We start from the raw sequence: 57,671 nt of genomic DNA on the forward strand, positions 1-57,671 counted from the left end.
ACCATATCCCCAAAATCTCCGACTTTCGTAATCTTTTCAATTGATTTTTCACCTGTCGCATACGGCTCAAATACCGAAACAAACGGATGTTTTTTTCCATTAATCCCATTTTGGCGTACGATTAAGGTTGGTGTTGTTTCCGGACTTCTATTGATTTGCTTTGGTGTAATATCTTCCCGTAAGGTTGTTGGCGGAGCATCTACCACATACAATTCCCGGTTATCCTGGCCCATCATCCATAGGTTTACGTGCAATGCGGGCGATACCGAATTGATATCCCAAGTGGCATTAAAATCCCTGTCATACTCCACTTTACGTTGGTTTTCAAAGAAGCTGTAATGCTTATTGTGGGCCGTTCCCAAGTCATTTACCGCCATTAAAGACAACTCATGGTCGGAGGCATCTTTAAGGGTTACCGCATTCCCCAGATTATGGTGTAAATAATCGTTGTCATCTTGATCGGACCTGAAGATATCGACATAATAACCAGAGGTTTCCGAAGTGCGTACCATCGCTACCACGCGACGTTTTTCTTCGGCAGACACATCGGCAAAAGACACCAGTTCCGAGGTTACTTCGGTATTGTAAAAGCCGTTATCCGCCGTTTTTGGATCCATGGCATTTACCGTGATTTCCCCTGATTTATATCCTGGAATTATGGTATTGGACCCCGTAATCCCCCTGTGATATCCCGCATCCGGAGACCAGTACGATTCGTATGCCGATGCATCCGGAGCCAAAGCCCACCCTTTACCGTAGAATTGAAACGCCAATCCGTTTTCCGCTAAATGAGACTTTTGGCGTCCGCCATAAAGTGTGAACATCAGGCCGTTTTCTTCATCGTTTCCATTCCTTAAGATCATATGTCTATGAAATTTTGAATAGGCCGATCTATGATACGGTAACTCACTGCCCGATTCCGGTAAGGTTTGATTCAAGATAATATCCCGCCATTGGGATCCATTCCGATCGTATTGACCGTTCTCCAAATTCTTCTTGATGACCGTTGCCATGGTCTTGGCGGTTTTCGTATCGCCTGTCCATGTCGAATAGGTCAATAGCGCTTCAAAAGCCGACATGTTGAATGCCCCACCGCGCATATCGCCAAAAACGACTAAATTTCCACGGGCATCCAACCAACCCAAATTTGCCAAAGCCGCTTTTTCGATAATTGGATTTCCTGCCAGCGTGTTCATGCCGGACTTATATAATAGTAAGCCCATGTCCAAAACCGTCGGGATCATGCCCGAAGCGTACCCTGGGGATTCTGGCCATAAGCCTGTTTCGGTATTGTAATTGGCCATGATCTCGGGTAAACCAGCATAATGATCTCCCGATTTTTCTGTATAAAACGGAATGTAGTACTCCCGCCCTTTACCATCTTCATAAAATTCATTGGACTCCAATACCAACATACTGCCTATGATATTCTTATACCGGTTTACATTCCAGTTTCCTTTCTTACCCCCGCGGACCAAACCGATTTCTATAAAACGTTTGAATACCTCACTGGCCACATCGACCGTTTTTTTGTTGATTTCCTTAAGATGTTCGTGCGGATGGGCGTTTAAGTAATCATATAGAAAATCATAGGTGGCCGCCATGGGAATCTGACGATCGTCGTGGATCACTTCATAATCATAGTAACCCATAATTCCCCCAGGTTCATAGCCTCCCTGTCCGCCAGTTGATTCTTCGGGATCTAAGGGCGGATTCATATAATAGGTTCCCAATATCCAAGACCAAAAAATATCGGCCGAAAACTTGGCGTATTCTTCTTCTTGGGTGATGAAATATGCAAATGCGGATTTTTCCGCCAGTTTTAAAATTTCCATATTGTTGGCCCGGATCATATGACCAGTTTCCTTATACGGGATTTTTACCGGAGTCTTATCGGCACTTGACCGACTGATCCCTAACATGTCGCCAGTTTCGTTGTACGGGATCCTATCTTCCAGGGGCACATTCACATAATCGTTCCATTTACGCATACCCGGCAGACGCACCGTGGGTACAGGGGCATTGCCTTCACCATAATTCCAATCCTGGCCTTTGATATAACATTGGGTATAGCGCTCGCCGTCTTTCCAATACATGGCCAATCGTGAGACAATCCATTCCGGGTCGGTAACATGTAGGTCTACATAGGGGTTTATTTCCTCCAAAAGCATGTGCCATGAGGCTTTGGCCCATGGTTCCGTTTCGATTTTGGCCAAAACCTCCTCCCGATCGCCATCGGCCACCAACAATCGTGGATGGTCTGATGCTTTTTGTGCCTGTATAGCGATGGCGACGATCAAACTAAAGAACAAGGTTATGGGTCTTATGGCTGTCATATTGTTTTTACGGTTAAGGATTATGCGTACTTATAAGGTGTTTTTTAATGCAGGGGAACGGTTTCTATATCGGGGTTTTCCATAGCTTCCAGATATTTTCGCAATATTTCTTGATCCAACTGCGAACTATCCCCATATTGCTTACGCATTTCAACTAGCTGTTCCTTCAACTGTTTTACCACATCGGCATAAGCAGGGTCATCGACCACATTCTTCATTTCATTGGGATCCTTTTTACGATCGTAAAGTTCCCACTCATCCACATCGTAATAAAAATGGGCCAATTTGTATTCTTGGGTAATGATCGCATAATGTCTTTTAACCATATGGATTCCCGGGTATTCATAATAATGGTAATACACGGCATCCCGGGTCCACTCCCCATCATTACCCAGCAATAAAGGAATCAAGCTTTCGCCTTGCATATCCGAAGGAGCTTCAATATGGGCCGCTTCCAAAATGGTTTGGGCAAAATCAAGATTTTGGACCATTTCGGTATTGGTCGTACCCGGTGTAATAACGTTCGGCCATTTGATCAACAGCGGTGTTTTAAATGACTCGTCATAAACAAAACGCTTGTCGAACCAACCATGCTCCCCTAAATAAAAGCCTTGGTCCGAAGTATACACGATGATCGTATTTTCGTCCAAACCGGTTTCCTCCAAATAATCCAATAATCGACCCACATTTTCGTCGACGGAGGCAATACAACCTAAATAATCCTGCATATAACGTTGATACCGCCATTTCATTAAAGCCGTATCATCCATGGTTGGATATTTTGTCTTAAAATCTTCCATCATGGGTTTATAGACCGAGTCCCAAACGGCGCGTTGCTCGGGGTTCATACGCCCCACTTCACGTTCAAAAGCTTCAAGATCCCAGCCCGATTTATCCTTTATGCCCAATTCGGCCATCATTTCAGGATACAATTTGGAATCGCCTGCCCAGTTCATGTGCTCCAAAAGGTTCATTTCGGCTGTTTTTGCGGCCGTACCACGACCTTCGTAATCATCGAACAATGTTTCTGGCTCCACAAACGTCTTCTTGGTATATTCCTTAAAATGGCGCGGTGCGGGTAACCATTCCCTATGGGGTGCTTTCTGCATCGAGAATAACATGAAAGGCTTTTCCGCATCCCTTCTGTTTTCCAACCAATCCAACGTCATATCCATGATGATGTCGGTGACATAACCTTCCACCGTAATTTGACCTTCATTGGTATTAAAATCGGGATTGTAATACTGCCCTTGTCCCGGCAGGATTTTGAACTCATCGATTCCTTTTGGGTTATTCCCAAAATGTAATTTTCCGAACATCGCGGTTTGATAACCGGCCTCTTGCATGAGCTGCGGAAAGGTGGTTTGCGATTCATCGAACGGAAAAACATTATCCACTTTTCCGTGAATATGACAATGCTTACCGGTTAATATCGTGGCCCTTGAAGGCGCACAGATCGAGTTGGTTACCGTGGCATTGGTAAATAAAATCCCTTCATCTGCAATACGATCGATATTAGGTGTTTCGATTAAATGATCGCTATAGGCACTAATGGCCTGATAGGCATGATCATCGGACATCATAAAGATGATATTGGGCCGTTTGGCAGGCAATTCTTTTTTCTCCGCTTTTTCTGCGGTTTTCTGCTCGCCTTTTGATTTACAAGACACACTTCCCAATAGAAGTAATATTGTCAATAAACTTAATACATAGGTTTTAGTATTCATGATAACTGGATTTATTTTTTTATTACAATTGCAGCCAATGATTTTGCAGGGATTTCAAACTGTTGCCCTTCCTCATCTTCTAATTGATATTCATATGCCTTAGGAGTCCTTCCATCGTTTTGAACCAACACAATTATTTGATTGTTGTACTTTAAAGAAATTAAGTCATCTCGTGAGAAATTGGCTATTCTCTTAGCTCCTTTTACTAAATATTTACTCACAAAGGCAATTACGGCATAGTCTGGATTGTAGGTAACTTCTTTTTCTTCACGATCAATATTTATTAACGAGTTTTGTTTCCAACCCCAACCACTTTCTGTTGTTTCATTTAAAATGATATTCCAGTAACAATAATTTGGAACGCCTCTGTTTATGTAACCAGCAATTTCTTTTAACCTTCTCGAGGCTTGATCCCAAGTATTTTTTCCATCATAACAAACACCCTCTGTATGCATTAACTTTACCTCTGGGAATAGGTCTTGAGTTTGTTGAATGTAAACTCCACTTGTGTATTGAATTCCAATACCATCAAACAGCTTTCGGTATTCTTTGTTAGCGGCCAATTCCACAGCATCCAAACGACCATGGGTTCTAAAGGTCCCAGCCCAGATTTCCGTATCAATTTCATCCTGTGTAAACTGTGGCCGTAAATAATTTTTCACAAACGAACTCATTTGAGTAACCGACATATCATTAGAAGGATATTTGGTATTGGCATCCGTTTCATTCTGAATTACCAAACGATCTACTGTAATTCCCTTTTTCGCATAAGCTTCTATGTATTTTGAAAAATACAACGCATAAGCTTGATAAATTTTAGGATCGTCCCTTAGTTGATTCTTTTCCGGAAACTCATTCCCTCCATCCATAGCACCAGAATATTTCATCCAAGCAGGAGGGCTCCATGGAGAAGCAAATATTTTTAAATCCGGATTTATTTCAATGGCTTTTTGAATGTATGTAATTACTGTTTTTTTCTCTCTTTTGATAGAAAAATGTTTCATAGTATAATCCTCTGGAACTTCGGAATAACTATAAGCATCTATCCCAAAATCACTAGCTCCAACTGCAGTTCTACAATAAGAAAACCCTGCCTTATCTTTACCGAACAGATTAAACATTACTTCGGTCTGCAACGTTTTAGGCAAAGACATTAAAGCCTCTCCTCCGATCTCGTTAAAAGCACCACCAACACCCTCAATTGTTTGAAACTCTATGTTTGGATACAAACGTATTTTACTTGGTTTTTCAACATTTAATTCCTTGTTTATATCTAATTGTTGAATAGGAAGGTCTCCGTTTGATAGTTCTCCAGATAATTTAAGTACGTGTACTTCTATATTTGCTTGGGAAAACAAAGCAAATGAACTCAACAATACGGGTATAAAAATTTTAAACTTTAACATCTTGTTATTCTATTTCCTTTATGTGCATAGTAAATCCATTATTGCTTTTCACATCTAAATTTAATTTTGACTCGTTTGTTACTTCCATCTCCTCGATTCTAACCTGAGTTCTGGTTTCAACAGTCTCATCATCGGTATATACCTTGGCTATATACTTAGTCCCTGGCACTAAAAAAGAAAAATCGATTTCCACTTGGCGTGCCATGGGACCGTTAATGCCTCCAATAAACCAATCGTTGCCTTTTCTACGGGCAATAACCCCCAGTGCTCCAATTTCTGCTTGTAACACTTTGGTCTCGTCCCATGTGGTTGGGACATTATTGAAAAATTCCAACTCAGGCTCATTTCCAATGGTATTGGTGTTGCCCCAAAGTGCATCGTCTTTTATGGGGGCTGCCGGAGCTTTGTCGTACCAGTATAAAAACTGTAATGGACTGAAAATGCAAACCGTTTTCGCCAATTGAGAGGCATGGGAACCCATTTTATCCACTCTTTTGTTGTAATAACACACCGTATTATCGGCGGCGCCTGCCAACATCCTCGTGAACATGGTGATCAAAGTATGTTCGTTCGGCACGGTTTCCTCATCGCCACGAATACCTTCTTGTGTCAATAAATTAGGGTAAGTTCTAGAAAAGCCCGTAGGCCGGTATTCATCGTGCACATCTACAACCATTTTGTAATCAGCCGCTTTTTTTATGGCTTCATGCATCCAGGTAGTGGCATCTTGGTCCCCAACCCGTACAAAACCATATTTAATTCCGGAAACGCCCCATTCTTTAAACAATGGCAATATCTCGTCCAACTGTTTTTCCAAAGCCCTACGGTTAACGTACAGCATGACCTTAATGCCTTTTTCTTTGGCATACGCGCAAATGGCCTCAATATCAAAAGGACCTTTAGAACGTTTGGGATCTAAGGTAACCGTAGTAGCATCGGAGGCATCGTCCATTTCGTTGCCATACCAACCGGCATCAAAATGCACATATTGCATATTATGGCTCGCTACAAAATCGATGGCCGCGAATCCACCTTGAGTTGTTAAGGTGCCTTCACGAAGTACCTTTCCAGGGGTTATCCAAGATTCATCTTCAATTTCCGAAGGAGGATTTAAATTTTGAACAATGTAATTGTTCTCTAATAGTTCGCCATAACTACTTCCCATCATGACCACACGCCATGGGGATTGGAAAGGTAGCTTTTTGTGCACCTTGGCCCCTTCAATTTTACTGTCGGCTATTACAGCTCCGGTAATGGTGTCTTGTTTTTGTCGGCTTGTTTTACCATCAAGGGAGGACACTATACTGTATTTCGATGAATTACCTTTGTTGAAACCCAATCGGGCATAATCGACCAATCGTGCTTCCGCCAAGGCAATTTTAACACTATCACCCATCTCAATCAGCAGTGGACGTTCTGCTCCTTCCTGTAACTCTGTCATAGGTATTTTCCGGTATTCCCCTTGTGCGGTAAGTACTCCTTTTTCACGTTTCGGGGTAGACCAAACGGGGTAATCCTCCGAAAAATTATAATGGATGTTTTCACTTAAACCTATTTCCTTTATCGTATTTTGTTCTGGGATTTCATAGGCAAAAGCAACCCCTTCATTATAAGCCCTTGCAATGATATTCAGTTTCGTCTCGCCCTGCGTTAAATATATTTTTGTTTGATTGTAATGGTTTGGTATGGTACTCAACGCATTGAACCTGGAATTCCAAGTCGTATTTTCCGAGGTATTTTCCATACCTATGACGGAAATTTTCCCGGAAAAATCAAGGTCTTCCGAAAGCAATTCCAAAACTGAGGTTTGAATGACCTGCTTATTATCATAATACACCGAAAAAGTAATGCTGTTCGCATTTTCATCATCCAAAAACACGATTTTTTTTGAGTCATCGGGTGATGATAATTCTATAAATTCTTTCTGTTTACAACTGCTAATAAGCAACAAGAAAAGAACGGCTAGAATATGATATTGTTTTAAAATAAGACCCATTATATTACGCTTTAAGTTTGATTGAAATGTTTTGAAATTCCGTTGGTGGCACTTTGAACCGTACCACATTCTTACCATTGACTTTTTCCCGTTCGCCTTTTATTTGTTTAAAACCAATATGTAAAACCACGTCCCTTTTTTTATAACTATCGGGTACGGTCAATAAAATGGGATCGTTACAGGTTAATTTGAATTGTCTGCCGATAACCAAAGTAGCGGCACTTGATTTTTTTCCTAAAATTTCAATGGTATAACCATTGTAATCCATTTTTTTACCTGCCCCAATAAAAAGTGTCGCTCCATGGGCTTCTTTGGTCAACAGTCCAAAAGTCCCTGTAAAACCGATGTTTTGATGCGTGTAGGCATTGTACACCTCCGATGAGAAGATATGATCGGTTCTATTGTTTTTACTATCGATTTGCAGCCCTACAAAACTAGATTCCGAATCGTCCGTCTTAAACGTTTTTACAGATTTGATAGTGGATGGTTCTTCCGATGACGACGGCTCGTAAACCGCCACAAATGGTTTATTCCAAGCTTCCCCATATTGTCTTACAACCGTGGTCAATAAGGGCGCTTTTTCTATTTTTTCCGGCAATATATTCCTAAAGGCTTCGGAATGTGGTGCTTTTACCTTGAACAGCTCACGGTTTTCTTGTCCGTTCATCCACATATTCATTTGAATAATGCCATCATTGATGGATAACCCGTAGGTAGCCTTAAACGCAGTTGCTGTTTGTACCGATGTTTCATCATACAAATAATCGTAGGCCTTGATATTCCCCGAATTTGAATTCAGTTTTGATGAAGTTTCCAGTTCCAAAGGTTGATCATCGGTGGTGGCAAATTGCAGGTCCTGCCCCAAATTATGATAGAAATAATCGTGATAATCGGCATTCCCAACTTTGGTCTTCGACCTGAAAATATCGATATAAAACCCGGAAGTTTCTCCTGTTCGTACAATGCCCATTACCCGGTTTTGATCGGCATCGGTACTTGGCTCGTGAAAATAAATATCCGAAAAGGCAATATGTGGATAGTACCCCGTTTTTCTTTCAGAGGCAGGATATAACGCATTGACCTCAAAAGGATAATAGCTTCGCATTTTGTTGTACTGCGATTTTCCGTTTACGGTAACCGTGTTATGGGCCGGAAACTGCGAATAATACTCACGGTAATCGGGTCGGAAGTAACTGGAACCCCTTCCCCCTTCAGGGGCCAATACATAACCTTTGCCGTAAAGTTCCATGGCAATTCCGTTGGAGTGGGTATGGTTGCCCAATGCACCTACCTGAGACACCATCAATCCGTTATTGACATCCATTCCGTTACGCATAACCAACCAACTCACGTTAGGTGCGTAAAACGCGGCTGTGGTTTGATCGGATAGGTTGGCCGCCCCAATACCTGGATCTAGATTGACATTGGTCGGGTAGAGCAATTCTTTAAAAACATTTTTAGGTTTCCCCGGTCGTACTGATCGCTCTTTTTGCCGCAACATGTAAATAAGGCTCGTAAATTTTTCCTCTTGGGCCCTTTTACCGAATTTTTGGGCGTTATCGATCAGATCCAAAAACGGCTGGGATTTCAATTCACCATAGTGCGAATCGCCAAAAGCGACAATATGTTTGTTTGGAAACAAATATTGGGGCATTACCTCCACGGCTTTCGGAATGATAGGCATTTGGGGCATTATATCCATTGCCAAAGCATCTTGGATCACACCCGCCAGATGGGTAAACCCTTCCGCAACACTTAGTGCATACCCAGAGCTTTCATTCCATATACCGTTTTCCTGATCATAGCCATAAGCCAAAACATCATTGACCGACCATTGTCGCGGTTCCGAATCGTTAAAAACGCGATTTAAATAATACTGACACCCTTTGCCATCGGAGTACATTTCATCTTCATCCAATACCAAGGCAATGGTAATTACTTTATTGGCTTGGTGTAAATTCCAGTTATTGTCGGGCACACCATTTTTTATGATTATTTCGGCCAGCTTTTTTAGGGACTCCAAATAAATGGGCAATTCCTCCTGCTTGTTCTTTTGCAGATACCCATATAAAAAATCGTAACATTCAGCGAGTTCATCAACGATATTTTCTTTGATGACCTGAAAGGAAGTCAGACCGATCACATTTTGGATATTGCCATTTTGGAGGTCGATGGGCTCATTCCTATAATACAGGCCTTTCATATAAACATCGAAGAGATGTGTGGCCAACCTTGCATAATCAACATCACCTTCAATAAAATAAATCAAGGCGGCATCACGGGCAATACCCATGATCTTTTCATTGATATTTTCTATGACCCTACCGGTTTTGGAAGGATGTACCCATTCCCATTTACCGGAATTTTTATTTTGCAGGTATATTCCTTTTTTATCTTCCCAATATGGTTTTACATCTTCTAACTTAGGGGTTTTATAATCCGTCACATAATCGCGCTGACCTGTAAACCTTACCGTGGGCACCGGTGCTTGCCCGTCTTCATGTGAATAATACTCCCCATCTACATATACATTGGTAGCGTGGGATTTCCAATACATTTGAAAACGCGATGACAACCACTCGGGGTCGGATTTATATTGGGTTACGTATTTGGCAATTTTACCTTTAAAAGTACGGTACGATTGTTTTATTTCCTCAGAACCATCGATGGCCTTTAGGATGTTTTCTTTGTTCGTTTTGGAGGATATCAACCGTGGATGTTCCCTTTCTATGTTCCCCATAAAAACAAATTGGGCAAAGGCCATCTTCCCCAAAAACAAACTCCAAATAACAAACAGTACCGTTTTTTTCATGGTTCAAAATGGCTTATTGCTCTTCGTTTCGGACCCAAATATGGCTATCCTCCAATAATTCCTTATATCGCATTTCAAACTCTTTCTTCATGCTTTCAAAAACCGCAGCCTCCTTTACCGACAAATCCTCGGATTCGTTGATATCTTCCTTTAGATTGAATAGGACAAAGTCCGTAAGCTTGGCACTTTTCACAAGAGCCTCATTCCCATCGTATAAATTATGGATATGGGGTAAGGTGTTATTGTCGACTTCCAAGCGTCCCATGATTTTCCAATCCCCTTTTCGCATGGCTACCCTACGTTCATTGATCGCATCATAAAAAGCCCAGATCAAAGGTGTACTGCGTGCAAACTCCCCAGTATCCAAAAGGGATTTAAAGGATTCGCCATCCAATTCCCTATTGGGCAACTTGGCCCCTGATAATTCCGCAAATGTTGGTAAAAAATCCAAGGCCGATACTACGGCATCCTTTGTTCCGGAAACCTTGTTTTCCCCTACCCAACTTATAATTCCCGGCACCCTGAACCCGGCTTCATTCGTCCATAATTTCATTCCCTTCAACTCACCGGGAGATCCGTAAGAATGTTTGGCTTTTTCACCATATCTTAAAAGGGTTTCCGGACCATTGTCCGAACTAAAGACAATCAGCGTATTACCACTATGGTTTTTTTCCAAATAAGCTATCAATCGGCCTACGGCCTTATCCACATTTTCCACGTTCGCAAAATATTCCGCCTGTTCCCGGGTTTCGGCATAGGGCATATATTTTTCCACCAAATCCTCGGGAGATGCAATGGGTTCATGGGGTTCATGAAAGGCAACTTCCAGAAAAAACGGATTATCCCCTTCTTTCTTTTGTAACCATTGAATCGCTTCATTGACCACAATTTGACTACTGAACCCTTCAATCTCACCGACCTCTTGCCCATTTCGCACAAAATTCTTGGGGTTTTTATGACTCGGTGCCGCATTGTTATGGGTAGCCATCCAATGGTCAAAGCCAAAATCATTGGGCTGTGGCTGCCTGTCGGAATTGAACCTTGATGAACAATGCCATTTACCCACTAAACACGTCGAGTATCCCACAGTTTTCAACATGGCCGGAATCGTTTCCTCATAAGCTTGAAGATGCACTAAATCCCTATTGTCCTCGCTTTTTTTAAGTCCGGGGATAAAGTCGTAGACCCCTGCCTTATTCGGACTCCTCCCCGTAAGCAACCCTACCCTTGAAGGGGAACAAACCGGTGCCGTAGAATAGAAATTCGTCAGCCTGATCCCCGATGCGGCCAGTTTATCCAAATTCTCTGTTTTAATAATTGGGTGACCAAAAGACGACAGATCGCCATACCCCAAATCGTCGCATAACAACACCACGATGTTCGGTTGCTTTGCAATCGTTTCCTTTTTGGGTTGTTCCTCTTTTTTTGAAGATGCACCATTTGGCTTACAAGATACACTCGCAATAACCGTCAGTAGTAAAAAAAACCTAATCAATCTGGGTTTCATATGTATTCGCTTTAAAAAAATCATTGAAAAATAACATTTGATACTTGATGGAATTTCTCCAATATGCCTTGGTATGCCCTCCTGGGCGCTCTATATAATCATGGGGAATGTTTCGTTCCAATAATTTCCTGTGAAGCCTTTTATTGGCATCGTAAAAGAAATCGTCGACTCCACAATCGAACAGGAATTTCAGGTTTTTACCGTTTAATAAATGCACGAGATTCATTACGGTATTGCTTTCCCAATTCCCGGGATGTTCGGCGTAGGCACCTAATCTTTCAGCAATATCCCACCGCAAAGGAAATGGTCGGATATCGACCCCTCCGCTCATACTGGCGGCAGCGCCCCAAATATCAGTATGTTTAAAAGCCAAATAGAGTGCCCCATGACCTCCCATACTCAATCCTGTTATTGCCCTATTTTCCCTATTGGCCTTTGTATTGTACGAAGTATCCATTGCTGAAATGAGCTCTTTCGAAATATAGGTCTCATATTGCATTGTTGGATCGACCGGACTATCAAAATACCAGCTTGTCTTATATCCATCGGGACAAACGATGATCACATCGTAGAAATCAGCATAGGTTTTTATTTCCGGGGCTTTCTTCAGCCAATCCTTATGGTCCCCACCCGCTCCGTGTAAAAGGTAGATTACCGAAAAGGCCTTTCCTTTTTCCGAATAGGAATCGGGGGTAATCACCACATTCTTTATGGCCTTGTCCATCACCGAACTATGGACCACAAGGGTGTCGACCTTGGCGGCATGGGCAAATGCCGAAGTAGCCAAAAACAAGATGAAACCTATGACGCTTTTTACTGACATTTATATGGTTTTATTTAGATCCCTTCAAGATGATTTTTTCCAACTCCTCCAAGGTCTTCCCTTTGGTTTCCGGCATCATAAAGGCCACGAACAATAGTTGCAGTACCATCATAATGGCAAAACACAGGAATACAACTCCGGGGCCGATCATGGGGTGATTGAACAAGAACGGAATCAAAGAGGGAATGAGCGCAGCCAAGATCCAATGGGTGGAACTCCCGAAAGACTGTCCTGATGCCCTTAAATGATTCGGGAATATTTCCGAAATGAACACCCATATCACGGCACCTTGACCAACAGCATGGGCCGCAATGAACAAAAACAAGAATATAGGAACCGCCATCCCCGACCAACCCAAAAAGAAGGCGGCAGAAACCAAGCTTAAGGAAATGATATACCCTACAGAACCTATATACATCAATGTTTTTCTTCCCAACCTGTCGATCAGGAATACACCTAACAGCGTAAAGATAAGATTGGTAACGCCGATCCCAACACTACTCAATAAAGCGGTACTTTCTCCAAGACCGGCTTCTTCAAAGATCCTTGGGGCGTAATATAAAAAGGCATTGATCCCTGAAAATTGATTGAAAAATGCGATCAAAAAAGCTAATGTCAGGGGGAACCTATACTTTTTAATAAATATGGTCTCCGTAGTGTCCGGTTCTTCCTTTTCACTGGTAAAAGCCTTTAATTGCTCCTCTACGGGCACATCCGGATTGATGATCGCCAGGACTTTTTTAGCCTCCTCAATTTTGTGCTTTGCGTACAACCAACGGGGGCTTTTAGGGACTTTAAGGGCAAAAAGAATATAAAGAACAGCGGGAATGGCTTCTACCCCTACCATCCAACGCCAGTCATTTTCCCCAATGCCACTCAATAGGTAATTGGATAAAAATGCGATCATTATCCCAAAAACGATATTGAATTGGTACATCGCTACCAATCGGCCCCTGTTTTTGGCCGGGGCGATTTCCGAAATATATGCCGGTGCCGCAATGGTCGATGCCCCGACCCCTACACCTCCGATAAAACGAAAGATCGCAAACATCCATGGTCCTGTCGAAAGCCCTGACCCCAGTGCGGATACCGCAAATAGTATCCCTATGACGATCAGCGTGTTCTTACGTCCGTATTTGTTCGTGGGTATTCCGCCAAAAATGGCGCCTAATACCGTTCCCCAGAGGGCCATTCCCATGACCACCCAACCGTGGAAGGCATCCGTGGACTCCCATAAGGCCTGTAATTTTTTGTCGGCACCCGAAATTACGACTACATCAAATCCGAATAAAAACCCTGCAAGGGCAGCAGTAATGGACCATAATATTATTTTCTTGTTCATTTTATTCTATCGTTTGTTGGTTGTTATTTGATTAACTTCTTTCTATTTTAAAGGAACTACCATGTTCCATGTTTTTGTACCATTACCGAATCCACCCGGCCCATCCATGGTTGCAAAGAATATATGGGTGGGACGCCCATTTTCAACCAAGACAAAAGGGCGTTCCAATTGTCCTTGGCGTAGGGTTTCACCATTATCCCACTGAATTGTTTTCGTATAGGCTTTCGGATTTTCGTCTATGACCCAATCGATACCGTTTTTGGAATGTGCCAAAAGTCCATCGCCCTGCCCCCCGGTAATTTTACCCCGTTGGTCTTTTGCGATCATATGATACCCCGAATCATCGCTCCAAAGGTGTGGATCCTCGATTTCCCCAAAACGTTCCATTGAGAACAAGGGTTCATTTTTTACAACGGAATACCTTCCATCATATCTGGGGGCCGTGGCTACACCAATACCCATATCACTATGTTTTATACCATCTTCCTGATAGCTTCGTCCCTTAAAGAGTAAAACCACCGAGCCATCTTCCTTAATCAAGGGAGACGGATTTGAAGTTAAAAAACTATAGAACGTATTCGGACCAACATCCAATATAGGTGCATCCAAACGTTTCCATGGGCCGTACGGACTATTGGAAGTAGCCATTCCAACACGCTTTCCCCAGCGGCCTGCTATACACCATTTACTATCCAAAGTGAATTCATCGACATTATTTTCCGCCACATCCTCAAAAGGGTGCGTAGACCCCATATAATAAAGAATATAAACGCCTTTATATTTTACGATTTTAGGGTTATGGCAAGACCTTCCGTCCCAAAATTGTGCTCCTCTGGCCCCTAGGGCCACATCTCGGAATTTATAAGGTCCTTCAGGAACATCCGAGGTGGCATGAACAATCTCTGAAGCGACCATCCAACCCGGATGAAAAGGCAGCCATTTTGGCCAACGGGAGGCGTACATATGGTAGATACCGTCGTCCCCTTTAATCACAGAACTCCCCCAAACCCAATAATCTTCCATTTGGAGTCCGCCATTCATGGGGGCTTTTCCAAAATTATCATATAGGGCATTCTGCGCATTGCACGAGACGATAAATCCGATAAAACAATAAACGAAATACCTCATTCTTAAATACTCTTTTTCCTATTTAGCGGGTTGGATTTTAATCCCACGCAAGTTTATGGGCTTCCAATGGCCGGCCACCGGCATTAGCGACACCTCATAGGTACCTGCTTTATTAAGACGGAACGTACCCAATTCGGTATTTTTAAACCGTTTTGGGTTACTTCCTGTTGCCCGAATTTCAATGTTCCTGGATTCCCCGTTCACTAAAACCGTTACTTCGGTATCCTCTTTTCCGGAATATGAGGCCACCAACGTATACCTACCCGGTTTGTCAATACCAACTCCCCAATACACCCTGGCCGTTTCACTATCCCAACTCTCAATGCAATCCAAATGTTCGTTGTATTGCGCCCCCGGTCCTTGGAGATTCTCGTATTGTGCCCTATACGCCGGTAAATCAGCCACACCTTCACTATCTTGCCCCAATGGTTTTTGCGGCAACGCATCGGGAAGATCGGTTAATTTTAAAACGATAACCGATGCCACACTATCCGGTGCTTGTCCTGTCAAGGCAACTTGGATTCCGTCTTCAAAATCGGTGGTTTTGAACGTCCTGCCCTTATCAGTGAGCAAATAACATTCCGCAACCTTATTTTTAAGTCGGATCGGTAATGAGACACCCGCTTTCCAATCATAGACGTGAAGATACAAAATCCCCTTACCATCAACGGTCTTCATGGTTATTCGTCCCCATTCGGGTTGGGTAACGGGACTGGCTTGTGTACCGTAAATGGCTTCCCCGTTTTTATCGATCCAAGAGCCTATGGCCTTCAATCGATTAATCGCTTCAGGTCTCAACGTGCCTTCCGAAGTCGGACTCACATTCAATAAATAGTTACCTCCTTTACTGCTTTGGTCTATGAGGTTTCGAATCAGTGTGGGTATGGGTTTAAAATTATCATCATCACTACGATATCCCCAACTACCGCTGATGGGTTGGCAAAGTTCCCAATAATCCGCTTCAGGCTTGAATCTGGGACCCTGCCTTTCAAAGGTCTTGTGATCGCCTGGATAATCCTCACCCAAACGATCGTTAGTGATAATGGCCGGTTGTAATGCCGTGGTAATATGATAAAGGCTATCGACTACGGCTTTGGTCATTTTCCTGGGGGTATCCCACCAAAAAATGGCAATAGGGCCATATTCGGTCAAAAGTTGCTTCACTTCGGGAAGCGCTTTCTCATACACGTATTGATCGCTACTCACCCTAGTGATTGTAGAATCCCAATTGTTCCCCATACCCCCTGGGTGATGCCAATCTTGGGCCTGTGAATAATAAAAACCGAATCGTATCCCTTCTTCTTGGCAGGCTTTTGCCAAGTCTTTCAACACATCGCGTTTATAGGGTGTGGCATCCACGATGTTGTATTTGCTGCTTTTAGAACCGAACATGGAAAAACCATCGTGGTGTTTTGCGGTAATGACCATATATTTCATCCCCGCTTCCTTGGCCAAGGCCACGAATTCTTTGGCATTGAATTTTTCCGGATTGAATCGGGCCGCAAATTTTTCATATTCCGCAATGGGAATCCTGCCCTTATTCATGATCCACTCCGCACTATTGGTCTGGGCTTCCCCATTGTAAAAACCTGCGGGAACGGAATAAATACCCCAATGGATGAACATCCCGAAACGGGCTTCTTGCCACCATGCCATTCGTTCCTCATCGGTCATTTGTTTTCCCTCCGCATTGTTGGCAGCCCCATCATGGCGTTTATCCCCACAACCGACGTTGATCAGCAAGGCAATAATTAGGACTTTAAGTACTATTTTACGACTATATATGTTTTTTAACTTTGTAACCATCAATCCCATTTTCCAAATTTGAATTATTCCAAGAATTGCCCACTTATAACTCCATCAACCTCCAATTTAATCACGCTTGCAATGGCATCGGGAGCCTTACGGGGTAGTTTAAGGACCACCCCATGATCCAAAGCTTTCACAGCGATCTTTTCATCGGAATCCAACAAACTGTATTTCAATACCTTATTCTGTAATCCCGGAACGGTCAATTCCCCATCGGTGGGCCAGTCGAACACCGATAAATAAAGTACGGTATTTCCGTTTTCGACCCTTTGGGTACAACGTCCCCAATCGAATTTTCCAAAGGGACTGAAAGTAGTACCATAAATGGCTTCCCCATTGACGTTGATCCAATCCCCAACGGCCTTAAGTCTTTCGACCGATTCGGCAGGGATAACCCCCTCGCCGGTAGGCCCTACATTCAGTAAAAAATTCCCTCCTTTACTGGCGATATCGATTAAATGATGTATCAATTCTTCACTGGTTCGCCAATCATTATCCGCTTTATTGTACCCCCAATGATTATTCATGGTCATACAGCTTTCCCAAGGTTTTATCGAGGCCCCTTCAGGCACTTCCTGCTCATTAACGGTATAATCGCCCAAACAGGGACCTACCCTGCTATTGATGATACATTTAGGCTGTAATTCCCGGATTATATCCACGATTTTCTGGCCTTGTTGTTTACTTACCAATTCATAGGTATCGAACCACATCACGCCTATATCCCCATAGTCGGTCAATAATTCCTTTATTTGAGGTATGGCCTTTCTATCCAAATATCGTTGTAGCTTCTTGTCTTTTTCAATAGGATAATCGATAAGATTACTTCTCCATGCGATGTTACCGGCATACCCGGTAGGGCAATCCGGATCTTCCCAATCCCGACCCAAGGAATAATACACGCAAAAGCGCAAGCCCTGTTTTTTACACTCCTCGGCCAATTCTTTAAGTGGGTCCCTTTGAAAAGAAGCCCCTTTGATGATGTTATGGTCATTTACTTGGGAATTGTACATGGCAAACCCGTCATGGTGTTTTGAAGTGACCACAATATATTTCATTCCGGCATTTTTAGCAATGGACACCCATTCTTTGGCATCGAATTTTACCGGATTGAAAGTCTTGGCGTATGCCTTATATTCCTGAAGGGGAATTTTCGCGGTAAACTGTAACCATTCGGCATGGTTCGTTTCCCCATTCCACTCCCCCCCGGCTTGGGAATACACTCCCCAATGGATGAACATGCCGAAACGTGCATCTTGCCACCATTCCATTCGTTCTTCCGGAGAGATTTCAGTACTATTTGCTGCATTTTGGGCATTTGCCGAACCGAACACCAAAACAAAAAGCAATATGAAATTCTTGATTTTTCGCATTTTCCAATTGTTTATACCATAGTTTGTTACTGACCTTTTCTTTAACAACTTACCGAAATACAAAAAAAATTGTTGATAGGTGTGCACCAACCCCTATTTTTCTTAAGCCAACCATGGATCATCATTTTATTACCTGATGCGCTATGATCTCTTTGGCATCATTCGGATTCGTTTTTTGCTTACCTGTCAACAGGTAGATGACCATTCCTGCATCCGAAGCGTCAAAATCCCCCTTTTTAATACAGGTCAACTGGCGCTGATACAACCAATCCATCTGCTTTTCTTTTTGGAGTGATTCCTTTCTGATGGGTGTTGTCTTTATCCAAGAGAACAATTCTTTAGGGGCTTTCATCCCCTCATAGTCCTCACCGCCATTCTGATCGAGGATTCGATCCAAAACCAACCCCTCGGGTTCGAATTTGTTTTTGATTTGATCCCATGTCCATCCCGAATGGTTTTCCCAATCATAGGGTTTGTTCGAATGGTTGTTATTCCAATTCGAATGTGATATAAGTCGAACAAATTTCAACTTGGAAGGTTTTGCCTTTTCGATGGCACAGCCTACCACATGCATTGGCCCGGCCGCAATAATATATAACGGACTCTTCTCGCTCGATCTATCGATCGCATCGGTTATCGCACGAATTGCCTTTTTGGGGCGCTCCACAGCTTCAATAAAATTTGAATTCCCAAAGTTGAATATTTTTTTCCCTTCGAGAGCACTTACCAACATTTCTTCTTTACCTTTCTCCTTATCGTGGTTACTTCCCCAGATATGATCACTGAAAGTATAAACGGTAAGACTATCCTGTAATCCTTTCGCAGCAAGCAGCGCCAGGGAAAAAGGTGTTGCGGCCCAATCATCATGATCGTGCTCATTACCATCCGAGCTAATGACGATCCTACCTTGAGCATACGGTATGGTTTGTGCTTTGCCTTCCAAAGAGGATACCCCTAGCAATATAAAAAGAATGCAATTATATGTTAGGCGCTTATTCATATAAAATGTTATGATTTAACCACGTTTTGACTATCCGCAGCTTCGTCCAATTTTTTCAATCGCAATAGGGCCTCCATATAGTAATAATCGGCATAAACAATAGGAATGTCTATTTCAGAATTTTTGGGATAATGCCCCGTGGAATGTAGCAATAATGCCTGGTTGGCGTCCCCACTATAATATTCCTTGGACGAAAGTACGGTAACCAAATGCCTGGCAGCATCTTCATATTTTTGCTTCAATTCCTCATTTTCGACCAAACCGGACAACTCCAACAAACCACATGCAGCCACCCCGGCCGCAGAGGCATCTTTTGGTGCGTTCGGGATATCCGGGGCATCAAAATCCCAGAATGGGATACCATCTTCAGGCAAACGGTTCAAGAAATGGTCCGCTACCTTTATGGAAGTATCCAGAAAATCTTTTCTATTCGTTTCCCTAGCCGCAATGGCAAAACCATAAATCCCCCAAGTCTGTCCCCTGGCCCACATCGATTCATCGGCATAACCCTGATGGGTTTTCCCTTCTATGAAATCTCCGGTAACCTCATCAAAGGAACCCACATGATATATGGCACTATCAGGTCTGACCAAATTCTTCATGGTCACATTGGCATGACTTTCCGCTATATCGTATAAGTCATGACTACCCCCGTTCTTTGCGGCCCAAAAAAGCAACTCCAAGTTCATCATATTATCGATGATGGTGTTGTGTTTGAATTTCTTTACCTGGGAAGGCCATGAAAGTATACTGCCCACATTCGGATTGTATAGTGTGGCCAAGGTATCGGCCGCGGACAACAACACCTGTTTATATTCGGGATCCCCCGTTAATCGATACCCATGACCATAGCTTAAGTACACCATAAAACCAATATCATGGTTATCGGCAGGGCTATAGGCGATGGTCTTTAATGGGGCGGTGAATTTTTCCGCTTCCTTCTTTATCGATTCGTCCCCTGAAGCTTCGTAGGCATACCACAGAATGCCGGGCCAGAACCCACTACACCAATCGTATACATCGACCGTTTCCCAAGTGGTCTGTCCTTCCGGAATATTTCTAGGAAATTGATCGGCGCTTTCGACCGTTGACGCTGTCGCTTTAATTTTTTTGACATTATCGGATAACACCTTGGTAGGTGAAAATTCAATAATCTCCTTTTTTTCCGTGGCACATGAAACAATCAATAACGAAACAAATAAAATTAGTGGTTGCCTTATTCTCATCTGAAGTATTTTTTTGAACCCTTGCGAATTCATTAAGGTTGAAATGTTAGTATTAGTAAATAAGAAAATCAATAAAATCACAAGGGTTTATCCGTTGGTTATTACTATGTATTTTAATATGGATTTCCTTGAATACAAGTTTACCGAGATTAGCCCACAGGGGAGATAAAATATCACTCATATCCTATAAAATATCATCCTACACCCCAAGATTATGGTTGTAAATGCACTTCAACGCAGAGTGATGGATTTTTTTTCCGAAATGGCCCCTTAAAAATCGACCCATTCATTAAAATCCGCAGCGTATCTTTAAGACATCATCCCGAAAAAAAATCAAAACCCCACCAAAACACCTCTCCCTACCCTATCAGAACAGAATTTATGCAATACATTGATTTTAAGTTATTTACATGCGTTACATCCCATCAAAAAGGGTGTTTATCCTTATAATCAAGACGTTGTAAAAAACAATGTACCGGCCATAAATAGGGAAATACGTTTTGTTGATGCTCCCCTTCGCTGAAGTAAAAATTACAGTACGACAGAAGTTTCATTACCTGTAATTTATCACCCATTTATCGTAAAGAACATATAATTTATACCTAATGAATCATAATTTATAGTCCTTTGCCTAAAATCTAGTTAACATTGCCTTAACAATTGTCAGATCGACAGTTTTTACACTGTTATTTTTAAAATAAACTAACTTATGAACCTTTAAATGATAATTCTATGATTAAACTAAGTATTCAATCAAAACAGAGGCTTTTTTCGAAGCTGTGCTGCATTTTGGGAGTTTTGGTTTTTGGTATGCAATACATGCATGCAGAAACCACAATTCCCAATTCAGGGGAAATAACCATTGACAAAAACATTCAACAAGGCACAACGGTAACGGGTGTAGTTGTGGGCAGTGATGACGGAGTGGCGCTCCCAGGAGTTGCCGTAGTCGTTAAGGGGACCACCACAGGTACGGTAACGGATTTTGACGGAAACTATACCATCACCGCTCCTTCAACCGATGCCGTATTGGTTTTCTCTTACTTAGGTTATGTGACCCAAGAAATCCAAGTGGGATCGAAAAGCGTTATCGATGTAACCTTGGAACCGGATACTACGGCACTGGACGAAGTGGTAGTAGTAGGTTATGGTACCGCCAAAAAAGAAACCTTGACAGGTTCTATTGAACAGGTAAAGTCCGAAGTTTTTGAGGATATCGCGACAGGTAGCCCTGCCTTGGCACTTCAAGGTAGAACACCGGGATTGGTCATAACCCGTAATTCATCCAGACCTGGTGACGAGAATATTAATTTCTTGATTCGAGGGGCTTCTTCCACTAATGGAATAGATCCCCTAATTGTAATTGATGGGGTACCGGCAATCAACACTACCTCATTTACCGATATGAATCCAAATGACATTGAAAACATCAGTGTACTTAAAGGGGGCTCTGCCTCTGTATACGGTTCCCGTGCCGCCGGTGGGGTCATTTTGGTGACCACTAAAAAAGGGAAAGGCGATATCAAGGTTGATTTCAGTACGATTACCCGTATGGGAACCATAGGTATCCGCCCACCAACACCCACCATGGAAGAATATGGGCAATTATACCTAGAAGCAGTAGATGCTGATTTGGTCGCTGGTAAAAGTCCCCGATATTTCTTTTGGGATAACCATGAAACATTGGAAAGAATCGCTAACGGTGAAGAAGGGTATTATGATTTAGCGATCAATGGAACAGTATGGATGGCAGAAGGGAATAGATTTGATGAAATGTTCGGTAATTCTTTCTCCACGCAACACAACTTTAGTATATCCGGGGGTACTGATAAAAGTAATTTCCGTATTTCTGCTGGTTATGATGAAAACGTGGGTGGTTTAAAAATAGCTGATGACTCTTCGGACAGATATAATTTCTCATTGAATTATAATGTCAATGTTTCTGATAGATTGAGCATTAATACCAACGTCTCTTATTTTCACAGACATATATCCGGGCCTACTGGAGGCTTATCAAGGGATGCCGCAACCTATGATGCGCCCTTATTCCCTTCATATAACCAATATGGACAATATTATTCTGTCTTCGGGGGTGTGAACATCGCAGGTAGAAGAAACGCTGTTGCACAGGTTATAGATGGTGGGCGTACCAACGAAATCGACGAACAATTTAAAATATCCGCTTTACTTGATTATAAGTTAACCGATCATTTAAATGTAACGGCTTCCTACGCTATAAGTAAACAAAATAGTGAAGATCAGGCATACACCTTGTCTGTCCCCCTTTATGATTGGGACGGCAACCTTGCTACCACGATTACTGATCAAAGTAACACCTATATTGAGGAAGAAACCGGTAACGTAGTCTATAAAAACTACAAATCCACTTTAAATTACAACAATACTTTTGGGGATCACAAAATATCCGGATTATTGGCCGTTGAAGCTGAGAAAAACGAAAATAACGGACTAAGGGCCAGAAGAACCGGTTTTGTTGACTATGGGGTGTATGATTTGAATTTAGGTTCAACCGATGGAAATATTACAACCGAAGGTGGCGGAAACACTTGGGGTGCTTTTGGTTATATCGGTCGTTTAAATTACAATTATAAAGAAAAATATTTATTGGAGGTGCAAGGTAGACGCGATGGATCTTCCAGGTTTGCGGATGGTCAAAAATGGTCGAACTATTTTAGTGCATCCGGTGGTTGGGTCATCAGTTCCGAAAAATTCCTTGAAGATAACAACACCATTTCTTTCTTGAAATTACGGGGTGGTTACGGTGAATTGGGTAGTACATCCGGTTTCGGCAACTTTGGCTATTTATCCACTGTTAGTTTTGGAACTACCGTTTTTGGACAGACCGATGCAGGGCAACAGGTAACCACAAAAGCCAGTAGTTTGTTCAGTGATACTACGACCTGGGAACGTATCATAACCAAAGAAATCGGTGTGGATTTCAGATTATTCGATAACCATGTATTCGGTTCTGTAGATCTCTATGAGAAAGATAATAAGGACATGTTGGTTAGCTTGGTTTACCCTGACCTACTCGGAACCGGGGCTCCTGTTACCAATTCCGGTACCTTGGAAACCAGGGGATGGGAAGTTCAATTGGGATGGAATGGAAAAGTCGGTGATCTGGATATAAGCGTGGGTGCCAATATGAGCGACTCAAGAAATAGACTTACGCAATACGATGGCGCCGAATCTATCCAAGCTGGTTTGAATGATGTGGACGATGATGAAAATATTTTAGGAAAACCCATCAACTCCTTTTATTTGTATGACACCGACGGTTATTTCCAAACCCAGGACGAAGTAGATGCGTACTATGCTACCTATGGAGGGAAAGAAAACAGTATTTTATATGATCAGAGTAATGCTGCAGGTTTGGTTCCCGGAGATACAAAAATCATAGATTCCAATGGGGACGGCGTTATCAACACGGATGATTTAACATATCATGGCGATAACAGCCCACATTATACGTACGGATTCAATTTGGATTTGAAGTATAAGAATTGGGATTTTAGCACCTTTTTCCAAGGCGTAATGGATCAGAGTATTCTTAGAACAGGATACTTTTCAGCACCTTTTCAACAAATATGGCAAAACCAAGCCACAACTTGGTTAGGTACCACGTGGACACCGGAAAATACCAATGCACGATATCCAAGATCCACTACACAAAGAAATGTAACTAATTGGAATTATATCAACAAAGATTTCATGTTGCAAAACAACAGGTACATCAGATTAAAATCCCTTGTTCTGGGCTATAGTTTTAAAGATCTTAAAATCGGTAATACACCCATTAACAACTTGCGGATTTATTTTTCAGGAAATGATTTATTCGAGTTCACCAGTGTAAAGGATGGTTATGACCCCGAGGCGCAAGAAGGAACAAATGATGCAACCTACCCATTCATGCGTACATGGGCATTGGGCTTAAAAGTTTCTTTATAAGTTATATGAATATTTAAACTAAAAAATATACAAATGAAAAACATAATATATATAATATTACCATGTATCATGGTATTCTTCACCTCATGTGAGGACGAATTTATAGACTTAACACCCCCTGCGTCTATCACCGACGATGTGTATTACACCGAAGCAGAACACTTTGCAACAGGATCCAATAAGTTCTATCCGTACTTGATGGGCTGGGGCGATCAAGGGATTTATTCAGATCATGGCTCCGACTTAGTGGGTTATGAAGAAGGAAGTGATATGCAGGAATACGGTAGAGGAGAAACCATTGCATCGGTAGATGATGATTATTACACCGATACGTATGAATATATACGGGACATCAACCTTTTATTGGAGCGTGCAGAGGATTATGATGGGGAAGAGAGTATCGTGGAATATGTAGCAGCCACTAAAATGCATAGGGCTTGGCAGTATTTCTTTTTGGTACAGCGATTTGGGGGCGTTACCTTGGTAACCTCCTCCTTGGATGTGGATTCCGAAGAATTATATGCCCCAAGAAACAGCCGATATGAAGTTGTCGCCCAAATCATCGAAGACCTTGATGATGCCATAGCAGGTTTACCCTATGAAGCCGAAATCGCTTCTGAAGACAAAGGCAAGTTCAGTAAGGAAGCCGCTCAGGCCTTTAAGGCAAAAGTTTTATTGCATGAAGCTACGTGGATGAAATATGTAGGTACCACTACCGATGGTGACGGTACCAGTACGGGGGCCGGTAGTGCAGGCTATGATGCTTCGAACATCACACCTTATTTACAGGAAGTGGTTTCCCTCACGCAATCCGTGATGAATTCAGGTACCTTTGAATTATGGGATTATAATGACGTGTTGGATGATTTGAGTTCCAATTTCCTTTTCAATTTGGAAGGTAGCGGATCTAACCCTGCCGGATTGGACAAGGCAACCAATAAAGAGTTCATTCTTTATGGTAAATATGATTTTACCTATAGGCAAGCAGGTACCTTGGTAAGCCATGTTTACGAAGGAAGGTTAAAACCCAGTAGAAAAATGATGGATCTGTTTTTATGCACCACCGATGGTTTGCCTATAGACCAATCCAGTGATTTCATTGGCTATACGAATACCCCCGATGAGTTCGCAAATAGGGATTTACGTATGCGGGCGTATTTCACTTATCACCAAACCCTTGGCGAGATACCTCAGAATGGGGACGTAGAATTATCGGGTGGTACCAATTATGGCTACTTCAACTCAAAGTTCATGAGCTGGAACTGGGGATCAACCGATGCTTATAGGGCAACAATGACCGAATCGTATGACATTCCATTAATACGTTTGGCGGAAGTGTATTTGATGTATGCCGAAGCCCTGTATGAGTTGAATGGTAGTTTAACCGATACGGAAATGAATGCGTCTATAAACTTGATTAAGGACAGGGCCGGATTGCCCCCTATTTCCAATGCTTTTTTAGCCGTAAACAATATGGATATCAAAACCGAGATCCGAAGGGAACGGGCCATCGAACTTTACGCCGAGAGCGGATCTAGGTATTCCGACTTAAGACGTTGGGGAATCGCCGAGGAAGAATTGGGTGAAGCGGTATATGGTGCTGTTTTGGAAGGTACTATTTATGAGGATAATGACGCGTTATACTCTCCCGATTCCTATAATTACCCCGCTGAAACGACTACAACAGGGGTTGGCGAAAGGGTTTGTCTTACCATACAACCTGCATCGATACGAAATTTTTCAAGGGAGAATTATTTATTCCCCTTACCGACCTCCCAGCTAAATTTAAATGATCAATTATTGCAAAACCCTGGGTATTAAATAATAAACATATTATTTGTTATTGTTAGTTTGAGTTAGTCTAGTTGAAAAGGTGGCCGTTGTAAAAACGGCCACCTTTTTTTGTTATCGCCGTCGCCTATTCCAACGGTATCCAACCCCGTATAATGATCGTTGGTCATACTCAAGCCATACTTGTTTAGGTTTAAAATGGCTATAGAACCGGAATCCCATGTAATTTGACCCTTGCCCTGATTATTTCCAGGGCCCTAATAATTTTAGACTACCCTATCGTTCGCACTGGGGAAGAAAATCGCCAATAAGGGTAAGCTGCCCTAGGGAGCGTAAGCTTTATTAAAAATATATCTTTCCATTCCAAAGGATGGGACCAAAAAGGTTTGAAAGAAATCTTACCGCAATGGATCATAGTATCCACACCACTACCTATGGTCTCCCCTATCCTGTCTTAGCGCTTCGTTACCGCATCCTTTTACAATGTACGGCACAATGTTTCCCTTGCTATAATCCTCCCATAGAGACCATGTATGCCCTTTAAGACCCCTGAAATAAAGATTGAAGGGAATCTAATAACCCCTTCATATGAAAAGGCCATACCGGCCATTGGAAGTAATCCGAAATTTCTATTTGGAAACTAGTACTGCTCAAAGGTGGTTGCACTGCATTATTCTAGTCCGTCGTAATGGTGCTTTTCTTTTCCTCCATGAATTCCGTGGGGGTAACCCCGAACAATTCACGAAAGGTCTTACTGAAATACGCCGTGGAATTGAAACCGGACATATGGGTAACCTCTTTGATGGAATACGTATTTTTGAGCAACAGTTCCGAAGCATAGCGCAATCGTATCGTGCGAATGAAATGACTTGGGTTCTTGCCGGTCAAGGAATTGATCTTTCTATAGAACTGGGACCTTCCCACCCCTATTTCCTTGATGATATCTTCCTGCTTGAAATCAGGGTCATCAATATTTTCAAGCACGACTTTTGTAGCCTTGTCCAAAAATACCTCGTCGATATTGTTTGATGTCACCTCGCTTGAGGGAATTATCCCCCCGATTTCAGAGAACCTTTTTCTCAATCTTTTCTTGGCCTCGATCAAGTTCTTTATCCTGGACCTCAAGACCCGTGTTACGAATGGTTTAGACAAATACCCATCGGCCCCATTGTCATATCCTTCTATACGGTCTACCTCTAAACTTCTGGCCGTCAACATGATGATGGGTATATGACAGGTTTCAAACTCCGTTTTCAACTGCTTGCACATTTCGAAACCGTCCATGACCGGCATCATCACATCACTGACAACAAGGTCTGGAAGGTGTTTTTTGACCATCGACAGACCTTCTTCCCCATTCTTGGCCTGTAAGACCTTATATTGATCTTCAAGATCGTTTTTCAAGTGCAACCTAAGCTCCTTATTATCCTCAACAAGCAAAATGGTAGGCTTTTCAATCTCACTATCCATCGCCTCGACAGACTGGGCAATAGCCTCGTCATCGGCTATATACATATCATATTCCACCGATTTCATGGAGTTGATCAAAAATTCATTTTTGATATTCTCAACTTCCACTGGTGCGGCATCACTGTTCAAAGGCAACCTAACTACAAATTTACTCCCTTGTCCGGGTTGGCTTTCTACCGTAATCTCCCCATTGTGCAACTCTACCAATCCTTTGGTAAAATTAAGCCCAATTCCTGTCCCCGATTTCGTAACATCGATATGATAAAAACGGGAAAAAATATTTTTCAATTGCTCCTTGTTCAATCCTACCCCCGTATCTTTCACGACAATCTCAACATAATCCCCTAATTTATTCTTCTTTAGGAGGCTTCGGGCCGCCTTATTGTCCCCTTCCATGACTTTTTCTATGGAAACCGAGATTTCCCCTCCCGAATTGGTGAACTTGATCGCATTGGAGATTAAGTTCGTTATTATCTTTTCCACCTTGTCATAGTCAAAGAGCATGGAAATTTTATCCTCAAGGGGTATAAATCGGTAATCGATATCCTTTTTGGTCGCCAGACCGATGAACAACGAAAAAATATCTTCGGTAAATTGTACGATGTTCCCTTTTTCCAATTGCAAAGGGGCCATACCAACATCCATTTTCCTATAGTCCAACAATTGGTTGACCAAATGCAACAGCCTTCTGGCACTTCTTTGTATGGATATGGCCGAATTTTTGACCACCTCGGGATTCGTCTCAAAATTGGACAAAATTTTATCGACCGGATTCAATATGAGTGTCAAAGGGGTTCTGAATTCATGGGATACGTTTACGAAAAACTGCAGCTTCAATTGATCCAGTTCGTGTTCCTGGGCTTCCTGTACCTTTAATGCGTAATACCGCATTATGACCCAAACGATGATCAATACGACGGCAATATATATGGTATAGGCCCACCACGTTTTCCATGGAGGTGATAATATCTGGAATTGAACCCGGGCTACCTCTGCTTTGTCCCAATTACCGTCTACGGAAGCCTTTACTTCAAGCGTATAATCCCCGGGCTGTAAGTTGGAATGGTTCACGACCCTGTTACTTCCTATATCCACGAAATCATTGTCCAAACCTTGCATTTTATAGGCATAATGCACCTGTTCGGGATTCTCAAAATAAAGGGCCACGAATTCAAAGGAAATGTAGTTCTCATTATACTTCAATCGTAGTTTTTCCCCGGCATCCAAAGGGTGTTTTATCAAAACCCGGCCATTAACGGAATCCCCTTGTACAATGGTTTTATTGTTCAGTTTAAATCCGGTTATCTTCGGGTGTAGTTTAACGGCCGTAGGTATTTTGATATGATCCGGATGAAAAATATTGAATCCATTGATACCACCGGCTATGATACGCCCATCGGTTGTTTTTTCGATCGATTTACTCTGGAATTCGGGTCCTTGAAGTCCATCGTGACTATTGAAGTTATTGATTTGATCTGTTCGGGGATTCAATAAGGAAAGACCACTTTTGGTGGTAATCCAAAAGTTATGGTTATCATCTTCCAATAATCCCACTACCAGGTTGTTAGGCAGTCCGTTTTGGGAAGAATATGATTTCACCAAATTCAAATCCGGATCCAATTTGTATACCCCCGTGTCTGCCCCAATCCAAATGTTACCCAAGTGATCCTCAACGATATCATTGATCAGATTGTCTTCTATACCCCGTACCTTGATCTCGGAAAAAACGAGTTCTTCCGGTACCGTTTGCCCCAATGTGTTCAAATCAACATAGTTGAGCCCCAACGACGTACCCACCAAAAGCCTATTCTTCGAATCTATGAACAGGAAGAACACAAAATTACTGGCCAGGCCATTCTCGACCCCTGTAATGTTCTTATAATTGTGGAATTTTGATGTTGCGGGGTCGTACAAACTCAACCCTTCGGTTCGTAACCCCAACCACAGCCTGTTGTTCCCGTCTTCGACCCCGGACCAAACCGAATTTTGACCTATTGAATTGGGATCCAAAGGGTCGTGCAGATAACGTTTTACATTATGGGTTATGGGGTCGAACCTATTTAATCCCCCGTCCAAGGTACACACCCAAATATTACCATCCTTGGACTCAAAGGTATATAGGATCTTATTCGAGCTTATGCTATTTGTATCATAAGGGTCGTGGCTAAAATGCGCAAAGGAATTATTTTCCTCCTCAAAAAGGTTCAGGCCTCCGTTATAGGCACTGATCCAAATTTGTTCATGGCAATCCTGTAATACCGATTGTACGGCCTTCTCGCTCAGGCCATTCGGCACATCGGGCTGATAATAATAATGTCCGAAGGCATTTCGTGAAAGATCTAATTTACTTACACCCTTATCATAGCTCCCGATCCAGAAAATACCATCGCTACCCTTATAGATTTTGGAGGGTTTGTTATTGGGCAAGGAAAATGGATCCGAGAAGTTACTGACCAGGTTTTGTTCCACTTTTTCCAAGTCCTTATTCAGGAAAAATAGCCCATGCCCATCTGAAGATGCCCAAACAAACCCATTTTCATCCAAATAGAAATCCCTTATGGGTACATGTTCTTCGGTAAACGATTTATGGATGAAACTATTCTCCTTTCTGTTCCAAATAACGATATTGGAAAGATCGTTACCGATCCAAAAATCGTTGTCGGCATCTATGAACAGATTTTTGGGAATATGGTTTAATTCATAGTTTTCCTTGTTCTGTATTAATATTCTTTCAAAATTATCATGTACGGCATCGTAGCGATTTAAATGGGGACCATTCGTACCCACCCAAATGAAATTGTCCTTATCCTTTAGGATGATATTGACCACATTATTATCCAATGAATTTAAATTGGAGGCCTCATTGAGGTAGTAGAAAAATTTCAGGTCATTTTCATTACGCTCGAAGTCCTCCAATAGGATTTTTATGACCCCATTGTTCGTGGCTACCCATAAGGCATTGCCAATTTCATCATATAAAAGGCCATTGATGAATTTACGGGTATTGTTCGTGAGCGATAACTGTTTGTAAAGATCGATACGCTTAAAATCATTCGTTCTTTTATTGAACAGGTTAAGCCCGTTATTGGTCCCGATCCATAAATTCCCATTGGCATCTTCCGCAATGGCATTGATCCTATTGTTGCTAATGGAAGTGGAATCGTTTAGGATCGATTTATAAACCTCGAATTCATAACCATTGTATTTATTCAACCCATCGATGGTACCAAACCACAAAAACCCTTCAGAATCTTGAAAAATGGTCAAACAAGTACTGCTGGAAAGGCCATCAACCGTATCTAAATTTTCAAATTTAAAGTTGCTGAATTGCCCTAAACATATAAAGTTCGTTAAACAAAATAAGATAAGAATATAAAATCTAAAGCCCATGTATCGTTCGGTTTCTAATTTTCCATAAAAAAAAGGTTTTACAGCAAGAAGGCGTAAACCGATAAAACCTTTCAAAAGCAAAAAATAGTATGAACAATTCTAAGGAGACCATCAAATATGCCCCTTAATACCTTTCATTAAAACAAGTTTAAAAAAAAACCAAGGTACAAAAAAGCGGCGTATGGAAAAGGTTCATTTCCCGATTTATAAATATTTTTTCATCAAAAGTGCAGCACCTAAAGCACTTGCATTTTTTATGGCCGGGAATACGATTTTTTGTTGTGGCATCATTTGGGAAAGAAACTCAACGAAAATATCGTTCTTATTGAACCCTCCGGTAATATACACCTTACTCGGACTACTTCCGGCATCCAATATGAGCTGTATGCCTTCAAAAACCAGGTGGCTTATTTCATAAACCAATTGATGATAGGCCGATTCAAAACCGCTGAATAGTCCAATTTGTGAAAAATCGCCCATATAATCCCCTGAAATCCCGTTCGGAAAAAATATACGGTTTGCCCCTTCTATGATATCCGCACAAGCTTGTTTGTCCAAAACCACATCAAGAAAATGATTTTCATCAACACCGAAATGGGTGCATAAGCTTTTGGTATTCACTTCATGGACATGCCCTAAAAACTGCATCGAGGACTTTATCTGCTGCCGACTAGGGGTCATAAAGCACAAACAATTGTTATTCAGCTGATGTGTGGTCAGGGTTTCCTTACTAAACGGATTCATGGCTATGATCCAGGTACCTGTGGAAAGCAAAACAAAATCCCCATCACCATGGTCTTCCAATAGTGGGATAATGGAGGAAGAACTATCATGTAATCCCGCCCCGATGGCGATACGTTCCCCATTCACCTCTGCCACTATGGCTTCTTTCCCATCATTCGGTTCGGGCAATTCAATACCCTCATCCTTAAGCCAATCATGGTATCGCATATTGTCAAAATCCCATGTGGCCGTATGCGCACCAATGTATGTATAATCGGCGGTTATTTCTTTGGTGAACAAGTAACTTAAATACTGCGGATAGTGTACTATGGACTTTACCTTTCCCCAAACATCGGGCTTTTTATTTTTGAGCCAAACCATCTGCATGCCCGTGTTTAGCATACCATAGGCGGGAGATGCCGTTTTTCTTGAAAACTCCTCGACACCGCCATGAGCATCATATATAAACGAATAATCGCTGGACTCCAAAGGTTTTAGATAATTGTACAAAGGTGCCGAACGCTTCCCTTTTTCATCTAAATAAACCAATGAGGCACCATGGGTAGAAAAGTTGATGGCCTTTATGCTGTAGTTTCCTTCCGCCTGAATGTTCTTTATTTCACTTAAGATCCAGTCTTCAATGGCATCCAAGTCATCGCAAGGAAAGCCGTCATCATCCTTGACCTCATCGAACTGTCTGTATTTCTGGAAAACCACTTGGAAAGATTCATCGAACAGTAATATTTTTTTGTTCGTTTTTCCAATATCCAAGACTGCTATTACTTTCTTCACACCTTAAAATTTTATAGATGCCAAAGCTTCCCCTTTTATCCTTTGAAGATAAAAAGGGAAAACACTTGATCATCACTTATGGAACAAACCAGGTAATCTATAACCAATCCAATATAAAAACTCAACCGACTACCTCGCACTATCCCATAAACTTTCTTAACCTTTAAAGCCATATAATGGCCCATAATTTTCACATGCCCTATAATCAGCACCTTCAAGGTCTTCACCAAAGGCAGACCAAGCACTGGGCCTAAAGACATCATTTTCATCCACATTGTGCATGTTTACGGGTATTCTCAACATAGCTGCCAAAGAAATTATATCGGCCCCTATATGCCCGTGAGAAATGGCACCATGGTTTGCACCCCATTTGGCCATTACGGTATATACGTCTTTAAAGAAGCCTTTACCCGTAGTTCTTGGTACGAACCAAGTTGTAGGCCATGTTGGGTCTGTTCTTTCATTTAAAACGGTATGGATATCCTCTGGCAATTCAACGCTCCATCCCTCTACCAATTGTAAAACCGGTCCGATCCCTTTTATTAGGTTCACACGACACATGGTCAATGGCATAGTGCCCTTGGTCAAAAACTGGGATGAAAACCCACCGCCCCTAAAATATTCGGTAGTAGCGGGTGGCCATTTGGTGTTATCCAAACATCTTTGGACATCATCTTCCGTAATATCCCAAAAAGCTTTCATGGTTGGGTTCCCTTCAGCATCCAATTGTTGGGCCGTAGCATCCAAGGTTGTAGAGCCGGAGTTAATCAAGTGGATAATTCCATTTTCTGCAATCCCGGTTAATTTTTTCCCCGTTACACGTTCAACAGAATCCGGACTCCAATAGGTACGTACATCGGAGAACAACTGTGCTTTATTCGTCAATAAATGACCAAACAACATGGATATGGCGTTTAGACAATCGTTTTCCGTTGCGAACACATAGGCCTGGCGAATACCGTTCCAGTCAAAAGATGAGTTTAGAATAGACTCCGTAAAATCGGCATTGGGTTGGTAATCGGTCCATTGTCGTTGTCCTTGGAAACCTCCCATAATGGCGTTTCGTCCTTTAGACTCCTCACCAAATCCCATCTCTTTCAACTTAGGGTTTCCGTTCATTAAATCTTTACAGATCAAAGTCATTTTCACGACTTTCTCCCACTCTTCATCTTTTTGTTCACGGGATTTCTGACTTTCAGGACTGTTTCTATCTTCGCCTTCTTTACAATTTTCTTTGGTCCAAGCAAGTGCTTTTGCATACTCTTCTTGATCGAAAATATTATTTTCCATACGGCGCAAAAGTTCAACAGATTCCACGAACTCTGCCCGAACCCCGAGGTAATCCTGTAAAAAATTCACATCTACCATAGAACCTGCAATTCCCATAGAACTATAACCAATGGATAAATACGATTTCCCTTTCATTTGGGCAACCGCCAAAGCACCCTTTACGAAACGTATGATTTTCTCGGAAACATCCTGGGGGATGGTTTTATCGCCACCATCTTGAACTTCTTTTCCGTATATTCCGAAGGCCGGTAACCCTTTTTGGGAATATCCTGCCAATGCCGCTGCCAAATAAACAGCCCCTGGTCTTTCGGTCCCATTAAAGCCCCAAACCGCTTTCGGTAATAAGGGATCGGTATCCATAACTTCGGTACCATAGCACCAACATGGCGTTACCGTCAAAGAAACCTCTACGCCTTCCCTTTTGAATTTATCTGCACATGCCGCTGCATCCGCAACACCACCGATAGTAGTATCCGCAATAACACATTCTATTTTTTCCCCACTGGGAAAACGTAAGGTGTCCTGAATTAATTTTGCGGCCGCTTTGGCCATATCCATACACTGAACCTCTAAAGATTCCCTAACTCCTAATTCACGTCCGTCAATTACAGGACGAATACCTACTTTTGGCAACCTGCCTATTAGTCTACTCATATTCGGATAAGTTTTATGTTTTTAGGTGAATTGTTCCAATTCAACCAATTGTTCGTTCGATAATCCTGCCGGTTTAAAACCAGCGGCCCAACACATCATCAACAATTTGGCACCTTTGTTGGCCACATCCAACAAATCCCAAGCTTTCATGACATCCGGAGCGGTAGCAGTTGCACCATGCTTTTCCCATAACGACACATTTCTTGTTTTAAACGCCTCTATGGTCACTTTTGCCAATTCTGCCGTACTGGACAACGCATAAGGTGTACAGTGGATGCCTTTGGGCACAAATACTTTTACTTCCGGACACATCATCCAGATTTGCCTATTCAATTCTTCCTCATCATTGAACAACTCGTGGTGGCTCATACAAATCAACTCTAATGGATGCGTATGCACTACCGCTAAGTTTTCGGGATGATGTTGTGAATTGAACAAATGGATACTGGCATGGGAGATCAATTCGCAAGTAGGTCCGAAATTATCCCGTTTTCCGCCCCAAATAATCGAATATGCCGTGGCGTCCTCATTGATATAAAGAATACAGGACACTTCTTCGAGTTTATCGACCAAATCGCGCAAATAACACCCGGTACCTGTTATGTAAATAACAAACCCTGCTGCCTCTTTCGGAAAATCGAAGGCCACTTCGGTACCGATCCCTTGAACTTCTTCTTTTGTAAAAAAAGAGGTCAAATTCATCGATATATTCCCTGCATTTCGCTCTGCCCATTCGCGCTGCCATAAATAGCCCGCTACTTCGGACACTTTTTTCAATTCTTTTTCTACCTGTAATGGAAGTTTTAAGGTTTTCATATGCTATAATTAAACTATACACCAACAAAAATACTTCGACACTAAGTCCCATGAAATATGTAAAACACGTATTTTTGTATCTAATTTAAACATTGGGTATAAATGAAACTTGTCAAGGATATAGAATTGGGCGATCCCTCATCAAACAAGCAGCATTTTATCGGGCTTAAATTAAATTTACTTTGTTGCAGGTATTGGTTGCTTGATCTTTGGGATTGCCACGATATGGTTTTTCCTTTTTGGAGACTTTATTGGAACAAAAACGAGGGGGGCGAATTAATCCACCAAAACAAGGTTTACACCATGACCCCAGACCATATCTACATCATCCCACCGTTCACATCCTTCTCAACCAGGTTTACCAAAAACCACATGTTCAATGAAGGAATACACGTTTCGGGAAAGCACCTTACCAACAATTACACAGAGGAAGAATATAAGGACGACTACCTGATCCATTTCTTTTCCCATTTCAATTTGGGGGTTCCGTTCGATAACGTATATCCCGGGGTTTTTCAAATTGAATTAACTGATTATCTAAGGGATAGACTACAGTATTTAACCGAAAGGTTGAAAATTGAAAATACCGATTTCAAATTGACTTTCAATCTAAAATTACAGGCATTCATCAAAGAAGCACTCACCAATATCGGACCCGAATTATGGAAGGCGATCAACATCGATGAACGGGTCTTGAAAGTCATTCGCTTTATTGAAATAAACATCGAAAAAAAATTAAGCAACCCCAAAATGGCCGAGATTGCGAATATGGCCCCGAACTCCTTTGCCCGGCTATTTAAGGAAGAGATGAACATTACCGTACAGAATTTCATCCAAAACAGGAAAATAGCCAAAGCCTGTGATCTATTCGAACAAACCAACGATTCGATCGAAGAGGTTTCCTTTAAACTCGGTTTTTCCGACCGTTACCATTTCTCCAGGGTATTCAAGTCCGTTATAGGATTAACCCCCGCCACTTACAAATCGGGCAGATACACCTAGGCGTAAGGCATCCTTTGTGGGTTAAATTGAATATCAAGACCTAGTTGAACCACCAAGCGTGATCATTACCCAAAACCCTCAACCTAACCCATTTAACATGGCGGTCAGCTATTCGATATCAGCTTTTAAAATGTCACTTTACCCCTCTCAATGTTTAAATTATTCATATTATTGATTGTTACAGATAAATACTTTCTTTTTGTTATATCCTAAATTTGTTAGGATGTTTATTGCCAAATGATGTAAAATTTCTTAATTCACTGAAATTTTGAAAATACAAGGCATAAAGATCGAATTCTCCTTAACACTTGATCACTAATTAAAAAAAAAACGGAATAAATGAAAGAATTTAATCAATTTATAAACGGGAAGTTCGTAAAATCGACTTCCACCGAAACCATAGAGATCACCAACCCATGCACCGAGGAAGTATTGTCGGTCATTCCCAAAGGATCGGCCACGGATGCGGAAAATGCATTGCAAGCCGCCCAGGCCTCACAACATACTTGGAAGTCACTCACAGCAATCGAAAGGGCCAATCACTTGAACAAAATGGCCGATGTTATCCGTGAAAACAGGATCTTTTTGGCCGAAACATTGGCTTCGGAACAAGCCAAGGTTTTAGGTCTGGCCCAAGTGGAAATCGATGTGACCGCGGATTATTTTGATTACAACGCAGGTTGGGCAAGAAGGATTGAAGGCGAAATAATACAAAGTGACCGTAAAAAAGAACATATTTACCTGCATAAGGCACCTATAGGGGTTGCCGTGGGCATATTGCCCTGGAATTTCCCATTCTTCGTAATGGCCCGGAAAATAGCCCCTTCCCTGGTCACCGGGAATACCTGTATCATCAAACCGAGTTGCGAAGCACCCAACACCGTAATGGAATTCGCGAAGCTGATCGCGAACATTGGTTTACCGGCAGGGGTCCTGAATTTTGTATGCGGATCGGGTAGTATTGTCGGAAACACCTTGACCAAAAGTCCGATTACGGGAATAGTGAGTTTAACCGGAAGTGTTTATGCCGGACAAAAAATAATGGAAGCGGCAGCCGAGAACATTACCAAGGTTTCCTTGGAATTGGGAGGAAAAGCCCCGGCCATCGTCTGTGCCGATGCCAATATGGATTTGGCGGTAAACGCGGTCGTTTCATCCAGGGTCATATTCAGTGGTCAAGTTTGTAATTGCGCCGAACGTGCCTATGTGGAAGATTCCATATATGACGAGTTCATGGACAAGGTTCAGAAGAAAATGTCCCAATTGAAGGTTGAAGACGCCTTTGCCACCAATGACCCGGATATGAGCAGTATGGTGTCGAAAGACCAAGTGGAAAAAGTTTCCCAGATGGTTGAATTTGCCAAAAAGGAAGGTGCCGAAGTTGTTGTCGGTGGCACCCGGTCTGAAAGATTCGACAAAGGCTATTTTTATCAGCCCACCTTACTGACCAATGTTACCCAGGACATGCAAATTATTAAAGAAGAAGTTTTTGGACCTGTATTACCTGTCATGAAATTCAGTACCTTAGACGAGGCTATTGCCTTGGCAAATGATTGTGAATACGGATTGACCTCTTCCATATTCTCCGAGAATTTCAATAAGGTAATGCATGCTTGTGAAGAACTGGAATTTGGTGAAACCTATGTAAACCGCGAACATTTCGAGGCCATACAAGGCTTTCATGCCGGCTGGAAAAAGTCGGGTCTAGGCGGTGCGGATGGTAAACACGGAATGGAAGAGTACTTACAGACCAAAGTTATCTACGCACAATATAGATAGATACAAAAAATATTTAGAAGCAAAAAGCACTTGTTGATCTAGACCCCCCAATCTGTTTCAAAAAAGTGCTTTTTGTTATTGACTGCAACCATCAAACAGAGTTAGAATGACCAATACCCAAAAAATCCCCGTAGTATCCAAAGAGGTACTTATCCCCTTTATTACCATCACCTCATTATTTGCCCTTTGGGGTTTCGCCAACGATATTACCAACCCTATGGTCGCCGCATTCGGTACCGTCATGGAAATTTCGACCGCCAAAGCCGCACTAGTACAATTTGCTTTTTATGGGGGGTATGCCACAATGGCGATTCCGGCAGCCTTATTTGTTCGGAAATACAGCTATAAAAAAGGCATCATACTGGGCCTGATCCTCTATGCCATAGGAGCCTTGCTCTTTTATCCTGCAGCAAAGTTCGAAGTTTTCGGCTATTTTTTGGTTTCCCTTTATATTTTAACGTTCGGATTGGCATTTCTTGAAACAACGGCCAACCCTTTTATCCTTTCGATGGGTGATCAACAAACAGCTACAAGACGACTGAACCTAGCCCAAGCCTTTAATCCTATAGGATCTCTATGCGGCATGTTCGTGGCTTCCAAATTCATTTTGACCGCACTGGATTCCGACAAAAGAAACGAAGCTGGGGAACTGATTTTCAACACTTTGGATTCCATCGAAAAAGCAGCCATACGAACCCACGATTTGGCGATAATCAGGAATCCGTACGTCATCCTCGGTTTTGTGGTCATCGGTATGTTGGTCATCGTATCAATCACGAAAATGCCCAAAAGGGCACACAAGGAAAATCAGAGCAGCGCCCTTTCCTCTTTTAAAAGATTGTTTAAAAACAACAAATATAAAGAAGGGGTAATAGCACAATTGTTCTATGTGGCCGCCCAAATCATGTGTTGGACATTCATCATCCAATATGCCGGAAATTTGGGAATTCCGAAAGCCGAAGCCCAAAATTACAACATCCTGGCCATGAGTATTTTTCTATTGAGCCGTTTTATCAGTACATTTCTCATGAAGTACGTGAACTCCAGGAAATTACTCATGATCTTTGCGCTTTGCGGCATGGCTACGATAAGCGGTGTCATTTTAATTGAAGGTATCATGGGCTTATACTTATTGGTCGCCACCTCCGCTTTTATGTCTTTGATGTTCCCCACTATTTACGGAATCGCACTCAATGGCTTAAAAGAAGAAGATACGGCCTTGGGGGCAGCAGGATTGGTAATGGCCATTGTCGGCGGGGCTTTAATGCCCATAATGCAAGGGACACTTATCGATATGGGAACCATAGGACCCTTCTCAGGCGTTAATTTTTCGTTCATTTTACCTTTTCTGTGCTTTACCTTTATCGCGATTTACGCCTATAGGACATTTAAGGTCCATAATTAATCGAAAAATTGAAATGAAGAAATATTGTTTGGCATTGGATCTAAAGGACGACCCCGAATTGATTGGGCAGTACAAGGAACATCACAGGAAAGTGTGGCCCGAAATCACAAAAAGCCTGAGGGATTCCGGGATTGAGAAGGCCGAAATTTACAACGTAGGGAATCGACTGTTCATGATTTTGGAGGTAAACGACTCTTTTTCTTTTAAACAAAAAGAACAAATGGACAACGCCAATGAAAAGGTCCAGGAATGGGAGGATCTTATGTGGGAATACCAGCAAAAATTACCTTGGGCAAAGCAAAACGAGAAATGGATGTTAATGGATAAGATTTACGAATTAAAAGATTGAAAATCAAATGAGAGTAGGCCTATTTATACCATGCTACATCAACCAACTGTATCCGCAGGTGGCCATTGCAACTTTGGAAGTACTGGAAAAACTGGGAGTGGATGTATATTATCCCTCAGGACAAACCTGCTGCGGACAACCATTGGGCAACTCAGGTTATGAAGAAGATGCAAAAGGAGCTTGCCAGGTCTTTGTCGAAAATTTCAAGGAATACGATTATATCGTAGGGCCTTCCGGGAGTTGTATCTATCACGTGAAAAAACATTTTGACATTTTGGAACAAACCCCTGATGTCATCAAGGTCAGGAACAATGCATTTGAATTATGCGAATTCATTGTAAAAGTATTGGGAAAGAAAGATTTGGGCGCCTCGTTCCCTTATAAAGTCGGTTTACATAAAAGTTGCCATGGTTTAAGGGGACTTAAACTTGGTTCCTGCTCTGAAAGAATGGATGCCCATTATTCAACAGAAGAAGATCTTTTGGCCCATGTTAAGGGACTCGAATTAATGTCGTTGACCCGAAAAGATGAATGCTGTGGTTTTGGAGGGACTTTCGCTGTTTTTGAAGAAGCCATTTCGGTTAAAATGGGACGAGATCGGATCCAAGACCATTTAAACAATGATGTAGAAGTAATAACCGGGGCAGATCATTCTTGTCTAATGCATTTGGAAGGATTGGTGAACCGAAAAAAACAACCTTTACGGGTAATGCATATTGCTGAAATATTAAATAGCAGCATTTAATTATGAACCACGCACAGAAAGCAGAAATATTCAATAAGGACGAAGCTAAGGTAAATTGGCACGATAAGGCTTTGTGGTATGTCAGGGAAAAAAGGGACACTGCCGCCCATGGCGTTAAAGGCTGGGAACACTTAAGGGACCTTGCATCGGGAATCAAGGCCCATGTGCTATCCAATCTAGACGAGTACCTGATCACATTCGAAAAGAATGCCCAAAAAAACGGAATTACCGTACATTGGGCCTCTAATGCCGAAGAGCACAATAAGATCGTCAACAAAATACTGGCCGACAATAACGCAAAAAAAGTGGTCAAGAGTAAATCGATGCTCACCGAGGAATGCCATTTAAACCCGTATTTGGAATCAAAAGGTATTGAAGTAGTCGATACTGACTTAGGGGAGTATATCGTTCAAATTGCCAAAGAAACCCCCAGCCACATCGTTTTACCGGCCATCCACAAGACCAAAGAAGAGGTAGACTCCTTATTCCAGGAACATTTGGGCACAACACCGAGCAACGGTAATCCGGAATACTTGACCCATGAGGCCAGAAAGCACTTACGCGCTAAATTCCTAGAGGCCGATGCCGCCATCACCGGTGTCAATTTCGCCATAGCCGAAACAGGGGGATTCGTCGTCTGCACCAATGAAGGGAATGCCGATATGGGAGCACATTCGGCAAAAATACATATTGCCTGTATGGGAATGGAAAAGCTTATTCCCAAAGAAGCCCATCTAGGTATTTTTTTACGGCTCTTGGCCAGAAGTGCCACCGGGCAACCCATTACCACCTATTCATCACATTTCAATAAACCCGGGCCAGAATCCCAAATGCACATCGTCATAGTCGATAATGGCAGAACCGAACAATTGAGTCGTGAAGACTTTAGGTCCTCCTTACACTGCATCCGTTGTGGGGCTTGTATGAACACCTGCCCTATATACCGACGAAGTGGCGGCCATAGTTATGACGCTACCATTCCCGGTCCAATAGGCTCCATATTATCCCCAGGAAAAGATTTGACCAAACACAGTTCGTTGCCATTTGCCTCAACATTATGCGGTTCCTGTTCCAATGTCTGTCCGGTAAAGATCAATATACATGAGCAATTGTATAAATGGAGACAGCTAATCACCAAGGACGTAAAGCAACCTTTTATCAAGAAAACGATACTAAAAATGACCGGCAAGGTCCTCTCCAATCCTAAACTCTATGGTTTTGGAGGAAGGTCGGTACGATTTATATTGAAGTATGCCCCCAGGTTCTTAGTGTATTCCAAATTGAATGCTTGGGGAAAGGCACGGGAGCTCCCCAAAATCAAAAACGGGAATTTTGATCAGTGGTACAAAGAAAAAAGAAAAAACTAATGGGCAAGGAAGAAATATTACGATCGGTTCGAAAAAACAAACCAACATTGATTCCTTTACCGGAAATCAATCTGGATACCTTTAATGAAACAATAGACCTTCTCGCGAATTTTAAAGAAAAAGTAGCTCTTGTCGGAGGCACCATCAAGGAATTATCGGCACTAAACGAAATTGATCGGGAAATCACGAAGTTGTTTCCCAATGCCAGGAACATCGTTGACTGTACCAAATCATCCTCACTGGGAACGGTTTCCATTTCGGACAAAACCCAACCCCAAGATCTCGAAGGTGTTGATTTGGCCATAATACCCGGCGCATTCGGTGTTGCGGAGAATGGCGCTATTTGGATTTCCGATGATCGATTCCCCATCCGAATCTTACCTTTTATCACCAAAGAACTGCTCATCGTTCTGGAGAAAAAAAATGTGTGCTTGCATTTACACGATGCCTATGAATTACTTTCAAAAAGAGATCGGTCTTTTGGCGTATTCGTATCGGGACCGTCCAAAACGGCCGATATTGAACAATGTTTGGTCATAGGGGCCCAAGGTGCCTTAAGCTTAACCGTTGTATTGGTATAACCCAATAAATCAAATAGCGAAAACCACACCCATGGCCCTCACATAGGACCAATATTTTCACCATTTCAAAAAATGGTCAGGAACTGCCCACGTATTTGGTATGCACCCATTTTACCGGGAGGAGGTCGAACTAAAATACCAAAGCCATATATTTTTGACCCTCATCACCTTAAAAGATCATTGATACCCAAACAACACCATTTTGTTTTTCAAGCATAAAGGATGGTATGCTATATATTAAACTCTGTTTTATTGAAAATCTCTTTTAAGACAAAATAACTTTCCAATACCCCTATATTATCAATTTTGGACAATTTCAATCGTACAAATTCGTGATATGCATCAAGGCTCTGAAGATTGATCTTTAAAAAAAAATCAACTTTTCCGGCCATGTGATAGCACTCTTGGACTTCCTTGAGATCCCGTATCTGTTCATCGAACCTATCGATGAAACCCTCATGATGATACCTTAAAGAAACCATACATATGGCGGTTACCGGCCTATCGATCATTTTTTTATCCAGTAGCGCTACGTATTTCCTGATATATCCATTCTTTTCGAGTCTCTTAATGCGCTCATACACCGGTGATACCGTTAGGTTAAGCATTTCAGCAACCTCCTTGGTGGTTTTTTTTGAATCCTCCTGCAGAATTCTTAAGATCTCCAAGTCTATACTATCCAATTTTTCCATTACAAATAAAATTACTAATAAACAGATTTATTTTAATTTAAAAAAGACAAATATACTTTATATTTATCTTTTTACAGATAATTATACTTTTTTTATTATTATTAAAAGTTGTTTTTATGTTTTATAGTGTTTATTTCAATAAATTTGTTTTTTATCAAAAAATAATTCATGATTATTGAAAAAATACTAGTAACGGGGGCTTGTGGTCAATTGGGCAATGTATTAACGTCTAAGCTACAGGAAAAATGGGGAACCAACAATGTTATTGCTTCCGATTTACGCTCTTTAACCGATTTTAATGGTGTTTTTGAAACATTGGACGCTACTGATTATGATGCCATGGAGGCATTGGTGATCAAGCACGATATTACCCAAATATACCATTTGGCTGCCATTTTATCGGCCAAAGGGGAAAAAGAACCCTTGGACACATGGAATGTCAATATGAAGACATTGTTGAATGTCCTGGAAGTCTCTAGGCTTCATAAAGTCAAAAAAGTTTTTTACCCTAGTTCAATTGCGGTTTTTGGGGATAAAATTGAAAGGGTGAACACATCGCAATCCCCGAATCTGACCCCTACAACGGTATATGGGATGTCTAAGGTTGCCGGCGAAAATTGGGGGAATTACTACCATCATAAATATGGATTGGACATCCGTTCAATAAGATATCCCGGCATTATCGGGCACCAATCCCTTCCGGGGGGCGGCACTACGGACTATGCCGTTTATATATACCATAAGGCCATAAAAAACGAACAATTCGAATGTTTTCTAAAACCAAAAACCTTCTTGCCAATGATTTATATTGATGATGCCGTTAGGGCAACAATAGAGATCATGGATGCCCCAAAAGAAAAAATCACCATTAGGACTTCCTACAATATTTCAGGAATGAGTATTAGTCCGGAACAAATGGTAACCTCCATAAAAAACACCTATCCCGATTTCAAGGCAGTATATAATCCCGATTATAGGCAAAACATAGCCGATTCATGGCCTATGAGCATTGATGATTCTGCAGCAAGGACCGACTGGAATTGGATGCCTAAATACCTCTTGGAGGATATGACCAAGGAAATGATTGAAAAATTGAAACATAAGCACTCTCTAAAGGAAATACAACTATAGATCATGTACGGCAGTATTAAAAAAGATTTACAAAGTCAGATTGAGAACATAAAATCGGGCGGACTTTACAAGGAAGAACGCATCATAACTTCAAAGCAGGGCCCGGAGATCAGTACGACCACCAGTGGGGAGGCCCTTAATTTTTGCGCGAATAATTATTTGGGGCTGGCAGCAAGTCCCGAAGTTATCGATGCAGGTATCGAAGCCATAAGAACACATGGTTTTGGACTTTCATCAGTTCGCTTTATCTGTGGAACACAAGATATACATAAACAATTGGAGCAGAAAACCGCGGAATTCTTAGGCATGGAGGATTGTATCCTGTATGCCGCGGCTTTTGATGCAAATGGTGGACTTTTCGAACCCTTGTTCTCATCAGAAGATGCCATCATCTCAGATGAACTTAACCACGCTTCCATTATTGACGGTATCCGACTTTGCAAAGCGAAAAGATTCAGATACAAACACAACAATATGGAGGATCTGGAAGAACAACTTAAACAAGCCGGTTCTTCCAGACGGAAATTAATTGTATCGGACGGTTCTTTTTCAATGGATGGCACCATAGCCCAATTGGATAAAATATGTGATTTGGCAGATACGTATGACGCATTGGTAATGATAGACGAATGTCACTCCACAGGGTTTATCGGCAAAACCGGTAGGGGAACCCATGAATATCATGATGTGATCGATCGAATAGACATCATAACAGGTACTTTTGGAAAAGCCTTGGGGGGTGCATCCGGTGGCTTTACCGCGGCAAGAAAAGAAATCATTGACATCCTTAGACAACACTCCAGACCTTATTTATTTTCCAATACCTTGGCACCTGCCATTGTAGGAGCATCATTGAAGGTATTGGATATTGTTTCGAAATCGACCCATTTAAGGGATAAATTAGAGGAAAACACACTTTTTTTTAGATCAAAAATGACTGAGGCCGGCTTTAAAATCGTAGAAGGCACCCATCCGATCGTTCCAATAATGTTGGGAGAAGCGACCATAGCCCAAGAATTTGCAAATCGCCTCCTAGAGGAAGGTATTTATGTAATTGGATTTTTCTTTCCTGTAGTCCCCAAAGGCAAGGCAAGAATCAGAGTCCAACTTTCAGCTGCACATGACAAAACCCAAATCACAAAAACCATAAATGCTTTTATCAAAATAGGCAAAGCGATGAAAGTAATCGACTAAGCACAATAAATCGATTGGCATTATCTAATTTTAGACCGGATTTACCTATTGAATACAATCGCCCAAATATTTAAATAACGACCAAAACCCAAAAAAATGAAGAAAATCTCAATCCTTTGTATGCTCATACTCCACGGATTCTCATTTGCCCAATTAAAATCCCCGTTCGCCGAATCGAATGTCATATTGGAAGTTACCCCTTCAAAAACAGACCCCAGGATAACCGAAGCGGACACACCGCACTTTGTTGTTTACGACCCAACAGTAAAACAAGGCAAATTATTATTGTTCATGCCCGGAACAAACGGTATCGCTTTAAAAGGCCCCAAGGACCTTTTTGCCACAGCAGTGGATCAAGGCTATTATCTAATCAATTTATCCTATATAAACACCCCTGCCATTGCACGCATATGTAAAGGGGAAACATTGGAGGGAAATTCCGATTGCGCCTCGGATTTTAGGACCAACCGAATTTATGGGACAAATGATTTTCCCCATACCGACGACCAGTCTTATGATGCCATAATCAATAGGTTTACCAAATTGCTGGTTTACCTTGCCGAAAATGACAAAAAAGGAAATTGGGGAACATATCTGGAAAACGGAAGCCCAAAATGGGACCAAATTGCAGTGGCCGGACAATCACAAGGTGGTGGAATGGCAGCATTCATTGCCAAGCGTCATCGTGTTGCACGGGTAATAGACTTTTCTGGAGGATGGGACTATTCCGCAAAAAACAAAATTGCGAAATGGTATTTCAATGAGAGCATCACCCCTGCAGATAGATGGTATGGCACCTATCATGTTGAAGAGGGCGCCGCCAAAACCATCATTGAGACCTATAAGGCAATGAACATACCACAAAATCATGTTTATGCCTTTAATTTACCGTATCCCGAAGGAAAAAGGCCACACTCTAATGGCATTAGGAACCTGGCCTACAAAGATCTATGGATAGAAATGTTGGGAAAAGGAAATTAACCACTTGCCCCCCACAATGATCGAGTTCATACCCATAAATTAATTTTATGGATAATAATGTCTATAAAAAGCAAAATTATGTCTTAAACTAAAAATAGTGAAACACCCTTCAAAAGTTATATGAAATCCATACACACCTATTTTTTAATCGTACTCACACTGATCGGCTGTACCGATAAAAAAGGAACGGCGTCGGTTGCCAAAGAACAATTGGCAAAAAAACCGAACATTCTATTCCTATCCATAGACGACCTTAGACCCGACCTGGGAAGCTACGGGAACAAGGAAATCAAAACCCCAAATATCGATGCGCTGGCCGCTTCGTCGATGGTCATGTTAAACACACATTCCCAAGCCGCTGTTTGCGCCCCTTCCAGGGCGAGTACCCTTTTAGGATATAGACCGGATTCGACAAGGGTATGGCATCTCGGCGACAAGTTCAGGGAAATCAATCCTGAGGCGGTTACCATGCCACAATATTTCAACAAGGAAGGGTATTACACGGTTAACATTGGTAAGATATTCCATAATTACATGCCCGATTCCATTTCTTGGGATGAACCCGATTTAAGGCCAGCCCCTTACAACACGGCCCCATATGTGAACAGGGATGCCGAAACCTATTATTACACCGAGGAAGCCCTTGAAATCCAAAAAAGGGACAGGGCGCTGTTATTGGAAAAAAGGAAAGGAAAGATTTATGGGGACGGTTGGAACAGGGGACCGGCCATTGAGAGTGCGGATGCCCCCGATTCATTATATTATGATGCCATGCAAACGGAATTGGCATTACAGACCATTGACAGGATCAAAGACAAAAAGCAACCCTTTTTTATGGGATTGGGACTATATAGGCCACACCTTCCTTTTGTAGCACCAAAGAAATACTGGGATTTGTATCCCGAAGGTTCCATTTCTCCCGCTGCCAATCCCAAATTACCTGAAAATGCCCCTATAATGTCCGCCAATTCCAATTATGAATTAAGGGCATATCACAATCCGTATGAGATTGGACGCCCTGAGGACGACCCGCTACCCGCGGAATATGCCGCAACCTTAAAAAGGGGGTATTATGCCAGCGTAAGTTTTATCGATGCCTGTGTAGGCAAGTTGATCGAAGGATTGAAAGAAAGGGGGTTATACGAAAATACCATCATCGTACTCTGGGGGGATCATGGCTGGAAACTTGGGGACCATAATGGTTGGGGCAAAATGACCAATTTTTATATTGACACACATGTGCCTCTTATAATTAAGCAAGCCAACCAAAATGAAGGGAAACAAATTGAAGCTCTTTCCGAGCTTGTGGATATATTTCCTACTTTATGTGATTTAGCAGAGGTTCATAAGGCCGATTATTTCCAAGGGACCAGTCTAACCCCCCTTTTCAACAACCCCGATCTGGAATGGAAAGACGCCGTTTTCACCCAATTTAGAAGACGGGCACGTGTTTCCAAAGACGGAAAGGAATATATGGGATATTCCATGCAGACGAAACAATATCATTATATAGAATGGTATCATTGGGATAATGAAACCAAGGTAAAGGGGACATTTGCAGCTTCGGAACTTTATGACCACTCCGTTGACCCCAATGAAACCCTGAACATTGTGGATCGACCGGACAAAAAAGAACTCGTACAAAGGCTGTCGGAACGATTATCCAAAGGGTGGAAAGCCGCAGTACCCCAAATTTAAGGTCAAGGAATTAAAAAAAACAATTATGAAAATCAAACAAAGAGGATTACTTTACGGCATAGCGTTTACTGCCTTACTATCCGGTTTCGGCTGTCAACCCGAAGCTAAAAAAACCGCTGAGGCAGAGGAACAAGAAAGACCCAATATCCTATTCATCCCCATCGATGATTTAAGGCCCGATTTGGGCTGTTATGGTGACGAAAATATACTATCCCCCAATATTGACAAATTGGCCGCCAATGGCGTAGTTTTTAACCGTGCCTATTGCCAGCAAGCGGTTTGTACAGCGTCGCGTACCAGCTTATTGACCGGATTAAGACCGGATTCCACTCAAATTTGGGATTTAAAGACACACTTCAGGGACAATCTTCCCGATCTCGTATCACTGCCCCAATTTTTCAAGAACAATGGCTACTACAGTGTTGGTTTGGGAAAAACATTCCACAACACCTTACAAGACTCCTTGGCATGGAATGAATATGTACACGTTGACGGATTCCCATTTGACCCCGATGCGGTTTATGTGAACCAAGAAAACATCATTGAACAAAAAGAACTGGAACTCCAATTGTTAAAAGACGGAAAAGCGAAGTTCGACAAATATGGTTTCATTTATACCAAAACCCAATCCCATGAGATGGGAAATGCTGGGGATGACGCCTATTATGATGGGGCGCAAACCACGATGGCCATCAAAAAATTACGTGAACTGAAAAACAAAAAAGAACCTTTCTTTTTATCCGTTGGGTATTACAAACCCCACCTCCCTTTTAACGCCCCCAAAAAATATTGGGATCTTTATGATCGGGAAAATATCCCATTGGCCCCCAACCAATTCCCACCAAAAAACAGTCCAGCCTTTGCAGTACATGGCGATGCCGAACTTCGTGGTTATGTAGATGCCAAGGACAATTTACCTACCCCGACCCAAGGAACCTGGGATGAAGCGAAACAACGGGAATTAAAACACGCCTATTATGCTTGTGTATCCTATATAGATGCCCAAGTGGGCCGATTGATGGATGAATTGGACCGTTTAGGGCTCAAGGACAACACCATTGTGGTACTTTGGGGAGATCACGGTTGGAAACTGGGCGAACATAATGGCTGGGCCAAACAAACCAATTATGAAATTGATACCAGGGTCCCTATGATTATCAGTGGGGACAAAGTTAACGCCAAAGGAAAAACCAGCAACGCATTAACGGAGTTCGTAGACATATACCCGACCCTTTGCGATATCACCGGTTTCAAGGTACCGGAATACCTGGACGGCGAAAGTTTAAAGCCATTACTTGAAAATCCCGACACAAAAGTCAAGGATGCCGCTTATAGCCAATTTTTATTGGGAAGATACGGTCCTCCGGAAAACAGGAAAGTAGAAAGAATGGGATATACCGTTAGAACGGACCGTTATCGTTACGTGGAATGGTATACATGGATGAAAGATGAGAAAACAAAAGGGGAACTTATCGGCAGGGAACTATTCGACCATGAAAATGACTCCCAAGAGAACAACAATATTGCCAATGACCCTGGGAACAAAGAATTGGTCGGGCATTTGTCGGATGAATTAAAGAAAGGATTTGCATTTTAAACAAAAGAAGGAAATGAGGAAATTTATTTATGGTTTGTTGATTTTAGGTCTTGCAGCTTGTGCTGAAACCAACCAGGAAGCCAAAACAAAGGTTACAAAACCGGAAACCAACGCAAAAGGAATGAACACATTGGGTTTGATAGGTGGAACATCATGGCATTCGACCGTTGAATATTATAGTTTCATCAATCAATCGATCAATGATCATTACGAGAACAATACCAATCCCCCATTGGTCATATACAATCTTAACCAAGCGGAAGTCCATCGATTCCAAAAAGAGGACAAATGGGATTCCATCGCAAATATGCTGGTCAATGCAGCAATAAATCTCAATAAAGCAGGAGCAAGTTCCGTACTTTTTTGCGCCAATACGCCACATAAGGTATATAATTCGGTTCAGGAAAAATTGGATTTCCCAGTGATACATATTGCGGATGCCACCGCCAAAGCCATTCATGCCAAAGGGTTAAAGAAAGTAGGTTTCTTGGGCACCAAGTATAGTATGGAACAAGACTTCATAACCAAAAGAATCGAAGAAAACGGTATTGAAGTCCTCGTTCCCAGGGAAGAAAAAGTGATCGAAGAGTTACATAGGATCATCCAAGAGGAACTTACCTATGGCCATATCAATGAACAATCAAAGAAATACGTATTAAGTGTCATCAACGATTTAATTGGGGAAGGGGCCCAAGGGGTTGTTTTGGGTTGTACTGAATTTCCTTTGATGATCTTTCAAGAAGACCTTGATATTCCCGTTTTCGACACCACCAAAATCCATTCCATGGCAGCGGTTGAATATATTTTGGAAAATGTACAGTAAGGGCTTATCTGCCCTTGTACAACGATAGTTGTTTGAGTTAGTTGAGTTGAAAAGGTGTGGTGTAATTCCCCCAACCGCACCTTTTTTTTATGTTGTTAAATAAACTCCGATTTTTTCTCCGATAGTTTTTTCGCTATCAATAAAAAGAGTGGATATCGCTTACCATTTTCCTTGGTGATGACATGGGGCGTACTGTAATGCACAACAGCGAACCCATGGGCCCGAAGTCGATCACTCAATTGGGACTTATTAAATCCATGATGCCCATCAAAATTGAGTTCGGGTTTATGAAAGGTACCATCTTCTTCGACCAGATCGGCAATACACAAATACCCATCCACATTCAAAAGATCATGGAAAACGGAAAAAGCCCTGTCCAGATCATGAATATGGTGCAAAGTCATTAAGGTATAGATGATATCAACAGCTGCAATTTCGGTTTTATCCGCTAAAAGATCGACATGCAAAGGTTTAAAATTGGTAATACGTTGCTGTTTTATTTTTTCCTCTAAAACAGCGATCATGCCTTCAGAAGTATCGACAAGTGTAATATTCTTCATGAAATCTTTTAAGGCAAAACTCAATAAACCCGTACCACAACCGAACTCCAATGCGTTCCATTGCCCATTAGACGGTAAAAAGGCAATGATCTCGTCAGCAAAAACCTTCGCTCTTACCTGTTTATCCTTGCTAATATCCCATGTTTTCGCTTTTATATCAAAATGATCCATTGCTATTGAATAAAAAATACACATCCAATTTACAACATTAAAATGTCCTGGAAGGTAACTTCATTTACCAAGTAGCCCAATCCTTAAAAAACGGTTCCATCCAAATAATGAAACGCTATTTTCTTGGATATCCATATATTTCTTCGGGACAGGAAACATCGTTGCCTTGATTTATGGAGAAATCCCGGAAACCCCTTAATTCCCGAATTTACCGACAGGTCGACCTCCAAGGACATCTTAGATCCGAATATGATATTTTAACGGAATCTCAGTGTTTTTCAATTTTGATCATCAAGGAAACCGGTGTTCCTTCATTGTTCAAAACCTCTTTTATGCCCCATTGTATATTTTTCAACCGGTTCAAGTCTTTGGACCAATCTTCCATAGTACGCGCATACCATGCATGTCCATCGGTAAAATCCCCGGGCAACCCTTTCCAAGAATCCTGAAGCCATTGACTTTTATAGGGCAATCCCATTTGCAGTAAGAAAAAAGGGTGTAAGGTCTGTATGACGACAACACCTTTTGGGGTCAGTTGTTGTAGCGTATTGGTTATAAGGGAAATAAGTCCCTCTTTTTGATAAAGGCTAAAATTGAATACGGCCACATCAAAAGGATGTCCAGCTAAAAGAGTTCCTGCGATAATAGCTTCGTAGGTTAGAAGGTGATAGGAATCCGAGCTGTTCTTTCTTGCCTCGACAATCAGGGGTTCAATAGCGTCCAATCCGGCTGCCTCCCAACCCATTTTTCCCATTTCCCGGGTCAACCACCCTTCACCACAACCCACATCGATGATTTTTTCACCCTTTAGGCTTCCCAGCAGCCTTAAAATCGCGGCATTGGTAAATTTTCTGGATGGAATACGCCTGTTTTGGATTACGTTGATCCATTCCTTAGCATTTTTCTCCCAAGATGCTATGATATCATCACCCATATGCAATCCACTTTTAAAGCATCTTTATGCCTTGTTTCCGGTAATCATCGAGCAAGGGGGAGTTCGGCTCCAATTCGGTAATCAATGTACCCAAATTTCCGATATCACAGATTTTATACCGATTATAAGTGTTCAGCTTTGCTGAGATACACAAAGAAACAACTTTCTTTGATGCCCGAATCATGGCCTTCTTCATTTGTGCTATCTCCCAATCAACTTCCGTTACCCCTTTCTTTACGTCCAGGTAACCCGTTCCCAAAAAACAGGTATCGACCATGATCTCGGAAAGGATGTTTATGGATCCCCCGCCAACGGTCAACTGTGAACTTGGAGAAAGTTTCCCTCCAATAAGATAAATCTCACTGTACCTTGGAGGTCTATGGGATAGTTCAATAGCCATCGAAAGACTCGGTGTAAAGAAAGTCAGGGACATTTTCTTTGGAATCATTTTGATCAATTCCAGGTTGGTAGACCCACCACTAATAAGCAATACATCGCCTTCTTTAATCAAGTGAAGGGCTTTTTGTGCAATAGTCACCTTACTGTCCAACTCAAAAATATCACTTGATCGATTTGAATACGCATTAAAACCGTTTGAAACCGCACCTCCATGTACCTTTTTCAGCTTTTTTTCGGCAGCGAGTTCCTTAATGTCCCTTCGTACCGTATCAATAGACACATTGAGCATATTCGCCAAATCGGCCAACACGACCCTATTTCGCAACTGTACTTCGCTCAATATGAAAAGTTGTCTTTTTGCTTTCGTCATAAAACAAACATACATATAAAATTGCATCTTTTTACTGCACATCATGCAATTACTATATCTTTTTGCAATTTAAAACAGCAAAATTATTGCATTAATAAAATATGATTCCTAGATTTACTGCAATTCTAAACCACCTTTTTTATGAAAAAACTCAAACATGTCTTCATGTTCTTGGTTCTCCTTCTTGGGTTGAACTCCGTTCTCGCCCAAACCAAGACCATTTCAGGGACAGTCAACGACACTGACGGCCAACCTTTGCCAGGGGCCAATGTATTTATCAAAGGCACTACCTACGGGGAAGTGACCGATTTTGACGGAAAATTCCAAATAGAGGTTGATGATGCCAGTAAAAAAACCCTGGTCATTAGTTATCTTGGTTTTGTAACCCAGGAAATTGTACTTACAGGTGAAAGTCAAGATTTGACGATTGCCATGCCGGAAGATGCAAATAACTTGGACGAAGTGGTTGTTTTGGGATCATCGGTTACCCAAGAAAGAAAAAAACTTGGTAATGCCATTACAACCATAAAATCCGCCAAACTTATAGAAGCGGCCCCAGTAAGTGTAACTTCTTCGCTTCAAGGAAAAGTTCCGGGAGCACAGATCACCCAGAACTCCGGTGATCCTGCCGGTGGATTTTCCATTCGATTGAGAGGTCCCAGTACCATTAAGGGGTCTTCTGAACCCTTGTATGTCGTGGATGGGGTTATCGCCAGTAACCTGACCACCAATGTCACCAACCTTAACGTATCTGCAGGCGATGCCAGTCCCGGACAGAATAGGATGGTAGATATCAACCCAAATGATATTGACAACATCAATATCCTGAACGGTGCAGCTGCAGCTGCTATTTATGGCTCCCGCGCCTCCAACGGGGTTGTGGTCATTACAACAAAAAAGGGCAAAACCTTTGAAAATGGTCCGGAAATGACCTTCAAAACCGGATTCAATATCAATACCGTCAGAAAAAAATTGGATTTAAATCTAATAGGAGAGGAATTTGAGACCGTTCCTGTTGGATCCTTGGCCGGTAGACTATGGCCAATTTTCGGTTATGATACCGAAACCAATACTGCCACACCATATACGAATCTAAGTACGGAAAAGTTCGAAACGACAAGATATGATTACCAAGATCAAATCTTCCAAACCGGTTTTGGTACCGATAATCATTTTATGGCCCGTAACGGCAACGGTGCTATGAATTATATGGCATCCGTAGGCTATACGAGCAATGAAGGTATTATCAAAAACACGAAGTACGATCGCTTTTCTGCCCGTTTGAAATTCGACCATAATATTGCCGATTGGATTTCATATGATATAGGCTTATATTTTTCATCCAGTAAATCCAATGAAAAACCGGATGGTAATGTTTTCTGGAGTCCCATCAACTCCATGAATATCACCAACAACGTCTATGATATCACCCAACGTGATGCCGATGGCAACCTAATGGCCGTTGAACCTACCAGGATAAACCCTTTGAGCATCATTGAAACTTTTGATATTACCCAAAAGGTAAATCGAATTATCCCCAATGCCCATTTAAAAATAACCCCAATGGAAAATCTTACCATTGATCAGATTATTGGTGTGGACACCTATAATCAAAAAGGACATATTTATATCCCCGTTTACCCCTATGATGGAGTGAACGCGGCATACTATGACAACGGTTACCTAGGGAATGCAGAAGCCAAAATTTTTAACTGGAACTATGACATTACCGCCAACTATGATTGGAAGATCAGTGAAAAATTAAACTCATCCACTACTGGGGGGTATAGTTTCCAATCCAGCCAATTGGAAATGGACGCTACCCAAGGAAGGGGCTTGGACGACACCGGAACTCCAACCATCCCCTTACAATACAATCCAGTGGATTCCAACTTGGACATTTACGGGTTCTTCCTTCAAGAAACACTTAGCTACGATAACAAATTGTTCCTTACGGTTGCGGGTCGTATAGACGGTGCGACAAATTTTGATGTTGACAACAGAAGTAATTTCTATCCAAAAGTTTCCGGTTCATACCTTCTCTCCAACGAACCTTTCTGGAATACGGATGGTTTCTTTAATTCGGCGAGACTAAGGGTATCTTATGGCGAAGCGGGCAACCTCACCGCTATTTCCCCTTACGAAAGATTCAGCAGCTATACCCCCAATGAGTTTTCAGGCGCCGAGAGCCTTCAACAAAACAACACATTGGGCAATGAAGATTTGGTCCCTGAACGCACCAAGGAGTTTGAAATAGGTACAGATCTCAGTTTTTGGAACGACAGGGCCGGTTTGTTACTGTCTTATTACAGCCAAAAAATCGAAGACCTTATTGTAACCCGTGTTTTGGCCCCTTCCATTGGTGGGGAATCGCGCACGGAAAATGTAGGTAGCATGCAAAATAAGGGATTGGAAATTTACGCGAGGATAACCCCGGTAAAAACAGCGGACTTGACTTGGGATTTGAACCTAAACTTCAGTACCAACAAGAATAAGGTCTTGGAAACCACTGGTGGCGACATCACAATATCCACCGTTGCCGGCGCAACCCCTATCGTACGTGAGGGAGAGGCCTTGGGCGTATTTTACGGCACCTATTACGCCAAAGACGAAAATGGAGATCTAATTTTATCAGGAGCCTCGACAGATGGTTCACCGGTAGGTGTCCCACAACAAGAAAGAGGGGATGCCACAACCGGTATAGCCCAACGTGATGAGGATGGTCAACCAACAGGGGATGCTTTACGTAAAATCATAGGTGACCCGAACCCCGATTATATCATGGGCATAGGAACCGATTTAAAATACAAGAACTTTAATTTTTCCATGTTGTGGGAATCCGTTCAAGGTTTTGATGTGTTCGATGCCGATAAGCGAACCCGACAAGGTGTTGGGTTAGGAAGGTTGGCAGCCCAAGAACTTACAGGAGAGCTTCCAAGAGGATACATTGCCGGCATTTACCCAATTGAAGAATTTAGGATCGAAGATGGTTCCTTTGTAAAACTAAGGGAAGTATCTTTATCTTACACCTTCCCTTCTTTGTTCAACGATACGCTGAAAAATGTAAAAGTATCATTGATAGGAAGAAACTTGATCTCCTTCGATAATTTTTGGAGTTATGACCCGGAAACCAACGCTGGTGGACAATCCAACCTGTTGCGTTCTGTAAACTTTGGAAACGTGCCAATACCGAGCACTTTCGCCCTGTCAATTAGCACTAACCTATAAATTGAAAGAAATGAAAGGAATATATAAAATTATATTGTTGGTTACCTTGACCCTTGGGGCCATATCTTGCGATAAGGTATATTTAGATCCCAATTCCACCCTGGAACCGGATGTGGAAACCGACACAGACAATCTAGTAAAATTGATAAATGGCATACAACAACGTTGGAGTGCCGAAAGGACGGGCTTACTGTATACCACGGTAAATATCACAGGCTTGAATACCGGTGAACTACAACTTCTCAATCCCGGTAACGAAGGGGAGAATGAAATCCTTTTGGGTGGAGACGATGTTAGCGGTGACAATGAATTACTTGGCAATATGTGGACCAATGCCATGCTTTGTAGAAAAGAGGCCACCACGGTCATTAACTCAGCTGAAATTGCTTCAGACGATACCTCGGTAAGTAATACGTTGAAAGCCCATGGCCTATTTTATAGAGCTTTGGTCCACGGAACATTGATTCAGTATTTTGAACAAGTACCTCTTGAAATCATTGACAATGCCCCATTCAGCGATAAAACGACGGTCCTTCAAAATGCCATTTCCGATTTAAACGAAGCCAAAGGATATATCGATACTGGATTAGCTACTGAAGTAACCACTGATCTTATTGGATCTGTAGATTTGGAAAATTCGGTTAATGCCTTATTGGCGCGCTTTAACTTAATGGCCGGAAATTACCTTGACGCAATAGTGGCCGCGGATGAAGTGGACACCTCAATACAGTCTACCTGGTCATTTGACGCATCAATCCCAAATCCATTGGCATTTTGGTTCGGATCACAAAACGTTACCCAAGCTAAGGACGCAAATTTTGCGCTTTCAGATGATTTGCTTCCGGAAGATGGGGATCAACGTGTAGACTTTTATGTCTATAGTGATGACCCGGATGCAGAAATACCGGTTTATGAGGTTACCGCATTTTTTGATGATGACCTGGATGAGATCCCCGTTTACCTGCCCGGTGAAATGACCCTTATTAAAGCTGAAGCCTACGCCCGAACCAATGATTTGGATAATGCGGTCACACAACTGAACTTGGTGCGCAATAAAACCGCTGCAGAAGATGCCTTTGATTTAGGTGCCGCCTTGGACGACTACTCGGGATCGCTTGATGCCGAATCGATTTTGGATGAGATTTACCGAAATCGTAGAATCGAACTCTATCTATCGAGTCTAGGTCTTGAGGATAGCCGAAGATTTGACCGACCTGGTCCTGAGGATGAAAATGCTGAACGCAATAGAAATTACTACCCTTACCCCAATGAGGAGAGGGACAAC

General features: G+C 42.0%; 38 protein-coding genes (2 of these 38 cut by a window edge). 17 read left to right on the top strand and 21 right to left on the bottom strand.

Going from position 1 to position 57,671, the window contains the following annotated elements; all coding sequences use genetic code 11:
• The 13 genes from PHU20_RS03995 to PHU20_RS04055 all read right to left on the bottom strand — a co-directional run.
• A protein-coding gene (locus PHU20_RS03995; protein WP_274824050.1) for an endo-acting ulvan lysase-like protein crosses the window boundary here: on the bottom strand, positions 1 to 2,336 show its 5' portion. It extends 334 nt beyond the left edge of the window; only the first 2,336 of its 2,670 coding nucleotides appear in the window; its start codon is at positions 2,334 to 2,336; its stop codon lies off the left edge, out of view.
• A 44-nt stretch (positions 2,337 to 2,380) separates the two neighbouring features.
• On the bottom strand, positions 2,381 to 4,063 hold the full coding sequence (locus tag PHU20_RS04000; RefSeq protein ID WP_274824051.1) for a sulfatase family protein: 1,683 nt from the start codon (positions 4,061 to 4,063) through the stop codon (positions 2,381 to 2,383).
• 11 nt (positions 4,064 to 4,074) lie between these two features.
• Positions 4,075 to 5,469 carry a glycoside hydrolase family 30 protein gene (locus tag PHU20_RS04005; protein WP_274824052.1) on the bottom strand — a complete coding sequence of 465 codons (1,395 nt, stop codon included), beginning with the start codon at positions 5,467 to 5,469 and terminating at the stop codon, positions 4,075 to 4,077.
• 4 nt (positions 5,470 to 5,473) lie between these two features.
• Positions 5,474 to 7,465: a glycoside hydrolase family 97 protein gene (locus PHU20_RS04010; RefSeq protein WP_274824053.1), complete on the bottom strand. Its 1,992-nt coding sequence runs from the start codon at positions 7,463 to 7,465 to the stop codon at positions 5,474 to 5,476.
• 4 nt (positions 7,466 to 7,469) lie between these two features.
• Positions 7,470 to 10,277 carry an endo-acting ulvan lysase-like protein gene (locus tag PHU20_RS04015; RefSeq protein ID WP_274824054.1) on the bottom strand — a complete coding sequence of 936 codons (2,808 nt, stop codon included), beginning with the start codon at positions 10,275 to 10,277 and terminating at the stop codon, positions 7,470 to 7,472.
• A 13-nt stretch (positions 10,278 to 10,290) separates the two neighbouring features.
• Positions 10,291 to 11,784, bottom strand: a complete 1,494-nt coding sequence (locus PHU20_RS04020; RefSeq protein ID WP_274824055.1) for a sulfatase family protein — start codon at positions 11,782 to 11,784, stop codon at positions 10,291 to 10,293.
• Positions 11,765 to 12,607: an alpha/beta hydrolase gene (locus PHU20_RS04025; protein WP_274824056.1), complete on the bottom strand. Its 843-nt coding sequence runs from the start codon at positions 12,605 to 12,607 to the stop codon at positions 11,765 to 11,767. Before PHU20_RS04025 ends, PHU20_RS04020 begins: the two co-directional genes overlap by 20 nt.
• A gap of 10 nt (positions 12,608 to 12,617) precedes the next feature.
• Positions 12,618 to 13,949 carry a sugar porter family MFS transporter gene (locus PHU20_RS04030; protein WP_274824057.1) on the bottom strand — a complete coding sequence of 444 codons (1,332 nt, stop codon included), beginning with the start codon at positions 13,947 to 13,949 and terminating at the stop codon, positions 12,618 to 12,620.
• Positions 13,950 to 13,991: 42 nt separating this feature from the next.
• Positions 13,992 to 15,077 carry a glycoside hydrolase family protein gene (locus PHU20_RS04035; RefSeq protein ID WP_274824058.1) on the bottom strand — a complete coding sequence of 362 codons (1,086 nt, stop codon included), beginning with the start codon at positions 15,075 to 15,077 and terminating at the stop codon, positions 13,992 to 13,994.
• 18 nt (positions 15,078 to 15,095) lie between these two features.
• Positions 15,096 to 16,883, bottom strand: coding sequence for an alpha-L-fucosidase (locus PHU20_RS04040; RefSeq protein WP_274824059.1), 1,788 nt, complete (start codon positions 16,881 to 16,883; stop codon positions 15,096 to 15,098).
• Positions 16,884 to 16,906: 23 nt separating this feature from the next.
• The gene (locus PHU20_RS04045; RefSeq protein WP_274824060.1) at positions 16,907 to 18,259 is read right to left on the bottom strand and encodes an alpha-L-fucosidase; all 1,353 of its coding nucleotides are present in this window, start codon (positions 18,257 to 18,259) and stop codon (positions 16,907 to 16,909) included.
• A 121-nt stretch (positions 18,260 to 18,380) separates the two neighbouring features.
• Positions 18,381 to 19,259: a hypothetical protein gene (locus tag PHU20_RS04050; RefSeq protein ID WP_274824061.1), complete on the bottom strand. Its 879-nt coding sequence runs from the start codon at positions 19,257 to 19,259 to the stop codon at positions 18,381 to 18,383.
• Between the two features lie 8 nt (positions 19,260 to 19,267).
• On the bottom strand, positions 19,268 to 20,485 hold the full coding sequence (locus PHU20_RS04055; protein WP_274824062.1) for a glycoside hydrolase family 88 protein: 1,218 nt from the start codon (positions 20,483 to 20,485) through the stop codon (positions 19,268 to 19,270).
• A gap of 732 nt (positions 20,486 to 21,217) precedes the next feature.
• On the opposite strand from PHU20_RS04055, the gene PHU20_RS04060 reads away from it, so the two are divergent.
• Complete coding sequence (locus PHU20_RS04060) at positions 21,218 to 24,454, top strand: SusC/RagA family TonB-linked outer membrane protein (protein ID WP_274824063.1); 3,237 nt, start codon at positions 21,218 to 21,220, stop codon at positions 24,452 to 24,454.
• Positions 24,455 to 24,487: 33 nt separating this feature from the next.
• Entirely contained in the window at positions 24,488 to 26,275 is a 1,788-nt protein-coding gene (locus PHU20_RS04065; protein WP_274824064.1) for a RagB/SusD family nutrient uptake outer membrane protein, read from the top strand.
• Positions 26,276 to 26,920: 645 nt separating this feature from the next.
• On the opposite strand, the gene PHU20_RS04070 is transcribed toward PHU20_RS04065, so the two are convergent.
• The 4 genes from PHU20_RS04070 to rhaD form a co-directional block, all read right to left on the bottom strand.
• On the bottom strand, positions 26,921 to 31,105 hold the full coding sequence (locus PHU20_RS04070; RefSeq protein WP_420828662.1) for a hybrid sensor histidine kinase/response regulator transcription factor: 4,185 nt from the start codon (positions 31,103 to 31,105) through the stop codon (positions 26,921 to 26,923).
• Positions 31,106 to 31,309: 204 nt separating this feature from the next.
• Positions 31,310 to 32,620 carry an FGGY family carbohydrate kinase gene (locus PHU20_RS04075; RefSeq protein WP_274824066.1) on the bottom strand — a complete coding sequence of 437 codons (1,311 nt, stop codon included), beginning with the start codon at positions 32,618 to 32,620 and terminating at the stop codon, positions 31,310 to 31,312.
• A gap of 156 nt (positions 32,621 to 32,776) precedes the next feature.
• Positions 32,777 to 34,564: an L-fucose isomerase gene (locus PHU20_RS04080; RefSeq protein ID WP_274824067.1), complete on the bottom strand. Its 1,788-nt coding sequence runs from the start codon at positions 34,562 to 34,564 to the stop codon at positions 32,777 to 32,779.
• Between the two features lie 21 nt (positions 34,565 to 34,585).
• Positions 34,586 to 35,380: a rhamnulose-1-phosphate aldolase gene (gene rhaD / locus PHU20_RS04085; protein ID WP_274824068.1), complete on the bottom strand. Its 795-nt coding sequence runs from the start codon at positions 35,378 to 35,380 to the stop codon at positions 34,586 to 34,588.
• Positions 35,381 to 35,482: 102 nt separating this feature from the next.
• On the opposite strand from rhaD, the gene PHU20_RS04090 reads away from it, so the two are divergent.
• From PHU20_RS04090 to PHU20_RS04120, 7 genes are all read left to right on the top strand, one after another.
• Positions 35,483 to 36,382, top strand: a complete 900-nt coding sequence (locus PHU20_RS04090) for an AraC family transcriptional regulator (RefSeq protein ID WP_274824069.1) — start codon at positions 35,483 to 35,485, stop codon at positions 36,380 to 36,382.
• 339 nt (positions 36,383 to 36,721) lie between these two features.
• A complete protein-coding gene (gene aldA / locus PHU20_RS04095; protein ID WP_274824070.1) occupies positions 36,722 to 38,161 on the top strand; it encodes an aldehyde dehydrogenase in 1,440 nt (479 codons plus the stop codon).
• Positions 38,162 to 38,267: 106 nt separating this feature from the next.
• Positions 38,268 to 39,566 carry an L-fucose:H+ symporter permease gene (fucP, locus tag PHU20_RS04100; protein WP_274824071.1) on the top strand — a complete coding sequence of 433 codons (1,299 nt, stop codon included), beginning with the start codon at positions 38,268 to 38,270 and terminating at the stop codon, positions 39,564 to 39,566.
• A gap of 13 nt (positions 39,567 to 39,579) precedes the next feature.
• Positions 39,580 to 39,915 carry an L-rhamnose mutarotase gene (locus tag PHU20_RS04105; RefSeq protein ID WP_274824072.1) on the top strand — a complete coding sequence of 112 codons (336 nt, stop codon included), beginning with the start codon at positions 39,580 to 39,582 and terminating at the stop codon, positions 39,913 to 39,915.
• Positions 39,916 to 39,922: 7 nt separating this feature from the next.
• Positions 39,923 to 40,660 (top strand): (Fe-S)-binding protein, encoded by a 738-nt coding sequence (locus PHU20_RS04110; protein ID WP_274824073.1) that lies wholly within the window; start codon positions 39,923 to 39,925, stop codon positions 40,658 to 40,660.
• A 2-nt stretch (positions 40,661 to 40,662) separates the two neighbouring features.
• The gene (locus PHU20_RS04115) at positions 40,663 to 42,027 is read left to right on the top strand and encodes a lactate utilization protein B (protein ID WP_274824074.1); all 1,365 of its coding nucleotides are present in this window, start codon (positions 40,663 to 40,665) and stop codon (positions 42,025 to 42,027) included.
• On the top strand, positions 42,027 to 42,608 hold the full coding sequence (locus PHU20_RS04120) for a LutC/YkgG family protein (RefSeq protein WP_274824075.1): 582 nt from the start codon (positions 42,027 to 42,029) through the stop codon (positions 42,606 to 42,608). Before PHU20_RS04115 ends, PHU20_RS04120 begins: the two co-directional genes overlap by 1 nt.
• Before the next feature lie 230 nt (positions 42,609 to 42,838).
• Here PHU20_RS04120 and PHU20_RS04125 read toward each other — a convergent pair whose 3' ends face one another.
• Positions 42,839 to 43,300 carry an Lrp/AsnC family transcriptional regulator gene (locus tag PHU20_RS04125; protein ID WP_274824076.1) on the bottom strand — a complete coding sequence of 154 codons (462 nt, stop codon included), beginning with the start codon at positions 43,298 to 43,300 and terminating at the stop codon, positions 42,839 to 42,841.
• A gap of 168 nt (positions 43,301 to 43,468) precedes the next feature.
• Between PHU20_RS04125 and PHU20_RS04130 the strand changes: the two genes are divergently transcribed.
• From PHU20_RS04130 to PHU20_RS04155, 6 genes are all read left to right on the top strand, one after another.
• Positions 43,469 to 44,431, top strand: a complete 963-nt coding sequence (locus tag PHU20_RS04130; RefSeq protein ID WP_274824077.1) for an NAD-dependent epimerase/dehydratase family protein — start codon at positions 43,469 to 43,471, stop codon at positions 44,429 to 44,431.
• 3 nt (positions 44,432 to 44,434) lie between these two features.
• The gene (kbl, locus tag PHU20_RS04135; protein WP_274824078.1) at positions 44,435 to 45,625 is read left to right on the top strand and encodes a glycine C-acetyltransferase; all 1,191 of its coding nucleotides are present in this window, start codon (positions 44,435 to 44,437) and stop codon (positions 45,623 to 45,625) included.
• A gap of 96 nt (positions 45,626 to 45,721) precedes the next feature.
• Positions 45,722 to 46,606, top strand: coding sequence for a BPSS1187 family protein (locus PHU20_RS04140; RefSeq protein ID WP_274824079.1), 885 nt, complete (start codon positions 45,722 to 45,724; stop codon positions 46,604 to 46,606).
• A gap of 120 nt (positions 46,607 to 46,726) precedes the next feature.
• On the top strand, positions 46,727 to 48,304 hold the full coding sequence (locus PHU20_RS04145) for a sulfatase (protein ID WP_274824080.1): 1,578 nt from the start codon (positions 46,727 to 46,729) through the stop codon (positions 48,302 to 48,304).
• Between the two features lie 25 nt (positions 48,305 to 48,329).
• Positions 48,330 to 49,901: a sulfatase gene (locus PHU20_RS04150; RefSeq protein WP_274824081.1), complete on the top strand. Its 1,572-nt coding sequence runs from the start codon at positions 48,330 to 48,332 to the stop codon at positions 49,899 to 49,901.
• 13 nt (positions 49,902 to 49,914) lie between these two features.
• Positions 49,915 to 50,724, top strand: coding sequence for an aspartate/glutamate racemase family protein (locus PHU20_RS04155; RefSeq protein ID WP_274824082.1), 810 nt, complete (start codon positions 49,915 to 49,917; stop codon positions 50,722 to 50,724).
• A 95-nt stretch (positions 50,725 to 50,819) separates the two neighbouring features.
• Here PHU20_RS04155 and PHU20_RS04160 read toward each other — a convergent pair whose 3' ends face one another.
• The 3 genes from PHU20_RS04160 to PHU20_RS04170 form a co-directional block, all read right to left on the bottom strand.
• A complete protein-coding gene (locus PHU20_RS04160) occupies positions 50,820 to 51,455 on the bottom strand; it encodes a class I SAM-dependent DNA methyltransferase (protein WP_274824083.1) in 636 nt (211 codons plus the stop codon).
• 268 nt (positions 51,456 to 51,723) lie between these two features.
• Positions 51,724 to 52,389, bottom strand: coding sequence for a class I SAM-dependent methyltransferase (locus PHU20_RS04165; protein WP_274824084.1), 666 nt, complete (start codon positions 52,387 to 52,389; stop codon positions 51,724 to 51,726).
• Between the two features lie 13 nt (positions 52,390 to 52,402).
• The gene (locus PHU20_RS04170; protein ID WP_274824085.1) at positions 52,403 to 53,158 is read right to left on the bottom strand and encodes a DeoR/GlpR family DNA-binding transcription regulator; all 756 of its coding nucleotides are present in this window, start codon (positions 53,156 to 53,158) and stop codon (positions 52,403 to 52,405) included.
• A gap of 141 nt (positions 53,159 to 53,299) precedes the next feature.
• Here PHU20_RS04170 and PHU20_RS04175 point away from each other — a divergent pair, with 141 nt between their 5' ends.
• Both PHU20_RS04175 and PHU20_RS04180 read left to right on the top strand, forming a co-directional pair.
• On the top strand, positions 53,300 to 56,386 hold the full coding sequence (locus tag PHU20_RS04175) for a SusC/RagA family TonB-linked outer membrane protein (RefSeq protein WP_274824086.1): 3,087 nt from the start codon (positions 53,300 to 53,302) through the stop codon (positions 56,384 to 56,386).
• 10 nt (positions 56,387 to 56,396) lie between these two features.
• A protein-coding gene (locus PHU20_RS04180; RefSeq protein ID WP_274824087.1) for a RagB/SusD family nutrient uptake outer membrane protein crosses the window boundary here: on the top strand, positions 56,397 to 57,671 show its 5' portion. Its footprint extends 33 nt past the window's final position; only the first 1,275 of its 1,308 coding nucleotides appear in the window; the start codon lies at positions 56,397 to 56,399; the stop codon falls past the right edge of the window.

Origin of the sequence: Maribacter polysaccharolyticus (assembly GCF_028882255.1) — a bacterium.
GTDB lineage: Bacteria > Bacteroidota > Bacteroidia > Flavobacteriales > Flavobacteriaceae > Maribacter_A > Maribacter_A polysaccharolyticus.

What these genes read in the sequence shown, in the direction of transcription:
- PHU20_RS04040 (WP_274824059.1), bottom strand. Translation starts at nt 16,883, where the DNA reads ATGGTTACAAAGTTAAAAAACATATATAGTCGTAAAATAGTACTTAAA.
- PHU20_RS04105 (WP_274824072.1), top strand. Translation starts at nt 39,580, where the DNA reads ATGAAGAAATATTGTTTGGCATTGGATCTAAAGGACGACCCCGAATTG.
- PHU20_RS04170 (WP_274824085.1), bottom strand. Translation starts at nt 53,158, where the DNA reads ATGACGAAAGCAAAAAGACAACTTTTCATATTGAGCGAAGTACAGTTG.
- PHU20_RS04090 (WP_274824069.1), top strand. Translation starts at nt 35,483, where the DNA reads ATGAAACTTGTCAAGGATATAGAATTGGGCGATCCCTCATCAAACAAG.
- PHU20_RS04165 (WP_274824084.1), bottom strand. Translation starts at nt 52,389, where the DNA reads ATGGGTGATGATATCATAGCATCTTGGGAGAAAAATGCTAAGGAATGG.
- PHU20_RS04030 (WP_274824057.1), bottom strand. Translation starts at nt 13,949, where the DNA reads ATGAACAAGAAAATAATATTATGGTCCATTACTGCTGCCCTTGCAGGG.
- PHU20_RS04055 (WP_274824062.1), bottom strand. Translation starts at nt 20,485, where the DNA reads ATGAGAATAAGGCAACCACTAATTTTATTTGTTTCGTTATTGATTGTT.
- PHU20_RS04140 (WP_274824079.1), top strand. Translation starts at nt 45,722, where the DNA reads ATGAAGAAAATCTCAATCCTTTGTATGCTCATACTCCACGGATTCTCA.
- PHU20_RS04065 (WP_274824064.1), top strand. Translation starts at nt 24,488, where the DNA reads ATGAAAAACATAATATATATAATATTACCATGTATCATGGTATTCTTC.
- rhaD (WP_274824068.1), bottom strand. Translation starts at nt 35,380, where the DNA reads ATGAAAACCTTAAAACTTCCATTACAGGTAGAAAAAGAATTGAAAAAA.
- PHU20_RS04005 (WP_274824052.1), bottom strand. Translation starts at nt 5,469, where the DNA reads ATGTTAAAGTTTAAAATTTTTATACCCGTATTGTTGAGTTCATTTGCT.
- PHU20_RS04020 (WP_274824055.1), bottom strand. Translation starts at nt 11,784, where the DNA reads ATGAAACCCAGATTGATTAGGTTTTTTTTACTACTGACGGTTATTGCG.
- PHU20_RS04130 (WP_274824077.1), top strand. Translation starts at nt 43,469, where the DNA reads ATGATTATTGAAAAAATACTAGTAACGGGGGCTTGTGGTCAATTGGGC.
- PHU20_RS04110 (WP_274824073.1), top strand. Translation starts at nt 39,923, where the DNA reads ATGAGAGTAGGCCTATTTATACCATGCTACATCAACCAACTGTATCCG.
- PHU20_RS04000 (WP_274824051.1), bottom strand. Translation starts at nt 4,063, where the DNA reads ATGAATACTAAAACCTATGTATTAAGTTTATTGACAATATTACTTCTA.
- PHU20_RS04080 (WP_274824067.1), bottom strand. Translation starts at nt 34,564, where the DNA reads ATGAGTAGACTAATAGGCAGGTTGCCAAAAGTAGGTATTCGTCCTGTA.
- PHU20_RS04070 (WP_420828662.1), bottom strand. Translation starts at nt 31,105, where the DNA reads ATGGGCTTTAGATTTTATATTCTTATCTTATTTTGTTTAACGAACTTT.
- PHU20_RS04145 (WP_274824080.1), top strand. Translation starts at nt 46,727, where the DNA reads ATGAAATCCATACACACCTATTTTTTAATCGTACTCACACTGATCGGC.
- PHU20_RS04015 (WP_274824054.1), bottom strand. Translation starts at nt 10,277, where the DNA reads ATGAAAAAAACGGTACTGTTTGTTATTTGGAGTTTGTTTTTGGGGAAG.
- aldA (WP_274824070.1), top strand. Translation starts at nt 36,722, where the DNA reads ATGAAAGAATTTAATCAATTTATAAACGGGAAGTTCGTAAAATCGACT.
- fucP (WP_274824071.1), top strand. Translation starts at nt 38,268, where the DNA reads ATGACCAATACCCAAAAAATCCCCGTAGTATCCAAAGAGGTACTTATC.
- PHU20_RS04010 (WP_274824053.1), bottom strand. Translation starts at nt 7,465, where the DNA reads ATGGGTCTTATTTTAAAACAATATCATATTCTAGCCGTTCTTTTCTTG.
- PHU20_RS04150 (WP_274824081.1), top strand. Translation starts at nt 48,330, where the DNA reads ATGAAAATCAAACAAAGAGGATTACTTTACGGCATAGCGTTTACTGCC.
- PHU20_RS04045 (WP_274824060.1), bottom strand. Translation starts at nt 18,259, where the DNA reads ATGCGAAAAATCAAGAATTTCATATTGCTTTTTGTTTTGGTGTTCGGT.
- PHU20_RS04025 (WP_274824056.1), bottom strand. Translation starts at nt 12,607, where the DNA reads ATGTCAGTAAAAAGCGTCATAGGTTTCATCTTGTTTTTGGCTACTTCG.
- PHU20_RS04175 (WP_274824086.1), top strand. Translation starts at nt 53,300, where the DNA reads ATGAAAAAACTCAAACATGTCTTCATGTTCTTGGTTCTCCTTCTTGGG.
- PHU20_RS04120 (WP_274824075.1), top strand. Translation starts at nt 42,027, where the DNA reads ATGGGCAAGGAAGAAATATTACGATCGGTTCGAAAAAACAAACCAACA.
- kbl (WP_274824078.1), top strand. Translation starts at nt 44,435, where the DNA reads ATGTACGGCAGTATTAAAAAAGATTTACAAAGTCAGATTGAGAACATA.
- PHU20_RS04160 (WP_274824083.1), bottom strand. Translation starts at nt 51,455, where the DNA reads ATGGATCATTTTGATATAAAAGCGAAAACATGGGATATTAGCAAGGAT.
- PHU20_RS04125 (WP_274824076.1), bottom strand. Translation starts at nt 43,300, where the DNA reads ATGGAAAAATTGGATAGTATAGACTTGGAGATCTTAAGAATTCTGCAG.
- PHU20_RS04050 (WP_274824061.1), bottom strand. Translation starts at nt 19,259, where the DNA reads ATGAATAAGCGCCTAACATATAATTGCATTCTTTTTATATTGCTAGGG.
- PHU20_RS04035 (WP_274824058.1), bottom strand. Translation starts at nt 15,077, where the DNA reads ATGAGGTATTTCGTTTATTGTTTTATCGGATTTATCGTCTCGTGCAAT.
- PHU20_RS04115 (WP_274824074.1), top strand. Translation starts at nt 40,663, where the DNA reads ATGAACCACGCACAGAAAGCAGAAATATTCAATAAGGACGAAGCTAAG.
- PHU20_RS04060 (WP_274824063.1), top strand. Translation starts at nt 21,218, where the DNA reads ATGATTAAACTAAGTATTCAATCAAAACAGAGGCTTTTTTCGAAGCTG.
- PHU20_RS04155 (WP_274824082.1), top strand. Translation starts at nt 49,915, where the DNA reads ATGAGGAAATTTATTTATGGTTTGTTGATTTTAGGTCTTGCAGCTTGT.